General features: G+C 58.1%; 57 protein-coding genes and 2 pseudogenes (2 of these 59 cut by a window edge). 24 read left to right on the top strand and 35 right to left on the bottom strand.

Annotated features, from left to right (window positions below; genetic code table 11):
- From FHP24_RS21550 to FHP24_RS21510, 9 genes are all read right to left on the bottom strand, one after another.
- Nucleotides 1-934, bottom strand: the 5' portion of a protein-coding gene (locus FHP24_RS21550; protein WP_139678288.1) for a trans-sulfuration enzyme family protein. The gene continues 311 nt to the left of window position 1, outside the view; 934 of the gene's 1245 nt are visible here — the first part of the coding sequence; it begins with the start codon at nucleotides 932-934; its stop codon lies beyond the left edge, outside the window.
- 107 nt (nucleotides 935-1041) lie between these two features.
- Nucleotides 1042-1896, bottom strand: a complete 855-nt coding sequence (locus tag FHP24_RS21545; protein ID WP_139678287.1) for an ABC transporter permease subunit — start codon at nucleotides 1894-1896, stop codon at nucleotides 1042-1044.
- Nucleotides 1893-2684: a taurine ABC transporter ATP-binding protein gene (locus FHP24_RS21540; RefSeq protein ID WP_139678286.1), complete on the bottom strand. Its 792-nt coding sequence runs from the start codon at nucleotides 2682-2684 to the stop codon at nucleotides 1893-1895. Before FHP24_RS21540 ends, FHP24_RS21545 begins: the two co-directional genes overlap by 4 nt.
- 53 nt (nucleotides 2685-2737) lie before the next feature.
- The gene (gene tauA, locus FHP24_RS21535) at nucleotides 2738-3751 is read right to left on the bottom strand and encodes a taurine ABC transporter substrate-binding protein (protein WP_139678285.1); all 1014 of its coding nucleotides are present in this window, start codon (nucleotides 3749-3751) and stop codon (nucleotides 2738-2740) included.
- A gap of 499 nt (nucleotides 3752-4250) precedes the next feature.
- Nucleotides 4251-4943, bottom strand: a complete 693-nt coding sequence (locus FHP24_RS21530; protein ID WP_180356078.1) for an energy-coupling factor ABC transporter ATP-binding protein — start codon at nucleotides 4941-4943, stop codon at nucleotides 4251-4253.
- 40 nt (nucleotides 4944-4983) lie between these two features.
- Entirely contained in the window at nucleotides 4984-5829 is an 846-nt protein-coding gene (locus FHP24_RS21525; RefSeq protein WP_139678283.1) for an energy-coupling factor ABC transporter ATP-binding protein, read from the bottom strand.
- Nucleotides 5826-6590 (bottom strand): energy-coupling factor transporter transmembrane component T family protein, encoded by a 765-nt coding sequence (locus FHP24_RS21520; RefSeq protein WP_139678282.1) that lies wholly within the window; start codon nucleotides 6588-6590, stop codon nucleotides 5826-5828. Before FHP24_RS21520 ends, FHP24_RS21525 begins: the two co-directional genes overlap by 4 nt.
- On the bottom strand, nucleotides 6590-7186 hold the full coding sequence (locus FHP24_RS21515) for an ECF transporter S component (RefSeq protein ID WP_246091890.1): 597 nt from the start codon (nucleotides 7184-7186) through the stop codon (nucleotides 6590-6592). The genes FHP24_RS21520 and FHP24_RS21515 overlap by 1 nt, the downstream gene beginning before the upstream one ends.
- A 65-nt stretch (nucleotides 7187-7251) precedes the next feature.
- Nucleotides 7252-7689, bottom strand: coding sequence for a PPC domain-containing DNA-binding protein (locus FHP24_RS21510; RefSeq protein WP_139678281.1), 438 nt, complete (start codon nucleotides 7687-7689; stop codon nucleotides 7252-7254).
- 968 nt (nucleotides 7690-8657) lie between these two features.
- Between FHP24_RS21510 and FHP24_RS21505 the strand changes: the two genes are divergently transcribed.
- Genes FHP24_RS21505 through FHP24_RS21495 form a run of 3 tightly spaced genes read left to right on the top strand, consistent with a single transcriptional unit; the run spans nucleotide 8658 to nucleotide 11964 of the window.
- Nucleotides 8658-9689, top strand: a complete 1032-nt coding sequence (locus tag FHP24_RS21505) for an amino acid ABC transporter substrate-binding protein (RefSeq protein ID WP_139678280.1) — start codon at nucleotides 8658-8660, stop codon at nucleotides 9687-9689.
- A 17-nt stretch (nucleotides 9690-9706) separates the two neighbouring features.
- Nucleotides 9707-10891 (top strand): amino acid ABC transporter permease, encoded by a 1185-nt coding sequence (locus FHP24_RS21500; protein ID WP_139678279.1) that lies wholly within the window; start codon nucleotides 9707-9709, stop codon nucleotides 10889-10891.
- Nucleotides 10888-11964: an amino acid ABC transporter permease gene (locus tag FHP24_RS21495; protein ID WP_139678278.1), complete on the top strand. Its 1077-nt coding sequence runs from the start codon at nucleotides 10888-10890 to the stop codon at nucleotides 11962-11964. The genes FHP24_RS21500 and FHP24_RS21495 overlap by 4 nt, the downstream gene beginning before the upstream one ends.
- A 294-nt stretch (nucleotides 11965-12258) precedes the next feature.
- Here FHP24_RS21495 and FHP24_RS21490 read toward each other — a convergent pair whose 3' ends face one another.
- Together FHP24_RS21490 and FHP24_RS21485 are read right to left on the bottom strand one after the other, a co-directional pair.
- Nucleotides 12259-12456 carry a hypothetical protein gene (locus FHP24_RS21490; RefSeq protein ID WP_139678277.1) on the bottom strand — a complete coding sequence of 66 codons (198 nt, stop codon included), beginning with the start codon at nucleotides 12454-12456 and terminating at the stop codon, nucleotides 12259-12261.
- Nucleotides 12457-13133: 677 nt separating this feature from the next.
- Nucleotides 13134-13580 (bottom strand): RrF2 family transcriptional regulator, encoded by a 447-nt coding sequence (locus FHP24_RS21485; RefSeq protein WP_139678276.1) that lies wholly within the window; start codon nucleotides 13578-13580, stop codon nucleotides 13134-13136.
- Nucleotides 13581-14144: 564 nt separating this feature from the next.
- Here FHP24_RS21485 and FHP24_RS21480 point away from each other — a divergent pair.
- Nucleotides 14145-14333, top strand: a complete 189-nt coding sequence (locus tag FHP24_RS21480) for a hypothetical protein (RefSeq protein WP_139678275.1) — start codon at nucleotides 14145-14147, stop codon at nucleotides 14331-14333.
- Between the two features lie 471 nt (nucleotides 14334-14804).
- On the opposite strand, the gene FHP24_RS21475 is transcribed toward FHP24_RS21480, so the two are convergent.
- A complete protein-coding gene (locus FHP24_RS21475) occupies nucleotides 14805-15554 on the bottom strand; it encodes an SDR family oxidoreductase (protein WP_139678274.1) in 750 nt (249 codons plus the stop codon).
- Between the two features lie 88 nt (nucleotides 15555-15642).
- Between FHP24_RS21475 and FHP24_RS21470 the strand changes: the two genes are divergently transcribed.
- A complete protein-coding gene (locus FHP24_RS21470) occupies nucleotides 15643-16008 on the top strand; it encodes a winged helix-turn-helix transcriptional regulator (RefSeq protein WP_139678273.1) in 366 nt (121 codons plus the stop codon).
- Nucleotides 16009-16031: 23 nt separating this feature from the next.
- Here the strand turns inward: FHP24_RS21470 and FHP24_RS21465 are convergent, their stop codons facing one another.
- Nucleotides 16032-16949 carry a LysR substrate-binding domain-containing protein gene (locus tag FHP24_RS21465; protein ID WP_139678272.1) on the bottom strand — a complete coding sequence of 306 codons (918 nt, stop codon included), beginning with the start codon at nucleotides 16947-16949 and terminating at the stop codon, nucleotides 16032-16034.
- A gap of 85 nt (nucleotides 16950-17034) precedes the next feature.
- On the opposite strand from FHP24_RS21465, the gene FHP24_RS21460 reads away from it, so the two are divergent.
- Complete coding sequence (locus tag FHP24_RS21460) at nucleotides 17035-17745, top strand: SDR family oxidoreductase (RefSeq protein WP_139678271.1); 711 nt, start codon at nucleotides 17035-17037, stop codon at nucleotides 17743-17745.
- Nucleotides 17746-17831: 86 nt separating this feature from the next.
- On the opposite strand, the gene FHP24_RS21455 is transcribed toward FHP24_RS21460, so the two are convergent.
- Nucleotides 17832-19031 (bottom strand): MFS transporter, encoded by a 1200-nt coding sequence (locus FHP24_RS21455; RefSeq protein ID WP_180356077.1) that lies wholly within the window; start codon nucleotides 19029-19031, stop codon nucleotides 17832-17834.
- 95 nt (nucleotides 19032-19126) lie between these two features.
- Here FHP24_RS21455 and FHP24_RS21450 point away from each other — a divergent pair, with 95 nt between their 5' ends.
- Nucleotides 19127-19459 carry an ArsR/SmtB family transcription factor gene (locus FHP24_RS21450; protein ID WP_139678269.1) on the top strand — a complete coding sequence of 111 codons (333 nt, stop codon included), beginning with the start codon at nucleotides 19127-19129 and terminating at the stop codon, nucleotides 19457-19459.
- A 99-nt stretch (nucleotides 19460-19558) separates the two neighbouring features.
- On the opposite strand, the gene FHP24_RS21445 is transcribed toward FHP24_RS21450, so the two are convergent.
- From FHP24_RS21445 to nirK, 13 genes and pseudogenes are all read right to left on the bottom strand, one after another.
- The gene (locus FHP24_RS21445; RefSeq protein ID WP_139678268.1) at nucleotides 19559-20581 is read right to left on the bottom strand and encodes an LLM class flavin-dependent oxidoreductase; all 1023 of its coding nucleotides are present in this window, start codon (nucleotides 20579-20581) and stop codon (nucleotides 19559-19561) included.
- Nucleotides 20582-20831: 250 nt separating this feature from the next.
- Complete coding sequence (locus FHP24_RS21440; protein ID WP_139678267.1) at nucleotides 20832-22016, bottom strand: cystathionine beta-lyase; 1185 nt, start codon at nucleotides 22014-22016, stop codon at nucleotides 20832-20834.
- An 86-nt stretch (nucleotides 22017-22102) separates the two neighbouring features.
- Entirely contained in the window at nucleotides 22103-23044 is a 942-nt protein-coding gene (locus FHP24_RS21435) for an ABC transporter substrate-binding protein (RefSeq protein ID WP_139678266.1), read from the bottom strand.
- A 95-nt stretch (nucleotides 23045-23139) separates the two neighbouring features.
- The gene (locus FHP24_RS21430) at nucleotides 23140-24078 is read right to left on the bottom strand and encodes an ABC transporter substrate-binding protein (RefSeq protein WP_139678265.1); all 939 of its coding nucleotides are present in this window, start codon (nucleotides 24076-24078) and stop codon (nucleotides 23140-23142) included.
- Between the two features lie 28 nt (nucleotides 24079-24106).
- The gene (locus FHP24_RS29255; RefSeq protein WP_139678264.1) at nucleotides 24107-25894 is read right to left on the bottom strand and encodes an amino acid ABC transporter permease/ATP-binding protein; all 1788 of its coding nucleotides are present in this window, start codon (nucleotides 25892-25894) and stop codon (nucleotides 24107-24109) included.
- Nucleotides 25891-26430 (bottom strand): GNAT family N-acetyltransferase, encoded by a 540-nt coding sequence (locus FHP24_RS21420; RefSeq protein WP_139678263.1) that lies wholly within the window; start codon nucleotides 26428-26430, stop codon nucleotides 25891-25893. The genes FHP24_RS29255 and FHP24_RS21420 overlap by 4 nt, the downstream gene beginning before the upstream one ends.
- A 24-nt stretch (nucleotides 26431-26454) precedes the next feature.
- Entirely contained in the window at nucleotides 26455-27642 is a 1188-nt protein-coding gene (locus tag FHP24_RS21415; protein ID WP_139678262.1) for a M20 aminoacylase family protein, read from the bottom strand.
- 63 nt (nucleotides 27643-27705) lie between these two features.
- Entirely contained in the window at nucleotides 27706-29043 is a 1338-nt protein-coding gene (locus tag FHP24_RS21410) for an LLM class flavin-dependent oxidoreductase (protein WP_139678261.1), read from the bottom strand.
- 18 nt (nucleotides 29044-29061) lie between these two features.
- Entirely contained in the window at nucleotides 29062-30057 is a 996-nt protein-coding gene (locus tag FHP24_RS21405; RefSeq protein ID WP_139678260.1) for an MsnO8 family LLM class oxidoreductase, read from the bottom strand.
- 131 nt (nucleotides 30058-30188) lie between these two features.
- A pseudogene (locus tag FHP24_RS21400) lies at nucleotides 30189-30383 on the bottom strand (type II toxin -antitoxin system TacA 1-like antitoxin); the annotation flags it as partial.
- A 90-nt stretch (nucleotides 30384-30473) separates the two neighbouring features.
- On the bottom strand, nucleotides 30474-31178 hold the full coding sequence (locus tag FHP24_RS21395; protein WP_139678258.1) for a Crp/Fnr family transcriptional regulator: 705 nt from the start codon (nucleotides 31176-31178) through the stop codon (nucleotides 30474-30476).
- A gap of 96 nt (nucleotides 31179-31274) precedes the next feature.
- Nucleotides 31275-32171 carry an SUMF1/EgtB/PvdO family nonheme iron enzyme gene (locus FHP24_RS21390; RefSeq protein ID WP_139678257.1) on the bottom strand — a complete coding sequence of 299 codons (897 nt, stop codon included), beginning with the start codon at nucleotides 32169-32171 and terminating at the stop codon, nucleotides 31275-31277.
- A gap of 82 nt (nucleotides 32172-32253) precedes the next feature.
- On the bottom strand, nucleotides 32254-33393 hold the full coding sequence (nirK, locus tag FHP24_RS21385; protein ID WP_139678256.1) for a copper-containing nitrite reductase: 1140 nt from the start codon (nucleotides 33391-33393) through the stop codon (nucleotides 32254-32256).
- A 460-nt stretch (nucleotides 33394-33853) separates the two neighbouring features.
- Between nirK and napE the strand changes: the two genes are divergently transcribed.
- Genes napE through FHP24_RS21355 form a run of 6 tightly spaced genes read left to right on the top strand, consistent with a single transcriptional unit; the run spans nucleotide 33854 to nucleotide 38490 of the window.
- Nucleotides 33854-34069 carry a periplasmic nitrate reductase, NapE protein gene (gene napE, locus FHP24_RS21380; protein ID WP_139678255.1) on the top strand — a complete coding sequence of 72 codons (216 nt, stop codon included), beginning with the start codon at nucleotides 33854-33856 and terminating at the stop codon, nucleotides 34067-34069.
- A 5-nt stretch (nucleotides 34070-34074) separates the two neighbouring features.
- A complete protein-coding gene (locus FHP24_RS21375) occupies nucleotides 34075-34575 on the top strand; it encodes a ferredoxin-type protein NapF (RefSeq protein WP_139678254.1) in 501 nt (166 codons plus the stop codon).
- Complete coding sequence (locus tag FHP24_RS21370) at nucleotides 34568-34849, top strand: chaperone NapD (RefSeq protein WP_139678253.1); 282 nt, start codon at nucleotides 34568-34570, stop codon at nucleotides 34847-34849. Before FHP24_RS21375 ends, FHP24_RS21370 begins: the two co-directional genes overlap by 8 nt.
- Nucleotides 34824-37328, top strand: a complete 2505-nt coding sequence (gene napA / locus FHP24_RS21365; protein ID WP_139678252.1) for a periplasmic nitrate reductase subunit alpha — start codon at nucleotides 34824-34826, stop codon at nucleotides 37326-37328. Before FHP24_RS21370 ends, napA begins: the two co-directional genes overlap by 26 nt.
- Nucleotides 37298-37789, top strand: a complete 492-nt coding sequence (locus tag FHP24_RS21360) for a nitrate reductase cytochrome c-type subunit (protein ID WP_139678251.1) — start codon at nucleotides 37298-37300, stop codon at nucleotides 37787-37789. The genes napA and FHP24_RS21360 overlap by 31 nt, the downstream gene beginning before the upstream one ends.
- Nucleotides 37786-38490 carry a NapC/NirT family cytochrome c gene (locus tag FHP24_RS21355; protein WP_180356076.1) on the top strand — a complete coding sequence of 235 codons (705 nt, stop codon included), beginning with the start codon at nucleotides 37786-37788 and terminating at the stop codon, nucleotides 38488-38490. The genes FHP24_RS21360 and FHP24_RS21355 overlap by 4 nt, the downstream gene beginning before the upstream one ends.
- A gap of 146 nt (nucleotides 38491-38636) precedes the next feature.
- On the opposite strand, the gene FHP24_RS21350 is transcribed toward FHP24_RS21355, so the two are convergent.
- Nucleotides 38637-39155 carry a DUF2249 domain-containing protein gene (locus FHP24_RS21350; RefSeq protein ID WP_139678250.1) on the bottom strand — a complete coding sequence of 173 codons (519 nt, stop codon included), beginning with the start codon at nucleotides 39153-39155 and terminating at the stop codon, nucleotides 38637-38639.
- 70 nt (nucleotides 39156-39225) lie between these two features.
- Nucleotides 39226-39504: a DUF2249 domain-containing protein gene (locus FHP24_RS21345; protein WP_139678249.1), complete on the bottom strand. Its 279-nt coding sequence runs from the start codon at nucleotides 39502-39504 to the stop codon at nucleotides 39226-39228.
- 204 nt (nucleotides 39505-39708) lie between these two features.
- On the opposite strand from FHP24_RS21345, the gene hemN reads away from it, so the two are divergent.
- Nucleotides 39709-41061, top strand: coding sequence for an oxygen-independent coproporphyrinogen III oxidase (hemN, locus tag FHP24_RS21340; protein ID WP_139678248.1), 1353 nt, complete (start codon nucleotides 39709-39711; stop codon nucleotides 41059-41061).
- A gap of 68 nt (nucleotides 41062-41129) precedes the next feature.
- Here hemN and FHP24_RS21335 read toward each other — a convergent pair whose 3' ends face one another.
- The 6 genes from FHP24_RS21335 to FHP24_RS21310 form a co-directional block, all read right to left on the bottom strand.
- Entirely contained in the window at nucleotides 41130-43028 is a 1899-nt protein-coding gene (locus FHP24_RS21335; protein ID WP_139678247.1) for a nitric oxide reductase activation protein NorD, read from the bottom strand.
- An 11-nt stretch (nucleotides 43029-43039) separates the two neighbouring features.
- A complete protein-coding gene (locus FHP24_RS21330) occupies nucleotides 43040-43843 on the bottom strand; it encodes a CbbQ/NirQ/NorQ/GpvN family protein (RefSeq protein WP_139678246.1) in 804 nt (267 codons plus the stop codon).
- A 69-nt stretch (nucleotides 43844-43912) separates the two neighbouring features.
- A complete protein-coding gene (locus FHP24_RS21325; protein WP_139678245.1) occupies nucleotides 43913-45259 on the bottom strand; it encodes a nitric-oxide reductase large subunit in 1347 nt (448 codons plus the stop codon).
- 29 nt (nucleotides 45260-45288) lie between these two features.
- Nucleotides 45289-45741, bottom strand: coding sequence for a c-type cytochrome (locus FHP24_RS21320; RefSeq protein ID WP_139678244.1), 453 nt, complete (start codon nucleotides 45739-45741; stop codon nucleotides 45289-45291).
- 160 nt (nucleotides 45742-45901) lie between these two features.
- Nucleotides 45902-46174 carry a cytochrome C oxidase subunit IV family protein gene (locus FHP24_RS21315; RefSeq protein WP_139678243.1) on the bottom strand — a complete coding sequence of 91 codons (273 nt, stop codon included), beginning with the start codon at nucleotides 46172-46174 and terminating at the stop codon, nucleotides 45902-45904.
- Between the two features lie 6 nt (nucleotides 46175-46180).
- Nucleotides 46181-46750 carry a cytochrome c oxidase subunit 3 gene (locus FHP24_RS21310; RefSeq protein WP_139678242.1) on the bottom strand — a complete coding sequence of 190 codons (570 nt, stop codon included), beginning with the start codon at nucleotides 46748-46750 and terminating at the stop codon, nucleotides 46181-46183.
- Nucleotides 46751-46855: 105 nt separating this feature from the next.
- Between FHP24_RS21310 and FHP24_RS28800 the strand changes: the two genes are divergently transcribed.
- From FHP24_RS28800 to FHP24_RS21265, 10 genes and pseudogenes are all read left to right on the top strand, one after another.
- On the top strand, nucleotides 46856-47011 hold the full coding sequence (locus FHP24_RS28800; protein ID WP_180356075.1) for a hypothetical protein: 156 nt from the start codon (nucleotides 46856-46858) through the stop codon (nucleotides 47009-47011).
- Nucleotides 47012-47021: 10 nt separating this feature from the next.
- Nucleotides 47022-47498 carry a hemerythrin domain-containing protein gene (locus FHP24_RS21305; RefSeq protein WP_139678241.1) on the top strand — a complete coding sequence of 159 codons (477 nt, stop codon included), beginning with the start codon at nucleotides 47022-47024 and terminating at the stop codon, nucleotides 47496-47498.
- Nucleotides 47495-48178 (top strand): NnrU family protein, encoded by a 684-nt coding sequence (locus FHP24_RS21300; RefSeq protein ID WP_139678240.1) that lies wholly within the window; start codon nucleotides 47495-47497, stop codon nucleotides 48176-48178. The genes FHP24_RS21305 and FHP24_RS21300 overlap by 4 nt, the downstream gene beginning before the upstream one ends.
- 242 nt (nucleotides 48179-48420) lie before the next feature.
- A complete protein-coding gene (locus FHP24_RS21295) occupies nucleotides 48421-50658 on the top strand; it encodes a TonB-dependent receptor family protein (RefSeq protein WP_139678239.1) in 2238 nt (745 codons plus the stop codon).
- Between the two features lie 97 nt (nucleotides 50659-50755).
- The gene (locus tag FHP24_RS21290; protein WP_210237851.1) at nucleotides 50756-51775 is read left to right on the top strand and encodes an ABC transporter substrate-binding protein; all 1020 of its coding nucleotides are present in this window, start codon (nucleotides 50756-50758) and stop codon (nucleotides 51773-51775) included.
- 8 nt (nucleotides 51776-51783) lie between these two features.
- Nucleotides 51784-52593 (top strand): ABC transporter permease, encoded by an 810-nt coding sequence (locus tag FHP24_RS21285; protein WP_139678238.1) that lies wholly within the window; start codon nucleotides 51784-51786, stop codon nucleotides 52591-52593.
- Nucleotides 52590-53336, top strand: a complete 747-nt coding sequence (locus tag FHP24_RS21280; protein ID WP_139678237.1) for an ABC transporter ATP-binding protein — start codon at nucleotides 52590-52592, stop codon at nucleotides 53334-53336. The genes FHP24_RS21285 and FHP24_RS21280 overlap by 4 nt, the downstream gene beginning before the upstream one ends.
- Nucleotides 53333-54553, top strand: coding sequence for an NnrS family protein (locus FHP24_RS21275; protein ID WP_139678236.1), 1221 nt, complete (start codon nucleotides 53333-53335; stop codon nucleotides 54551-54553). Before FHP24_RS21280 ends, FHP24_RS21275 begins: the two co-directional genes overlap by 4 nt.
- A 2-nt stretch (nucleotides 54554-54555) precedes the next feature.
- On the top strand, nucleotides 54556-55749 hold the full coding sequence (locus FHP24_RS21270) for an NnrS family protein (protein ID WP_180356073.1): 1194 nt from the start codon (nucleotides 54556-54558) through the stop codon (nucleotides 55747-55749).
- A 115-nt stretch (nucleotides 55750-55864) separates the two neighbouring features.
- A pseudogene (locus tag FHP24_RS21265) lies at nucleotides 55865-56154 on the top strand (hypothetical protein); its annotated part runs 318 nt beyond the window's last position; the annotation flags it as partial.

Below are 56154 nucleotides of genomic sequence, written 5' to 3'. Positions count from 1 at the left end.
TCGTGCCGAACTGCCGCTTGGCGACATCGTGCTGCGGGTGGCTCGGCAACGACGGATGACGGACATATGCAACGCGCCGGTCGGAAGAAAGATACCGTGCGACGGCCTCAGCGGATCGACAATGTTGCGCCAGTCGCAAGGGCAGCGTCACCGATCCGCGCATGATCAGCCAGGCGTTGAACGGCGCGATGCTTCCCCCGACATCGACAAGAGCGTCGCCCTTGATGCGCTGAACGAGATCCTTCCGGCCGATGACGACGCCCCCCATCGCATCGCCGTGGCCGTTGATGTATTTCGTCAGCGAATGAATGACGAGATCGGCGCCACTTGCCAAAGGTCGAAACAAAGGCGGCGGGGTAAATGTCGAGTCGACGCTAAGAAGCACCCCGGCCTGCCGCGCAACAGATGACAAAGCTGCGATGTCGGAGACTTTCGTCGTCGGATTGGCAATCGTCTCGGTATGAATCAATTTCGTATTCGGCCGGATTGCTGCCTTGACTGCCTCGATGTCACTTACATCGACGAATGTGGCTTGGATCTGATAGCGCTGCGGAAGCAGTTCGGCAAAAAGCCGCCACACGGCCTCATAGGTTACGTCGCTGACGACGACGTGATCGCCAGTCTTCAGAAGCGTGAAGAATACGGCATGAAGAGCGGCGACACCGGTCGCGAAGACAGCTGCATCCTCGCCCTGCTCCATCGCGGCGAGTTTCTGCTGAAGTCGGATCTGGTTATAACCGGAATTTCTGGTGTAGAGCGCGATGCTGGTGTCGGACCAATCGACCTGCGAAGGGTCGTCCGGCAAATGATAGGAATTTGCCATAACGATTGGCGTCCGGATCGCCCCAGTCGAGGTATCTACCTCGTTGCCGCCATGTACTGCCAGAGTTTCAAAGGAAAGCGTGCTCGGGTCCTGTTTGTCGGGTCTTGCCATCGTCTTGCCAACTCCAATGTCTTCGCTGCGGCTCAACTAAGGCCGCAAAATTTAATAAAATATCTTGCCGTGCCCGTTATTACCGGGGCAAAAAGTCACGGAATTAGTCAGAGCCGGCCTTTCCAGGGCACAAGCAGCGCCTCGAGAAGACGAACGGCGAGGCCGAAGACAAACGCGCATGCAGCGATGATCAGAATACCGACAAACACGACATCCGTTGCGAGAAAATGCGAAGCCGACATGATCATGTAGCCGATGCCGCGATTGGAGGCGATCAGCTCCGCGGCCACCAGCGTGCTCCAGCCGACGCCGAACGCGATACGGATTCCGGTCAGGATTTCGGGCAATGCAGTCGGAAAAACGATGTCGCGGAAAAGCTGCAGGCGGCTTGCCCCCAGAGAGCGTGCGGCGTTCACCCGCTCGATCGGCAGGGACCGGACACCCGCCTGTGCCGAAAGGCAGATCGGTGCAAACATGGCAAGAACGAGCAACGTCACTTTCGAAGTCTCTCCGATGCCGAGCCATATGATCATCAACGGCAGATAGGCGAGCGGCGGCAAAGGCCAGTAAAATTCGATCGGTACGTCCAGAATGCCTTTTGCCCAGCGGCTCAGCCCCATCAGCAAACCGATGGGTATGGCGGCGGTTATCGCGATCGCGGCGGCCGTCAGAATGCGAAAAAGGCTTGCAGAAATATGCTCGCCAAGTGATGCACCCGCATAACCGTCGTTAAAGATGAGACGAAACTGGGTCAGCACGTCCTGAGGCGTCGGCAGGAAGAGACGCGGCACGACGGCGAGCCTGGCTGCGGTCCACCACGCGACAATGATAAGAAGTCCTGTGAGAATGCTGATCGCCAGGGTTCGGCTGCCGCTCGCGCCGAAACGTGTCATCTCGACAATGCGGGGTTCCTGCGCTTTCGGAACGGCGACCACCGACGCGGTTTCTACAATATCCGTCATTCCGCAGCGCTCCTTGCATCCTGCCCGCCATGCAAAAGCGTGCGGATATCTTCTCTCAAGTCGTTAAAGTCGGACGACGTCTTGATCGCCCGCGCATCTCCCGTCTCGGCAAATCTCTGTACGAAATCGAGATTGTAACGCGCCACGATCCGGCCAGGCCGCGGAGACATGACGATGACCTGGGTACCCAGGAAGAGTGCTTCCTCAACGGAATGCGTGATGAAGAATACCCGTTTACCCGTCTGTTTCCAAACGGTGACCAAAAGTTCCTGCATCTGTTCGCGCGTCATGCTGTCGAGCGCCCCGAAAGGCTCGTCCATCAGAAGAGTGTCCGGATCTGCCGCGAGCGCACGTGCGATGCCAACCCGCTGGCGCATGCCGCCGGAAAGCTCGTAGGGAAACGCCCTGGCGAAATCGCTCAAGCCAACCAGGTCCAGAAGCGCCTCGCAACGACGGGTCCGTTCGGCTTTCGAAACGCCCGCGAATTTCAGCCCGAGAGCCACGTTGTCGGTGACATTTTTCCAGGGAAACAACGTGTCCTTCTGGAAAACCACGCCGCGATCCGAGCCCGGTGCAGATACCGATCGTCCGTTTAGAGTGATCGCGCCTTCCGACAGTGGTAGAAAGCCTGCGATAGCGTTGAGCAATGTCGACTTTCCGCAACCGGATGCGCCCAGTGCGACGACGAAACCCTTCTCGGGAATGTCGAGCGAGACCTGATCCAGAGCATGGACGATGCGGCCCTGGTCGGTTTTGAAATAAACGCTCGCGCGTTCGATCTTGAGCATGGGATGTCTTTCTCAAGACGGGACGCCAGGCTTTCACCCGGCGTCCCGTTTCATCAGTTGCTGGCGCCGGCAAGCGCATTGGCTGTCACGAACTCGGCGTAACTTGGAAGCACTTCCGTGACCTTGCCCTGATCCTTCAGAAACTGCGCGGTATCCTTGAGGATCTTGGCTGCGCCCGATTTTTCGCCGCCACCCAGCCAGGCAGCAGATGCCTGCACGTCCGGCGTCAGAAGATTGAGGTTGTTGAGCGCCGAGGCTTGCTGTTCGGCCGTGCCGCCGAGAAGCTTGGCAAGTTCTTTGGCATGGGCGCTATCAGCATTCCAGGCTGCCTTGTCCTTGGCGAAGGAAGCGTAATATTTGTTGATGACGCCGGCGAACTTCTTCAGAAACTCCGGGTTTTCATCACCGAACTTGCTGGCAGCAACCCAGGCGGAGAAGGTCGGAGCGCCTTTTTCGGCGACTTCCTTAGACGTGACGAGAACCTTGCCGGTTTTCTTGAGCTCGGTCAGAGCCGGATCCCAGACGAAGCCACCATCGAGGTCACCGCGATTGAACGCTGCGACGATTTCCGGCTGCGGAATTGCAAAAACCTGAACGTCACGCTCGCTTAAGCCAAGAGACTTGATCAATGCGAGAAGCTGATAATGGTCGGTCGAGACGGGAGCTGCGGCAAGCTTTTTGCCCTTGAGGTCGGAGAGGCTTTCTATGCCCGAACCGTTGCGAACGACCAGCGCTTCGTCGATGCCCGAGATGGAAGAAAGGTAGAATGCCTTGACTGCCAACCCGCGTGACGTGGCGGCAGCGAACGGGCTCGAGCCGACATAACCGACCTGGACATCGCCCGAGGCGATGGCAGCGAAAATTTCGGCTCCCGAATTGAACTTGCGGAAATCAATCTCGTAGCCGGTGTCCTTGGAGAACTCGCCATTGGCGATGGCGACGGATGAAGGAAGCGCGTCGGTCTGGTAGGCGACGACAACCTTCTTGTCTGCGGCCTGAGCACTGACGGCAACGACGATGCTGCCTATGCCAAAGACAGCCGCTTTAAGAATGGTCTTGATGTTCATTTTGCCCTCTGCCCGGAAATATCCGGCGCCCCTTGTTGTTTCCACTATTCAAGAATAGGGGGCTGCAATGCATCGGAGACAGCAAAAAACTGCTATTTTTATAGAATAAATAGACATGAAAAATTCTCAGGCGGCAGGCGGGCCTGCTTTTTATCTTTAAGGCATCGGAAATCCAATTCGATCTTCGGCGCCTGGAAAAATGAAATATGTCAAAGACGACACTTCAGCGCTGCATAAAGCTTCATGACATCGACGTCTCGAAGCGAGCCAAGCAGACCAAAAATCTGGGCAAAAAATAAGGGCAACCGGAATACGGTGCCCTTAATAGTTACGAGGCTGCAAACCTCCAGAGAGAACAACCCACCAGGAAATAGCAAAGAGCCTATTTAGCGATGAGCAAGGAAGAGATTATCTCCGGCCTCCTCGCGGATGAAGGAATGACTTTGCTGTTTTTGCGGACAAAGGGAAATTGATTTACACAGATATGGCCACGCCGGCTCTAGGTCATGAACTCTCGCAGACGATATGGAGTGGGACGTTCCACGGATACCTCGGCCAGAACCTCTGTGTCGGAGAAAAAGGCTGGCACGGGGATCTGGCGCGGGGTCCGACCGCCAAGCGCCAGCACCGTATCAGCATTCCGCTCGACGAAATCCATGTCGTGGCAGATCATGACGATCGACTTACCGGCCGAACGCTCTGCCTCAAGAATGCTCTCCAGCCGTTCGGTCCATACTCGATCGAGCCCCCTTTGAGCCTCATCGAGCAGCAACACCGGCAAGCGCATCGCCAGCACGGATGCAATCGCCAGAAATCTCCGCTCGGCAGCAGAAAGATCAAGAGGATGCCGCGCGATCTGATCCAGCAGCGAGGTCCTGTTCAGGGCATCGCTCACCCGCTCTGAAATTTGGTTCGCCGGCAATCCGAACTGGCGCGGTCCGAAAGCCACCTCTTCTTCGACCCGCCCTGCAAACAACTGTTGCTCGGGAGATTGGAACACTGTGCCGATATGAGCAGCGATTTCGGAGATTTTTCGACCTGAAATCGATTTCCCTCCAACGAGAACCTCTCCGTCCTCTGGCTTGAGAAGACCATTGAGCAGCTTGAAAAGAGTGCTTTTTCCCGCCCCATTTCTGCCGACAACAGCAAGAATGTGCCCGTCTGGAACCGTTGTGCTGACGCCGTCGAACAATAATGGTTGGCCCTGATAGGCAAACCCAAGATCCCTAACCTCAAGCACTTCTTGATCTCCTCAAAATCGCAGCGGCCTCAACGAATGTGAGCGGAAGATTGTCCCTCGATAGGTTCTCGGCAGATCCGGAACCACGCTCGATTTCCAGGAAACATCTTGTAACGGCCGGTAAACCGATTGTCGCAATCACAGTTGGATCAAAAAGCGTGGCACGTATATTTCCAAACTCGGAAATCTTTCCCTCATGAAGCACGAACAGTCGGTTTGCCCATCCAAGAACCGTGTCCGGATTGGTATCCATGATAATCACACTGACATCCGCAGGCAGAGCATTCAGGACGGAAAGCGTGTGCGAACGCGCCTCTGGATCAAGATTGGAGAATGGCTCATCTAGGATCATAAGTTTTGGGCGTAGGGCAAGCGCTGAGGCAATCACCAGCCGCTGCTGCTCTCCGCCGGACAGCGTGAAGGGGTCCCTGCCTGCAAGGTGTTCCAGATGGCAGGCGGCAAGAGTTTCATCGCGGCGTGTAACGATCTCTTCATGCGGCAGGCCCAGGTTTTCCGGACCGAATGCGATCTCTTCGGCCACAGTAAATGCGCGCCCGGAAATATGTTGCGCCGGAAACTGACCAACCAGTTGAACGGTGGCCGCGCGTTCTACGAGGGTGTAATCGTCCCAGGGCTTGCCGTTCCATAGGCAGCCGCCCGCGGTCAGCCGGTGGGTGCCACCGCTGAACCAACCTGCGAGCCATCCGGCAAGCGTCGATTTGCCGGAACCGTTACCGCCCAGAATGGCAAGGCGCTCGCCCTGGGCGACACGCAGGGAAACGCCTTTGAGGACATCACTGGATGCGAAACCCACGTGAAGGTCGATCACCTCGATCATCGTAGTACCATGAATGCAGTTTCCATCGCCATGAATACGGCAAGCGACCAGCGCAGAAATCGCTGGAACCGCGTGTCCGCAGGCGGATCGATAACGGTTCGATACGGCAAAGCTCTGAACCCTCGCGCGGTCAACACGTGGGAACGCTCTTGGGCGTCAGCGAGTGCGGAGGTCAGAAGCGGAACGAGTAGCATTCGAAGCGCCTGCAGACGCCGCCAGGGCGAGCCATCGACGCTCAGGCCGCGTGTCTGCTGCGCATCGCTGATTGCCCTGGCTCGCCCTGTAAACTGATCCAGAAGCAGGAGCGGGCTTGCAAGAAGAAAGGACAGACCGGGCGGCCAGCGCGCAGCATCCAGCGCACGCAGGAGCGTCGCGGGCGCAGTGGTCGAGACGAACAGTAGCGAGGAAGCCAGAATCAGTGAAATCCGACCACCGACAAGCGACGCATGCTCCAAGCCAGTCAGGCTATAATGTAGCCATCCGAGGACGGGCTGCATATCTGACCGAGGCAATATGGCCCCGTGAAATACGAAGACTGCGAGCGTGAACGGAAGCGAAAGCAGAACGTATCGCCAGATAACGCTTCCTCCCACCCCGCAAGCAAGCCCGATCAGCAGGATGATCGCACTGACGACCCAAAGTGCCGGTGGCGGCAATAGGAAGGACGTCACTACGACGGTAAACAGACCAGTGGATTTCGTCAGCGGATTTGCCCGGTGAAGCGAACTCTCCCCCGGGCAATAAATAGATGAATTCAACATCAAGCAGCAGCTTTGCTGAATTTCAGATAGTCATAGCCGGCAGTCAGCCGCTCCGGCAACTGCCGAACAAGACCCCAGACAAGCAGCGCGGAAAGCACCTTGTCGGCGACGTTTGAACCGAAGACGGTGAATGCCACCGAGCTGACCAGGGTTTGGCCAACGCTTGAGAAATATGCAACGAAGAAGTCGGCACCAGAGCCCGTCACGCCACCGAAAATGTAGATCCGGATCGGCACGGCTACGACCGTCAGGGCCGCTGCGATGACAACGCCCGAAATCACCGTCTGCCAGATCGTCCTGAACCATCCGGCTCTCGCGAGCAGTCCCGCAACAAGGCCGATGACAAGCGCTACAGGCGCGAAGGCCGCGGCGACAGGCGCGAAAATCAGCCCGATGATCACGTTGGTGAATATGCCCGTTATTGCACCAGCGATAGGCCCGGCAAGCACGGCGACCAGTATCGTCCCGATCGAATCCAGGAAAATCGGCAGACGGAGCAGATCATTGAACTGTCCGCCAACGATGTTGATCACGATCGCCACCGCGATAAGAGCGAGAACCTTGGTGTCAAAATAAGTCTTGGTTATAGCCGACATGATATTACCCCCTATTTCAGCTGCATCGGTCTGGCCCCGACCGGACCGATGCGTATCGTTGATGTTCAGATAGATAACCGTGGCTCGACGATGAGTTCCTCCCAGCCCGATTGCGGGCAGAGTTCGCGCCGGAAAGACAGATCGGTAAATTCAGCAAGCGTGATTTCTGCTGTTGTGTAGACGGCCGATCCCTCCCCGAAATGTGCTCCGATGGTCTTGCCGGTCCGGTCGGAAAGGGAAATGTGGAGATGCTCGCCTTTTTCGTCGATCGTGCCGACAAGCGAGACGATTTCGAAATGGCCGCTCACTTCGGCCCAAACGCCGGTATTGGCATAACGAAGCAGCGCCGTATTCAAACTTCCGACAACCGAAACGATTGAGACGGCCTTGAGGTTGTTGGCGTTGACGAAGGCTCTCAGTTCCTTGACGACATCCTGGCCCGGCTTCAATCTAACCGCATAAAAGCGCGCGCCGCTCGATGGCGCGTTTGCGTAACCACTCATTTCTCACCTTTTCTATAATGCGTATGTCTGGTTTGGCCGCTGGCAGCCTTGTCGGGCGCCGCATCGTGGAGGAAGGGAGCGTTTGTCGTCCGACCGGCATGCCGCCCTTCGGCAATGGTATCCCTCAGTCGAGCCTTGCGAATGGCAGCAACAATCGTGCGCCCGATGAGCGGTCCTTTTCATGAAATGTTTTCTTCTGGAAACCGATGCGATGCCCCTTCTAGAAACCGCAGCATCAGTAGATAATTTATTCTATATTTTTTATAGATTATTTATTCTTGTGTTCGGCGCAAACGCTAAACAATTTTGGCAACAGCAGTCGCATCATGGGGATAAATTTCCTCACCTCGCATAAGCTTTCCGGCGGCTTGCCCCAAGTCAGATATCTTTCGATAATGCCTGCGGGGAAATCGATTACGGCATCGGGTATCCATCGAAATAGATGGGTGGCCCTGGCTGCTGCAACGACGGCATCCCGAGATCCGCGTGATGCGATGGCTTCGTTTTCTTGGATACGCAAGCGATCCGGCAACGTTTCAGAAACAATCTCGCAAGCTACCGGCATGGCGAAATGCGGCGAGATTAATCGTCATCGCCTCCAAAGAATTCCATTCCAAACATCGACATCAGGCGGCATTCATCTTTTCACCCAACACGTTCATGCATTGCGCCCATCGGTCACGCCGGAGCGATGGAAGGGAAAACACGCTCCTCAACCTTCAAGAAGACTAGCAAGCCTCGATAGGGTCCCGGTCCATGCGCTGTTTGCATTTGCTAAGAGACAGGTGGCTTTAGTAACTTCATCCCGAGAGACGCAATTATAAGCAAATGCCTTTTCTAAAGGCCGCCTTTTTAGGCAAAGCCCGCCCTCGCGAAATTAGTCCACTAAATTAATGTAATTAACGGTTTCAGCGCATCGGGGGACAGTACCGCTGGCGGAAGCCTGATTGTCATCAGGAGTTTTTCATATGAAATCCCAAGGGCTTATTCGCAGCGTTACAAAATCCGCAATTGCTGCCGGCATGCTTGCGACCGCTGCATTCTCTGCGCCGGCTTATGCCGGCCCCACACTCGACAAGATCAACCAGCGCGGCGCGATCAAGGTCGGCGTGGGCACCACACCCGGCTTCTTCGCGCCGGACAGCAGCGGCAAGTGGCAAGGCTTTTTCATTGACTACGGCCGTGCATTATCGATCGCGGTCTTCGGTAATCCCGACAAGGTCGAATTCACCAATTCGTCTCCGCAACAGCGTCTTCCGGCGCTTCAGAGCGGCGAATTCGATGTTCTCCTGTCCGGTGTCACCGTGACCATCACCCGCGCTTTCAAGCTGGGTTTCCATTTCGGTCCGACGATCTTCTACGATGGACAGGGCATTCTCGTCCGTAAGGATCTCGGCGTCACCAAGGCCGCCGATCTCGACGGTGCAACGATCGGCGCGCAAAGCGGCACAACCGGCGAACTCAACGTGGCGGACTTCTTCCGCAAGACCGGCAAGAAGTTCACGCCGGTGACGATCGAGGATACCGGGCAGTTTATCGCTGCACTGGAATCCGGACGCGTCGATGCCATCACCCAGGATTCGTCTGATCTCGTCGGCAAGCGAACCCAGTTGAAGAAGCCGGACGATTACATCGTTCTGCCTGAGCGGCTTTCGAAAGAACCGCTCGCACCGGCTGTTGCAGGCGGTGATGATCGCTGGCTGGAAATCGTCAACTGGACGGTCAACGCTACTATCCAGGCTGAGGAATGGGGCATCACGTCTAAGAATGTCGATGAATTCCTGAAGTCGGAAGATCCGGCAATCCAGCGTTTCCTCGGTGTCGATCCGGCACTCGGCGAAGCCATCGGCCTTGATCCGAAATGGGCCTACAACATCATCAAGGCGGTGGGTAATTATGGCGAGATCTTCGATCGCCATCTGAAGCCGCTTGGCTGGGATCGTGGCTACAACCGTCTATGGACGGATGGCGGCCTGCTCTATTCTCCGCCTTTCCGCTGAGAAAGCGATCATCGGACATGCCGATCATTGTTACGCCGGGCCCTCGCAGGCCCGGCTTTCATCGCCGGTTGCTGATGTGGTGGGGCAACCGGCCGCTGCTTCAGGTTGCCATCATCGGGCTTCTCGCAGCCCTGTTTGCTTTGTTGGCGACAAATGTCGGCGATACGATGCAGCGGATCGGCATTTCGCCCGGCTTCGATTTCCTTTGGCGATCGACGAATTTCGAGATCGGAGAGAGCTCGATACCGTTCAGTGCCAGCGATCCTTATATTCGCGCCGTTGTCGTTGGCCTTATCAACACGCTGAAGGTCTCGCTATTCGGCTGCGTGCTGGCCACGGTCCTCGGGGTTGTCATTGGCGTGGCGGGCCTCTCCCGCAACCTCCTTCTTGCGGCACTGGTGCGCTGGTACATTGAGATCATCCGCAACACACCGCTTTTGTTGCAGCTTTTCTTCTGGATTTCGCTTGCCAAGGCATTTCCCGCGCCGAGGCAGGCAAGCGCCTTTTTCGGCTCTATCTATCTGACGAACCGCGGCGTCTTTGTCCCCTCGATTGCGGTTGAGGGCCTGCCCATGGGTGTGGCGACCGCCGTTGCAATTTTGATCGTTGTCTACGCAGTCCTGCTTTTCACCCTGTTTCGAGCGGGCAGGCTCAACAGTCGGAATGCAGGCTTTTCCGGCTTGGCGTTGCTATTCGCTTTTCTGGCCCTCCTTCAGCTTGCCGGCGCGGATATTACCCTTGAGGCTCCGGCACTTGCCGGGTTCAACATTCGCGGTGGCTACAATTTAACACCGGAGTTCGCCGCTTTGCTCACCGGCCTTGTGGTGAAATTCGCAGCCGTCATCGCGGAAATCGTCCGCGCAGGCATCCAATCCGTCAATCGCGGCCAGTGGGAGGCGGCAAGGGCGCTTGGTTTGCACAATAGCCAGATCATGCGCCTTGTTGTGTTGCCGCAGGCCTTACGAGTGATCACACCGCTGACGACCTCGAGCTATCTCGACCTTACGAAGGACTCCAGCCTTGCGGTAGCGATCGGTTATCCGGACCTCGTCAGCATCATCAACACGACCGCCAACACAACGGGTCAATCGCTGGAAGCGCTTTTGATCCTCATAGGCACCTATCTCGTCATCAATCTCGCCGTGTCGGCGCTGATGAACGAATACAACAGGCGCGTGGCGTTGAAAGGAACATCGCGTTGACCGAAACTGCTCCGATTTCTGCCCAGCACCGGGCACGACACTTTTTTTCGCGCCTTCGCATCGGATTGTTCGGATCAGTTGCCAATACGATCGTCACGCTCTGCACCCTGGCGCTGCTCGCATGGCTGATACCGGCGTTTCTGAAATGGGCGGTTTTCGACGCCACCTGGGCCGGCGACCAGTCAGCCTGCGCCGCACGCGCTGGCGCCTGCTGGGCCTTCGTATCTGCGAAACTTCGCTTCATGTTTCTGGCATTTTATCCCCAAGAGCTTCAGTGGCGTCCCGTCGCCGTCATCCTTATTCTTGTAACCCTATTTTCAGCCAGCGCCCTTCCCCGCTTCTGGCGTAAAGAATTGCTTTCCGCCTGGCCTGTCGCAGTGTTGGCGTGCTGGCTCCTTCTTGCCGGCGGGTACGGCTTGTCGCCTGTCTCGTCTAACCACTGGGGCGGATTGCCGGTCACACTCTTCGTTTGGGCAGTCTGCTTTGCTTCAGCCACGCCGATCGCTATCCTTTTGGCACTGGCAAGGCGCTCCCGGTTCGGTGGCCTGAGAACATTATCGATCATCTATATCGAAGTGATGCGTGGTACGCCGATGGTGGCAATCCTCTACGTCGCCATGCTGATCCTGCCAATGGCCCTGCCCGGTGCGCAGTTCGACAAAATGATCCGGGCGATGATCATGATTACCCTCTTCTGGGCGGCCTATGTGGCTGAGGTCGTTCGCGCCGGGCTTCAAGCCATCCCGTCAGGGCAGGAAGAGGCGGCCACCGCACTCGGCATCGGCTACTGGCGCACCATGCAGTTGGTCATACTGCCGCAGGCATTAAGGCTGGTCATCCCAGGCCTGGTCAACCTCGCAATCGGCTTCCTGCTCGCCACTTCGCTTCTGGCGGTTATCGGCATTTTCGATCTCTTGAACGCCGCACGAGCCTCGGCAACCGACCCCGGTTGGCTGGGCTTCTACAACGAAGCCTATTTCGTCGCGGCGATCGTCTATTTCGTGATCTGCTTCAGCGCGTCTCGTTACAGTCTCTGGCTGGAACGCCGACTACGAGCGGACACGCGCATATGAAATGCCATCAAAACCAATATTCTGCAAGGCTCGAAAAGTTGGCTATTTCGCTCTGAACGAAGCCATTCCTACGTTTAGCAGCCCTATAAATAACCGCCAACAAAAAGCGGCTCCTTTCGGGAGCCGCTGATCATTCAAAGGAAGATAAGAGTTCCGGCGATGAAGCCGAATGCACCGGTAACCGCGCAATGCGCCAACCATCTTTCGAAATGGAATGACATTGTTCTCGGCCTGCGAAATGCCCGGCGAAGCTCCGGGCGACGTTCAAAAGCCAGCGCCATAGCCCACTCCCCTTCAGTAACCGAGATGGGAGCTCCAGAAGAGCGTCACGTTATCGTTTCCTTCGACGTTTTTGGGGTCATGACTTTCAGTCTTGACCTTTTGCGCAAAAGCTTCAGACGACAACCGCGCTTCCTCCCGTGCATCTGCTAGAACCTTGCGCACCGATCCGAAGAGGTCGAACCCGAATAGAGAAATACCACCGCCAATCATTGTCAGCCTCCGTATCCTGGAAAAGATGGAGGGATAGTTTGACTGCAAACGAGACTATTTCCAATATTGTCTATCAAAACACTCTACTAATTTGCACCTTATGTGGAGGAGAATATGCCCTAATTTCGGGCGTTCGGAAAAAGCGCGTTTTTGCAAGAACTGAGCCCGCGCCGCAACCACGCGAATTGCGCCACGAAATGGAATTAAAGCAGTCGCCGCGACCCTCAGTCGGCCCGAAAACGTCTTTACCGACATGTATGAGCCGCAACCATCGCAGCTTTTTAAAATCATTCGTTAGCCGGGTCGTGAGGTTGCCAAAAGCGACCAGGACAAGGATGGCGGTTTCGTAATCGTGCTTTTGAAGGATACGACGCTGGGCTTCGCGTTCGTGCCGAGAACGGTATCTGGATCGATGCGCTGCCAATTCCCCGCACATTCACCATCAACGCCGGCGACCTGTCGGAAGAATTGAAAGGTAGAGCGCGGTATCACCGTCGATCGCCTCAATCCGATTTTTCTAGAAGTCGACGAGAACCATCTCGAAAGCAGGCTAGGATCCCATCCGGATGTCGCGCTGGCCGCATTACTCAGATCTGCGACCACCACTGCAGGCGGCGGTGTAGCGCGGATGGGCCCACCAAGACCGGTCGCACTGGTCCCCAACAGATAGCGGAGCCTCAGCGTGCGATCATCTCAGCTTTGGGTGTTGAGCGCTTCGACACCATTTCCTCAAGCGTCATGTTGTCGAGGACTGAGGAAATGGCATCGCGAACCTCCACCATCGAATGACGCACCTGGCAGTCATCGGGGTGATCGCAATCCTCGCATGCTTCGAACGCTGTCTTGCTTGCGCATCGGATCGGCGCAAGCGGCCCGTCGAGAATCCTGACTGCCTGACCGATGGAGATCTCCGATGCCGGCTTGGACAAGGCGTAACCTCCACCCGGCCCCTTCTTGGAGCGCAGAATCCCGCCCTTGCGCAATTCCAGAAGGATCGCATCGAGAAACTTCTTAGAGATATTGTTCTGCTCGGCAATCTCACTCACGAAAGCCGTCTTGCCAGGCTCGAGTTGCGCCAGATGAACAAGCGCCTTTAGCCCGTATTTTCCTTTTTTGGTCAGCATCGATATTCGAAAGTCCGCACTAGCAGCGCCCGCGCAATTGCTGGGCCTGCAGACCGATACAGGACTTGGGCAAAACCTTCAACAAGGGGTTGTTGCCATCGGCTGCCGTCCGGTTCATTCCGTCGTCGATAGGACAGGTCACTGCGAGATTGGCAACCAGCTTCCAATTTCCGGCTCGCAAATAGATAATTGTTTCCTGGGCGGCATCCTCGGTTGGAGACGGATTATCGAAATTACCGGTGGAAAGGAGCATAATCCCCCGCAATTAACGTAGATGGCGCATCCCTTTTTTACGTATCGGCAGCCAGGCGAACTGGAGATTCTTATTCACCGATAAACAGCGGTATTTCTTCGCTTGGTGCCTGTATTCGCTTAGATTTCCAATCGTACAAACAGGGAAACTTATCATGGCTGCGCTCCAGTTTAATAACAATCACAGGCTTGCTCCTGCGGGCGGTGTCACGGAGCTTTCCTGTCGTCTCGATCTCAAAAAACGAATGCGGGCTTCGGCAAGTTTCGAAGCACCATCCAGACGAAAGCGACTACGAGAGCGGGATACTTACGATGCAAAGACAAGTCATTGAATTCGGCGGATTGCCGGTCGGGATCGCGGTCTCTGAAAACGGAAAACTCCGTTTCATAGCTGTTAAATTTCATGTGATCGATTTGGACAATGAGCAGTTTTCGACAGCGGGAGAGCTGAAAGCAGCGATTGGGCGCCACATCAATTCGGCCCAGCCTCTCGCCGCATAACTGAAGCTTCCAAGTGAGCCTTGTGCCCACATTGCATCAGTTTAGTCGAACACACTATCTCCAAGAGATTTACAGCAATGCAAAAATCAATCCACATTCGCTTGATCATACTCGGCGCAATTCTCACCACCGCAGGATTTGTTGCAAAAATACAGGCGGCATCCATTCCGGAGTGGCTCGCATGCGGAAGCCTTACGGTCGGTCTTGCTACGATTATTTTCGCCAGTGGCTGCCGAAGTGCGGGTACGCTTCGCAAGTGAACGGTCTGGTGAGAAGCCAGTAAACGGCACCTACGCGTCGCAACTTCCAAAAGAACTGTCGGATCGATGGCTTAAAACCGATCCTGTCTGTATGTGCCGCAGTGTTATGTCCCCTGCGGGGTGCGAACCATAGCAATCTGGAACACCGGTTGCGTCGAAACTCAAACGCTTTGGCAGTCGGCTTCCGCAACCGGTCTTCAAGTTGGACTTCCTAGAGAGAACCGACGCCCCCATCGACCAGCAGTTCCGTGCCAACGACGAAGGACGATTCGTCGGAGGCAAGAAAGACGGCAGCCTTTGCCAGTTCGATCGGTTTTCCCATGCGGCCAATCGGCACGAGCCGTCGGATCTCCTGCTTCAACGCCTCCTCCGCATCATCATCCAGCCCAAGCCGTGACAACGCCGGCGTCTCCGTCGGTCCCGGGCTCAAACCATTGACGCGGATGCCGCGATCTTTCAGTTCGCCGGACAGTGTCCTTGCCAGAGACAGGATGCCTGCCTTGCTGGCCGCGTAGGCACTCGATTGCGGCAGGCCGATATGGGCTGACACCGATCCGCACAAAATGATCGAAGAGGGATTTGCCAGCAATGGCAGAAGCGCCTGAAGAAGGAAGAATGGCCCCTTGAGATTTGTGGACATCAACCTGTCGAAGGTCGCTTCATCCCAGTTGACCAGCGGCCGATGGGTGACATCTCCCGCATTTACAAAAACGACGTCGATCGAAGCCCAATGGTGGCCGAGAACCTCAGCCAGTTGCACCTGATCCGAGATCGAGCCGGCTTCGCTTTCGAGGGCCAGAACACGGTCTCCTAATTCTCGCCGTATGCCTGCAATGCCTTTTGATGATCGACCTGTTACAGCGACCTCTGCCCCTTCGAGGACAAACTGCCTTGCCGTTTCCAGACCAATACCACTCGTGCCGCCGGTAATCAGCGCCCGTTTTCCTTCAAGTCGTCCCATTGGATCCCATCCAGTTGATGATGGACGGATTGTCACGGCTTTAGTATCTTTTGTATAGTAGGCACCAAAATGCTACTAAAGGAAGCTTATGGAAAAAATTGTATCGTCAACCGAATCTCCCAATCGCTGCCCGATGGTCGACTTTGTCAATTTGATTGCGGGCAAGTGGGCAATTCCCATTCTGTACCGATTGATCATCGAGGATCGCCCCGTACGGTTCGGCGTCCTGCAACGCGCCGCAAGCCCGATTACACAGAAGGAACTGACGCGTCACCTGCGGCTGTTTGAACAACAAAGCCTGGTCGCACGTACGGTTTATCCGGAGATGCCGCCCCGAGTGGAATACGAAATTACCGAACTTGGCAAAACCTTGAAACCTACTCTTGATTCATTGGCCGGCTGGATGACGACGCATGGGTCATCGATCAGAGACGCGACAACGCCCGCAAATTAGCGGCCTCGCGTTATTGAACGCCCTTACTCCAGTGCGCCACCGACCAGTCGCGCCTGTATACAGCTGACAATTGCGTCGATGGCGACACGCAGCCGTGGGAGCATCACCGGTGAAGCGAGCCAGATCACATTGATGGGTAAGTGACCGGCTACTCGGTTTTCGAGCACAGCGATCATGTCTCCTCTGGTGAGTTCGTCTCGCACCAGCCATCGCGGCAGGATCCCAATGCCCTGTCCTTCACGGATTGCCGACAGGGTCAGCAGGCTTCCGTCCAGCAGCAGTCGTGGTTTCGGTCGCAGGGCAATGACTTCACCATCTCTCTGCCGCAACATCCAGGAATGTGGCGAGCCTGCAGAAGATTGCGCAATGAGGTCATGCTCCGGAAGATCCTCAATTTCCGTCGGCACAGCCCGTGTCCGAAAATAACTCGCAGAACCGCAAAGCGCCACACGCTGGATACCAACCGACCTCGCAACCAACCCGGCGACATCCGGCAGGTCACCAATCCTGACGGCCAGATCGACGCCGTCGTTGATGAGATCAGAGATCGACGCGGTCGCGGAGATTTCAAGATCCAACGAGGGCCATTGCCGGCAAAGTTGATAGAGCGCCGGCGCCACCACCCGCGCGCCGAAAAGCGGTGGTAGGCTGATGCGCAGCCGGCCGGCCGGTTCGCGACCGAGGCTCGAAAGGGCAGTTTCCGTTCGTTCAATCTCCTTTCGGGCTGCCAGGCAGACGTCACGATAGACGGCTCCCTCCGAAGTCAGTTTAAGCGTGCGCGTTGTCCGATGAAACAATCTGATACCAAGCCGGATTTCGATCCGGGCGATCGCCTTGGCAACTGCCGAGGCAGACAATCGTAACCGCTCGGAAGCGGCTACGAAACTGCTGGTTTTGCAGACTGTCAAGAATACGCCGATGTCATCGCCCTGCTGATGCATGCTGGAATATTAGCGAATGTTATTCCTCAATAAAAGGATTTTTTATCATTTTACAGACCTGCGAAGGGCGAATTAAATATACTATATGACCATCCAACGAACCTATTCCATCATCGGCGGCACCTCCGGCATTGGGCTTTCTCTCGCTCGCAAACTGGTTGAGCGAGGAGAGCGCGTCATCATTGGTGGACGCTCTGCACAGCGCCTTTCCAGTGCGTTATCCACACTTGGATCGAACGCGTCCGGTCAACTCGTCGATATTACCGATCGCGTTTCGCTAAAGGCGTTTTTCGCGAACGGGCCCTGCCTGACCGGGTTGTTCACTCCCGCAGCGACTTACTCTACTGGCTCATTTTCCGACGGCGAGCTCGATGCCAGCGAAGGGCTGTTCCGTGCAAAATTCTGGGGCCAGTATTGGGCCGTGCATGCCGCGCTCCGGCACCTGAAACCTGACGCTTCCGTCGTGTTGATGTCCGGCGCGGCATCAGCAAGACCGATCGGCGCCCCGGCCTATGCCGCATGCAATTCCGCTTTGGAAGGTCTAGCGCGGGGCCTCGCTCTCGAGCTCAATCCGATCAGAGTGAATTGCCTGTCGCCGGGCACGACGGATAGCGATCTCTGGCGCAATCGACCGGCAAGCATCCGCGACCCGGCATATGAACGTTGGAAATCACTCTGCCTTGTCGGACGTCCGGCAAGTCCGGAGGAACAGGCCCAGGCCGCGCTTTTCCTTCTCGATAACGCCAACATGACCGGCAGCACGTTGTTCTGCGACGGCGGCTATACACTGCGGTAATCCGTGTCTGACGGCCGCGATGGTGGCTTGGCACCGCGGCCGCTCAGAGATGATGAATAGGCTTCAAACCGAAATGCGAGTGTGGATCACCCGCAGCGGAGATTGCGCTGCCGCAGCAATCCAGCGGTTGCGGCCATCAGGACAATGAGCGCGCCATAAACCGAGACTGTTGTATGAAGGCCGATAAGCGGAATGAATGCCCCGGCAAGCACAACCGGAACGCCAAAAGCCAGATAGCTCAAAGTAAAAATGGAGGCGAACAGCTCACCGCGTTCGCTTGCAGAGACAAGCGGCACGATGCTTCTCAAGGAGCCGTAAAAACAGGTGCCAAAACCCGTTCCTGCAAGCGTAAGCGCAAGAATGTAGACGGGAAAGGATCTGAGCTCCATTGCCACAAGCGTCACAATAGTGCCTGCGGCAAGTGCCGAAGTCCCATAAACCAGGATCTTGTGAGGGTCTTGTGCTCGCGCGAAGAAACATGCTGCAGCACCAGCGCCGGAAAGTGCCGTCACCACTCCGGCCTGTAGAAGATAGCTGTGGCTGCCGAAAATCGAAGACATGATTGGAGCGCCAAGGGACAGATAGAGGCCGCCTGTCGCCCATCCTGCGACGATAGCCGGCGCGCATTGCCAGAAGGTCGAACGGGCCGACACTGGAATACCGAGACGGGGGCGCAAGGCTTTTAACAGCCCCTCATGCCGAGGGGATGTTTCCGGCAGCAACCACACGGCAGCCGAAAGGGTGACGCTGATGATACCGATTCCGTTGAAGACATCGATCTTCGGATAGACTGCATGTTCCATGACAATGCCGGAGGCAAGTGTGCCCGCCGCGAGGCCAAGCAAGGGAATGACCGAATTGCAGATGGCAGCAAGTCCCGGCCTGTCCGGCGGCTCCAGATCCACAATTGCCGCGGAAAGCGTGGACAGCAAAAATGCGCAGGCAACACCTTGGAGAGCACGGGCCGCGATCAGGCCCGCTGACGATGTGGCGGTCTCGAAGAGGATGGCAAAGATCGCCAAAAGCAGGAAACCCAGCGACAGAACCGGCCGTCGTCCGACATGGTCGGAACTGGAGCCACCGGTCAGCAAGGTCATGAGCAGTACAATCGCGTAGACCGCGAAAATTGCAGTCATTGCAACGTCCGAAAAACCCACCTCACGCTGGAGTACCGGATAGAAAGGCGATGGTGCACTCGCACTGGCCATCATGAGACCGCTTCCAACCGAAGCGATCAGAAAGCCAAAACGATGCCGCAGCGTGTAGGCGCCTTGGGATATGGGCATGATGGTTCTCCAACACAAAAATTGCGCCAATTGTTCGATTTTATTCGAACCATTTTCTACTACCCTTTCTATCATAGTTCAACTATATTCGAACCATGGCCCCTGCGAATGGAACTACTCCTGTCGAACTGCCTCACCCAGACCGCAAGGATCTGGTCCTGACCGATGTGCTATTTGCATTGAGCGATCCGGCACGTCTGGAAATCGCAATGCAGATCTCTGACGGTATCCTCGATATGGCGGACTGCCACCTGTCTAATCCCAACGTTCCCAAATCCACCAAATCACATCACATGAAGGTGCTAAGGGAAGCAGGCGTGATCAGGAATGACCCAGTAGGTCGGGGCCGCCTGCTGACCCTTCGCCTTCAGGACCTTGACGCTCGCTTTCCAGGGTTGATGAAGGTCATTCTTTCCGGCAAACAATAGGTGTGCAGCTCTTGAGAAGAGTTTAGACGCCGGTGAAGCGCGCCCCGGCGGGCAGGCTGAGCTTCAGCCCGTGGCTACCGCCATCCAATGTCACATCATTCAGCTTGCGCTGAGCAAGGCAGGCCTGGAATTCACTGAAGCCGGGAACAGTCCGGCGAAATCCGCGATGATCTGGGCATAGTCCTCCGGCTGGAACTCGTAAGGCAGTTCGAGCCGGAATTCCGATACGAGCGGCACGACCGGATCGCGCGACAGCTGCTCAAGGATGTCGGCATGGGTCCCGATAATATCCGGCAGGAACAACGTCCGCCGCGGCCCATGGGCGCTTTTTGTCCGCTCGGTTCTGGACGCAACAAAGTCGACGTAGCGTTTGCGGGTCGCCGCGCTTGCGTTGTCGGTCGGCAAGATCACCCGACCGAGCGCCACACGCGCCGGACGAGTGTGGGCCCATTCGTGCCGGAAGCGGGTGATCAGCGCTGCCTGTGCGGTCGGGAAATCGTCTGTATCTTCGCCGCTGACGATATTGCCGGTCAGGAGGTTGAAACCGGTCCGGCCGGCCCAATGGGCGGAATTCTGAGAACCGCCGCCATACCACAAGCGGTCAGACAGGCCTTTGGCGATAGGCCTCAGCCGCGGAATCTGGGTGCCAGCCGCATTGCCCGATTCCTGTCGTTCGGACAGCGAGTGGGATTGCAGCGCACGAGCCAGTTTTTCCGCCCGACCATGGCTGTAATCTGCCTGTGGCGCATCATCGACATAATCGGCAATCAGATGGGCAAAAGGTGGCGGCCCGACCGAAACGCCAACATTCAGGCGTCCACCCGACAACACGTCGACCGTCGCGAGATCTTCGGCAAGGCGGAACGGGTTCTCATAACCGAGCTGGATGACCGCGGTGCCAAGCCCGATCGTCTTGGTGCGTTGCGAGGCCGCCGCGAGAAAGGTGGCCGCGGATGAAATTCCACGTTCCAGATGCCGCTGGCGCACGAGCGCACATGAATAACCAAGCGTCTCGCCGAGTTCTATCAGCCTCAGCGTCTCCCCGATCCCCTTGGCAGGATTGTCGTCATCATAGTTTCCGGGAACCAGAAAGGAGAATTGGGAGATGTGGGAAAGCGGCATGGCAACTCGCTGATGGTGAAGAATTGAACGGACGATGCAATGTACGGCAATGGTCACGCAGCCGAAGGCGGGCGGCGCTTGGCAAGACATTCCAGGATTTTTGCATCCTGCACCGCATTGAGTATTTTGACGTCTATGTTGCTGCTTAGAACGAGGCGGCCGGCGGATAAATCGGTGTCATAGACCGCTGGCTGGTTTTCGCGCCGATATGCTTAGAATAGGTCCGCGTATAACCGAAGGCGGCGGCCGCTCACACGGATGCGGCAAAACCCCGTTCCAGATCCTTGATCAGGTCACCGACATCTTCCAGGCCGATCTGCAGTCGCAGCACCGGCCCACCGGAAGGCGGCGGCGCCACCCGTCGGTCAAACAGGTTGACGTGAAGCGCCAGGCTCGGGAAGCCGCCCCAGGAGTAACCGAGACCGAACAGGGTCAGTGCATTGAGAAAGGTTTGGGCCTTGCGCTTGTGTTGGGCTTTCTCCGACACCGCCAACACGAAGGAGAAGATACCGCTCGCGCCTTTGAAATCGCGCTTCCAGAGATCGTGCCCCGGAAAGCTCGGCAATGCAGGATGCAGAACCTGCGCCACGTCCTCTCTGTCCTCCAGCCAGCGTGCAATGGCCAGAGCGCTTTGCTGATGTCGCTCCAGTCGCACGCCCATGGTGCGCAAGCCGCGCAGAACCTGATAGGCATCATCCGGCGCGCCGCAAATACCGAGCGCGCCGTTCGTTTCTTTCAAGCGAGACCAGTGCTTTTCGTTGGCAGATACGGTGCCCATCAGGATGTCGGAATGGCCAGCCGGATATTTCGTGACCGCCTGGATGGAGATATCGACACCGAAATCGAGAGGGCGAAAATAGAGCGGTGTTGCCCAGGTGTTATCCATGGTGACCACCGCACCGAGACGATGAGCGACCTCAACAATCGCGGGAATATCCTGCATCTCGAAAGTGTTTGATCCCGGCGCCTCCGTGTGAACGAGCCTTGTATTCGGCCGGAACAGCGCCTCGATACCAGCACCCGCTGCAGGATCATAAAACTCTGCCTCGATGCCGAAGCGCGACAGCACTGTTTCGCAAAAATGCCTGGTCGGCCCATAGACGGAATCGACCACCAACGCATGGTCACCGGGTGAGAGATAAGCGAGGAAGGCGATCGTCACCGCCGCCAGGCCGGACGGTACGAGAATGGTCCCGGCAGACCCTTCCAGCTCGTCGATCGCATCGCAAAGAGCGTTGGTCGTCGGCGTTCCCCGCGTGCCGTAGGTATATTTCTGGGCGTGGGTATCCATGATCTCGGCGCTGGGAAAGAGGACGGTCGATGCTCTGACAGACGGAGGATTGATGAAGCCGTGATAGTCGAACGGATCATACCCGGCGCGGACAAGCTGGGTGTTGGTTCCGAGCGCGCTCGACGGCTTGCGGTCTTGGGTCATGCGAATGCTTTCAATGGATAATGGAAAGTGTCGGCAGCACTCCCTCGAGAAGGAGCCCTGCCGAAGGCAGTTTCAGCCAAATTCGGTCAGGTTTTTGGAAGGCCGGGCGGATTGGTGCGCGATTCCGGAAGCGCCTCCTCCGATAACTGCCAACGTGCGAGAATTTTCGCGTAGGCGCCGGTTTTGATCAGGTCGTTGGTCGCAAGCGTCAGCGCATCGGCGAGGCCAGAGCCTTTGCGGGTTGTGATCGCTACATCCGAGCGCTCCGGCCAGCCAGCCGACAGCGTGCCGACACGTCTGATGTTCTTGTCGCGGGCAGCGATATAGACAAGCTGCGCATGCGGCTGGACGATGACATCGACGCGCCCGGACTGGAGCGCCATGATGCGGGCCGCATCGTCATCGTGATATTGCAGTTCGATCGGCTTCAGGCCCGCGGCAACGTCTTCGTCGCTCCACTTGAGCAGGATGCGTTCCTGATTGGTACTGGCGCCGACCGTGATGCGCAGTCCGGCGGCGTCCTTCGGCTCCTTTATCTCCTTGATATCGCTGCTGGCCTTGACGAAGAAACCATGCAAGCCCTGCCGATAGGTGGAGAAGTCGAACTTTTCCTTGCGCAGCTCGGTGACGCCGACATTGGAGATAACCGCATCGTATTTTCCGGATGTCAGACCAAGCGGCCAGTCGGCCCAGGCAACAGGCACCAGTTCCAGTTCGAGGCCGATGCTGTCGGCGATCGCCAGCGCGTAATCTGGATCGGCTCCGACAACCGTCTTCGCATCGGTGGCATAGGTCGCCAGCGGCGGCCCGCCCGTGGATACCGCGACGGTGAACTTGCCAGGATTGGCAAACTTGAAATCCTTGGGGATCGCGGCGATCGCCGCGGCATCCTTCTCCACCCGCACACGGCCGGGCTGCTCCGGAGAAAGATCGAATATGTCATCTGCAGCAAGCGCGTCATAGGCAAACAGCGGAAGGATGAGCAGGCCAGCGCTGATCACGCGACTGAATTCTTGAAAGATGGTCATGGCGTTTATCCGGTTGACGAGGAAGGAGGCGCGGGCGGGAGGAGAGCCCGCGCCTCTAGGCTGCTGTGTCCCCCGACACATCAGCGACTGATGAATCAGCTTTTCGGCAAACCTTGCGGATTGGTGCGTGACTCGGTGATAGCTTCTGCCGACAGGTTCCATCGGGCGAGCGCCTTGCCGTAATTGCCGTTCTTGATCTGGGCGTTCAGCGAAAACGTGATCGCATCCGCAAGCCCTGCCCCCTTCTTGGTGGCCACGGCGATTTCCGCCGTTTCCGGCCAGCCGCCCGAAAAGGTACCGACGAGACGTGTCTTGTTGCCCTGCCCCGCCTTGAAGGCCGAGATCGCATTGGGGCCGAGATAGGCGTCCGCACGCCCCGCCTGAAGAGCAAGGTCCTGCACCGTCACGTCATCGTAATACTGGATCTCCACCGGCTTCAGGCCCTTGGCGACATTCGCTTCGTTCCAGCGCACAAGGATCTGCTCCTGGTTGGTGCTGGCGCCGACGATGACCCGCAATCCGGCGACATCTTCCGGCTTGCTGATATCCTTAATCTTGCTGTCATTGGCGACGTAGAACCCGAGAAGGTCGTGTCGATAGGTCGAGAAATCGAGCTTTTCCTTGCGCAGTTCGGTTACCGTCACGTTGTGGATCACCGCATCGAACTTGCCGGAGGCGATGCCGAGCGGCCAGTCGGCCCAGGCGACGGGTATGATTTCAAGTTCTAGGCCGAGGCTGTCAGCTACGAGCTGCGCAATGTCGGGCTCACCGCCGACCGGCGTCTCTGTGTCGTTGCCGTAGACCGCGAATGGCAGGCTGCCGGGCACAGATGCCACGGTGAACTTGCCCGCGGTCACGAATTTGTAGTTCGGGCTGATGAGCTTGACTGCGCCATCGACCTTTTCCGCGCGGACGCGATCCTTCTGTTCGGGAGAAAGATCGAGGCCTTGCGCATATGCTGTCGAGGCAAGCGCTGCCGACAGCGAAAGAAGGCTGCCAACTGCGATGCTGAGAAGTCTGCTTCTATGCGACATCCTGGTGCTTCCTTATCGTTGAAATTGTTCAGAGAACTTTGGCGAGGAATGCGGCCGTGCGCGGATGGTCCGGCCGGCTGAAGACCTTGTCCGGCGTGCCGGTTTCAAGGATGCGGCCCTGTTCCATGAAGACGACCTGATCGGAGACTTCACGGGCAAAGCCGATTTCGTGGGTGACGATGACGAGGGTTGCGCCGGAGCGCGCGAGTTCCTTGATGACGTCGAGCACTTCGTTGACCAGTTCCGGGTCAAGCGCGGACGTCGGCTCGTCGAAAAGCAGCACTTTCGGCTTGAGCGCCAACGCACGCGCGATGGCAACCCGCTGCTGCTGACCACCGGAAAGCTGGCGCGGATAGGCATGTGCCTTGTCGGCAAGTCCAACACGGGCGAGAAGATCGAGCGCTTCTGCCTCTGCCTGTTCACGAGACAGGCCGCGTACTGTGACCGGTGCCTCGGCAATATTTTCGACGGCGGTCAGGTGTGGGAAGAGGTTGAAATTCTGGAACACCATGCCGACTTCGACCCGGCGTTTGAGAATCTCCTTCTCCTTCAGCTCGTAGAGTGTCTGACCATCCTGCCGATAACCGATCAACTCACCGTCGATGGCGATGAAACCGGCATCGACGCGTTCCAGATGGTTGATCGAACGCAGCAGCGTCGATTTTCCGGAACCCGATTGGCCGAGAATGGTCGTGACGCTGCCGACCGGAACCTTGAGGGTGACATCGTCCAGAACCTTCAGCGAGCCGTAACTCTTGGAGACGCCGTGGATCGTCACCTCGCCGCCACGGGCCTGCAACGGGCTGCGGCGGACAACCTTCGTCGTCGCTGCCGCAGGCACATAGGCGGCGGGAGCGCCTTCCTTCGGCTTCACCAGACGACGATACAGGTGCGAGAAGACCGAAGGCGGCGGATTGCGCAGCGCACCGCGAGAATAATGACGCTCGATCTGATGCTGGATGATCGACAGCACCGTCAGGATGACCAGATACCAGACCGTCGCCACCATCAGCAGCGGAATGACTTCCAGATTGCGGCGATAGATGATCTGGATCGTGTAGAAAAGCTCCGGTAGCGCCAGGATATAGACCTGAGACGTACCTTTCGCGAGCAGGATGATTTCGTTGAAACCTGTCGGAAGAATGCTGCGCATGGCTTGCGGCAGGACGATGCGGGAGAACTGCCGGCGGCGCGGAAGGCTGAGAGCGGCCGCAGCTTCAAGCTGCCCCTGATCGACGGAGAGAATGCCGCCTCGGACGATCTCCGAGGAAAATGCCGCCGCATGCAGCGCCAGCCCCAGCACGGCGGCAGCAAACGGTGTGATTAGCTGCGTCGTATTCCAGCTGATGAAATTGATGCCCGTGTAAGGTACGCCGATGGTGATCGTCTCATAGAGATAGCCGAGATTGTTGAGGATCAGCAGAAGCACGATCAACGGGATTGAGCGGAAAATCCACACATAGGTCCATGAAACACCGGACAGAAGCGGAGAGCCCGAAACGCGGGCAAGTGCCAGCCCCGTCCCCAGGATGAAACCGAAGAATGCGCCGAGCAGTGTCAGAAGCAGGGTCCGCCCCAGGCCGACCAGAACCGGTTCGGCGAAGAACCATTCGGCAAACACACCCCATCCCCAACGCTCGTTCCCGAGCACGGAATGCAGGGTCGCCACGATGAGGACGACCGCGAGGACTGTGCCGACGGTGCGCGCCGGATAGCGGGCCGGGACAATTCGGTAGTGCGAGTAGTCGCCATTCACCGGCTTGATGACCTCGCCGGATCCGGCGCGAGCATCGTTGAAATCCGCGGTAACTGTCATGATGCCGCGCTCACGCCGAACGATGCAGCGCCGAGGGCTTGGTAATTGCCGAAATCGAGCGATTTCTCGAATGGCAGTGTGCGAATGGTCTGTGGATCCGCGGTGGTGTCGAAAAGCGCGGAATAACCGTTGGTCAGATAGAGAGCAACCGCTTCCGGCTGACGGAAGCCAGTTGTCAGATAGACACGGACATAGCCCTGCCGCACCGCCTGTTCCTCAAGCTCGACCAGAACACGTTTTGCCAGCCCCTGCCGCCGATAGTCCGAATGGGTCCAGACACGCTTGAACTCCGTCGTTCTATCATCTTCGTGCCGCATGAACGCACCGCCGGCGATCGCCTGACCGTCACGCAGAAGCAGAACGAAATTGCCGTTCGGCGGAGCGAAGACGTCAGGGGCATATCTGTTCATTTCCTTCTTCGCGCCCTCGGCATCGAAAAAGTCGCCGTAACGGCTGTCGTATTCGAAGGTCAGTTCCTCGATCAGCGGCCCTGCCAGCGGGTCGAGCGGTGTCGTGTAATAAAAGCGATCACTCACGGTTATCACTCCTTTGTCGGCCAATCATGAGAGGAAGGTTTCGGCGAGCCGTGCCCAGTAGCGGGCAGCGGGCGCGATGATCTCGTCGTTAAAATTGTAGAGCGGGCTGTGCAGCGGGGCGCTGTCGCCGTTGCCGACGAACAGGTAGGAACCCGGCCGTTCCTGCAGCATGTAGGCAAAATCCTCGCTTGCCGTGCGTGGCCTGAAACTGCCGGCAATTTGTTCCGAAGGGAAATTCTCCTCGGCGACACGGCGGGCGAGCCGTGTCTCTTCGACGTGATTGATAACCGGTGGGAAGCCGCGTCGGTAATTGACCTCCGCTTCCGCACCGAAACTTTCCGCCTGGGCCCGCGCAAGAGCCGGGACCCGCGCCTCCAGCTTGTCGCGAACGGCAGGAGAATAGGCGCGGGCCGTCAATTTCAGCTCGACACTTTCCGGGATGACGTTGGATGCTGAGCCGCCGTGGATCGACCCGACCGTCAGCACCGCCATTTCAAGCGGATCTACGTTGCGGGCGACGATGCTTTGCAGCGCCGTGATGAAGGACGCAGAGGCCAGAACCGGATCGACCGTCTCATGCGGGGAAGCTCCGTGCCCCCCCTTGCCGATGATCCTGATCAGCGCCTGATCGACCGACGCCATCGCCGGCCCCTCGACGAAACCGAACTGGCCCGTCGCGACGCCCGGCCAGTTATGCAGGCCGAAGACCGCATCGACCGGAAACCGTTCGAACAGTCGATCCTCAATCATCTTGCGGGCACCTGCGCCCACTTCTTCGGCCGGCTGGAAGATCAGCGTCAAGGTTCCCGAAAAACGGCCATGCTCTGCCAGATAACGCGCAGCTGCGAGCAGGATGGTGGTGTGCCCGTCATGGCCGCAGGCATGCATGACATCAGGATTGCGGCTTGAATAGGAAAGCCCAGTGGTCTCCTCGATCGGCAGCGCATCAATGTCGGCACGAATGCCGATCCGCCTATGACCAGAGCCTCGGCGGAGGGTGGCGACAACGCCGTATCCGCCGACACCCTCCATCACCTCGTACCCATAAGAGAGAAGATATTTCGCGATAATGCGGGCCGTACGCTTCTCGTGAAACGATAGCTCAGGGTACTGATGCAGGTCCCGGCGGATGTCGATGAACTCATTGATCGAGGCAAGGATCAGCCGTTCGGCGTCGTCGCGAGAACGCGCGCCGTCAACATGAATATTCATGATTGTTGCTTTCCAAAGGTTGCGCCGAGCCTCGAAGGCCGGCCGTTTCACCTTGTCAAAATGTCAGGCCCTGGCCTTTTCCGTTTCCTGGTCACCAGCCTTGTAGACGCTCTCCTTGTAGGGAAGCCCGAGATTGTCGCGAAGGGTCCGGCCCTGCAGTTGCGGATCGAAATAACCACGCTGCTGCAGGATGGGCAGTACGTGTTGAACGAAATCGTCCAGCCCCTCGGCAATCACCGGAAAGCCGAGAATAAACCCGTCGGCTGCGCCATTATCGAACCATTCGATAAGCTTGGAAGCCACGACATCCGGAGTACCGACAAAACCTTCCCTCGGCGTAGCAGCATTAAGAGCCGCCTCCCGAAGGGTCTGTCCCTTCTCCTGCGCCACACGTTTGATACGGTCGGTCGTCGAGCGAAAGCTGTTCTTGCCGATATCGCCGAGCTCGGGAAACGGTGCGTCCAGATCATAGGTGCTGAAATCGTGGTGGTCGAAAAAACGACCAAGATAGGCGAGCGCTTCATCGATCGAGATCAGGTTACGGATGGTTTCATATTTTTCCTCGGCATCGGCCTGTGTAGAACCAACGATCGGACCGATGCCCGGAAAGATCTGCACATGCTCGGCAGAGCGACCGTGGGCCACTGCAGCCTGCTTTACGCGTTGCGAAAACGTGCGGTTTTCCTCGAGTGATACACCGTTGGTGAAGACGGCGTCGGCATGCCGGCCGGCGAGACCTATCCCGGCGTCCGATGAACCCGCCTGGAATATCACCGGCTGCCCCTGGGGCGAACGCTGGATGTTCAGCGGCCCCTCCACCTGGAAAAAGCGTCCCTTGTGGCCAAGCGTATGCAGCTTTTCCTGGTCGAAGAATTTGCCGCTGTCGCGATCGCGCGGAAAGGCATCGTCATCCCAGCTGTCCCAAAGCCCCTTGATCACTTCGAGATATTCGTCGGCGATTTCATAACGAAGCGCATGTTCGGGGTGGCTGCGGCTGTAATTCCTGGCAGTGCCCTCCAGCGGCGTCGTCACGGCGTTCCAGCCGGCGCGGCCGCCGCTGATGAGATCGAGCGAGGCGAATTGCCGGGCGATGGTGAAGGGATCGCTGTAGGAGGTGGAAACCGTGCCCGCCAGACCGATCCTGGTTGTCACTGTCGCAAGCGCGGACAAGATGGTCAGCGGTTCGAAACGGTTGAGGAAGTGCGGAATGGACTTTTCGTTGATGTAGAGCCCGTCCGCGACGAAGGCAAAGGCGACACCAGCCGCCTCTGCCTTGAGGGCAGTCGTCTTGAAGAACTCGAGATTGACACTTGCATCGACAGGGCTTTTCGGGTGGCGCCAGGAATTCATATGGCCGCCGGCACCCTGCAGCATGATGCCGAAATTGATCTTCCTGCTCATGACACTCTCTCCTTTAAATCAGGCAGCCGCAGAGAGCGGCTTGCGGGACAGAAGTTCGATGGATGAAAGCCGCCGGTCCGCGCCCACTGCCGGTGGCTCCAGAATGAACTCTTCGATGCCGAAGGTTGCGGCCAGCCGCGACAGTTCGGCGTGGATGTCATCCGACGTTCCGTGAAGCACACTCGGCTTGCGTTCCTCGATACGGTAGGTCTTGGCACCCGCCTGCTGCGCGAACTCCTCTGCCTGGTCGCGCCGGCCGAGACTGACCGATTGCCCATTGTCTAGAAACACTTTGAAAACCTTCAGCCCCGAGACTTGTTCTGCGGCGTCGGAAGCGCTCTCGGATGCATATGCTGCAAGCGCCAGGATGGGCGCACGCCCACCACTTTCCTGACGATAGGTTTCGAGACTGAGGCGCAGATTTTCCGGATCACCGTTGAGATGGCCGGCAAAAACGAAATTCCAGCCTTGCCGGGCGGCCAGTTGCGCGCTGCCTGGACTTGCTCCCAGCAGAAAGCGTTCCGCCGTGACCGGAGGCTGGGGCCCCGCGAAGGCCAAGGAGGAATCTCTCTGTGTGGCAATGGAATTGTCGAGAATGGATGTCAGATCAGACAGCTGCGTCTCGAATTCCGGCTTTTCCGCCCGGTAAACCTGCAAGGCGACAGTTGCCTTAGGAAGGCCACCAGGCGCCTTTCCGATACCAAGATCAACGCGGCCCGGAGCCAGAGACGACAGGAGGTTGAACGCTTCCGCGACTTTGAACGGGCTGTAATGCTGCAGCATGACGCCACCGGAACCCACACGGATGCTGGAGGTGTTGGCAAGAATCCAGGACACCAGAACCTCCGGCGCAGAACTCGCCAACTCGGTCGATCCGTGATGCTCTGCGACCCAGAAGCGTTTATATCCTAAAGCTTCAGCCCGTTTAGCCAGATTGATTGTCGCCGATAAAGCGCCGTCCGCCGTCTGTCCATCTGTAATCGGGCTTTTATCGAGCAGGCTTAAGTTGTACATCTGCGACCTCACGCCACACCTTTAACATGCACCCATTTGTCTACTGATTTAATAGATAATGAAGGGCGATATTTGCGATTGCGATGAGTGAAGGGGAAAATTCTTCTGCGTCACCAAGACGGCACATGCATTCAGGGCAGTTTCACGCGCAACGTCGCCCACATCGAAGCGGAAGAGCTGGAAATGGTGCGTTTCAAATGTTCATTGCTATGCGCGGGAACATCAAGCCGGGCCAGGTATTCAATATAGACTTCGGGAGACACTTTGAAGATAGACCAGTTGAGCAATGCTTCCTCAGCGCGACGTTCGGATGCCTCCAACATAAAAATGGATAAGCACCGCGGAAAGGCATCAGAGACGTTTCTCAATCGCAATTCGCTTCCGGATTAGGACCAACCCGATAATCGGTGCAGCCGTTACCTTCGTCGCTGAAATTCGCCCTTTGCAATTTGTTCAAGCGCGAGGATATCTTTAACGAAGAGCTTCTGTCGTCCGCCCAGAACGAACCCCATTTGCTCCCAGGCACTCAGAATTCGCGAAACGGTATGTAAGGTCGTGCCAGTCATTTCGGCAATATCTTGGCGAGAAATCAGAAAATCGATGCGGATGCCACTCTCTTCCTTCTTCCCCGCCTTATTGGCGAGGCGAAGAACGGTATGGGCAACGCGACGCTCCACTTCCTCGGTGGACATTTCGCGAATGCGTACATGTGCCTCCTCCAACCTCTCACCGATGGTCTGCATGGCGGTCACGGCGAGGCGCGGATTATGCTCAACGAAATTCGGCCACAGTTCCGTCGGCCAGCACAAAGTCACGCTTTCAGCGACGGCAATCGCCGTGCCAGGATAATCCACACGTTGCAGCGCTCTGGCAAAGCCGAACAGATCGCCGGGATGCACAACCCGCACGATGATCTGCTGCCCGTCTTCCGTCACCTGCGTGACCTTCAAGCGTCCATGGAGCAGAAGATAAAAGCTGCTGGCAGCACCGCCTTGCTCGAAGACTGCCTCGCCCTGAGCAAAACGGCGAGCCGAAGCGTGCTGCAGCAAGCGATCGAGTTCTTCGTCCGGCATAAGATCGAAAAGTGAAATGGATCGGATAAGCGAACGGTCGATTTTCAAGGCAGGCTTATTCCTCGCTGAGAAGCCAGTCAGGTCGCATTTATAGCGGATACACAGCCTACTCTCCTCTCCCCAAGGGAATCGGGCTATGTCACGCTACATCGGCCGGCCCAAAATGGCAAAGAGCAGCGGTGCATACCAGCGCTTGTCGCGCACGAGACGAAACCCAACATTATCCGGCGGCGCCCCCACCGAGCAACCACCGCCTTTTGGCTCACGAATGAATGCGCTTAAAGGCGAGCTATGTTTTCCAGTTGCGATATAAATGCCGCAGCTTTCGACTTGAGATACCGGCTTGGAGTACCTGTCCAGCGTGACCCTGCGCAGACAGGTAGATGTCCATTCCCAGACGTTTCCTCCAAAATCGGCAAGGCCGTGTTCATTCTCGCCGAAACTTCCATAGGGTTGCGGATTGGGAATGCGGGACGCCTTGCGCGCGGTCTCGCGTTCGTAATCCGCCAGCCAACGCAACGCAGGGTTCTTGCTGCGAGGATCGATGCCAAGCGCATCATCGGGATACTTCGAGCCCGCAGCGAAGGCCAGTTCTTCAACCTTCGGCAATCGCCAAATCTCTCCCGTCTTGTCCGAGAGCCAACGGGCATAGGCGACGGCGTCATCGAAACTCACACCGTTTGCAGGCAAATCTGCACGTGATGGCGTAGAGGTCTCCCGGCGAATGCAGAAACCCTCCGTCACGCACCGATCATAGTTCTCGGTGCTCACCTGATATTTCGTGATCTCCAGTGATCGCTGGATAGTTTCAGTCATCGGTGCATCGACGACGAGGCCATTGCGAAAGAACTCTCCGCTTTGGCGATACGCCAAGCGACCCGCAGGTATGTTGACCGTTACGGGTATAAAGCCGCTGGATCCACGCCTCGGCAATAATCCGGACTGGAAACCAATTGCGCTTGCTAGCCCCGCAATAAGTGCCACCGGAAGGATAATCGAAGCGAGCGCATTATGCAGAAAAGCAACTCTGGGGATTGTCATAGGATCCTCCGATCCTCGTCCGGCCTCCTCTGGCCGGTATGGGGATGCGGCTCGACGCCCGTCCGGGGCCGAGCCGACATCGTCAGCCCGAGGTCGGCGTGACTACCGCCGTCATCAGGTCATCATTCCAGTCGCCGGTCACCTTGAAATGGCCGGCCGCGCCAAGTTCGAACGCCTCGATCAGATTGTGGTTTACATACGCGTAGATTCCGGGCTGCAGGAACGTGTAATAGGCCGCCCCGGCAGCACCTCCGGGTATGAACCATGTTTCCTGATCGAGTTCCGGCGGATTGGCGAACTTGCCGGTTGCCCAGACATAGTCGCCATGACCGCCGATCAGGTGTGGACGCGTGTCCCTGTTGGCCTGCGAATGCAGGATCAGAACCCGTTCTCCCACCTTTGCCTGAAGAGCGTTTTCGCCTGTCAACGCGCCGACCGCGCCATTGAACACGATATGCGTCGGCGTCAGGGTCTTCATGGCTTCCAGGACATCGGGATAAGCTTCCCCGGCACTCTCATATTTTTTGAACTGGCCTTTCTCATCCTTCGGAACGTAGAAATCCTGCTCGCCGACATAATAGACCTTGTCGTAAACAAGCTCTTGTCCCTTGTGGTCCTTGAGCCCGTCACGAGGCAGGACCATGATTGCGCCGTTCATGCCCGAGGTGACATGCCATGGCACCATGCCGGCTGGCGCGCAGTGGTAGACGAATACACCGGCCTTGGTCGCCTTGAAGCGCAGGACCGCCGTCTCGCCGGGGTTGACTACAGTCAAAGCCCCGCCGCCCAGCGCGCCGGTCGCCGAGTGGAAATCAATATTGTGCTGAAGTTCGTTGGTGTCGGGGTTGACGAGGGTCAGTTCGACATAGTCGTTCTGGTGGACGACCATCATCGGCCCCGGGACAGATCCGTTGAATGTCATCGCATGGACTTCCGTGCCCTTGTCATCGACGACGATCTTCTTTTCCTGGATGGTCATCTTGAACTCGACAACCTTCGGTGCGCCTTCAGCCTTCTGCGTGTGCGCATGCACGAAAGGTGGCCTTACCAGATCCACCTTGACGCGCTCAAGCGTCGCTATGTTAGCTGCTGTTACAGCGGCATTTGTCTTTATATCCCCGCCTTCGGCATGTGCAACAGACGTGACAACCGGCGCCAATGCGCCCGCCACGGCGACGCCGGCCAGCATGCTCCGCCGGGTCAACCGGAACTGTTCACTCATGAAAGTCTCTCCCTTTTCAAGAAACGAAGCAACTTATGCTCCGTGCTTCCGAAACTAGATCGACCAGAGCGACCGTTATTGCGCCAACACAAATAAAACGAAGAGTTGTCGCGCATAGGTAGACGAAAACAAACATTGCGCGTCCACCTGATCAAAGATATTTTTGGAGAAAACTGAAGCGCGGGTGCATGCAAGGGAGCATGTTACTCAAGTGTAAGACGGGCACCGGCGAATGGCCGGATGTCAGGCTTGATCGGTGACCTAACTCGCCTCAAGCAGGGATTGTTGCCAAAGAAGCGGCATGCGAATCCAGTCTATTTTTTAGACCCAGTGCATAAAATTTTGGCGAAACTTCGAGGGAATTGACGTTTATCAAGGCGAGCAGTCGGCACTCTTGGTTATGATCAAGGCATTTGATGCGTTTTTGCATCTTAGATTTTGACAGATATCGGATGCGAACATGGCAGAATCGACAGCAACTTTGGAGCAGACATCGTTCCGTAAGAAGCGACGCCGGGAGTTGCTGACTTTCGCCGTCCTAGCCTTTGGTATCTGGCCCATCGTCGCAGTCGGCACTGTGGCCAGCTACGGCTTCATGGTCTGGGCCTACCAGATTGTCTACGGACCGCCAGGCCCCCACGATATCACGCCGGCTCGGCCGAATTCGGCGGAGTGACAAGTATGAGCAAGGTCGCCAGCACGCGTCGCGCATTCCTGACGGGAAATACATTGCGCGAAACCGGCCACTATTACCCTCCCGGTGTAACGGACGAATCCGTCCGCAACTGTTCGGGTTGCGGTGGTTGTGCGGAGGTCTGCCCGACAAAGATCATCACGGTTCGCAGCCGCGTTCCAATCGTCGATTTCAAGGTTGGCGAATGCACCTTCTGCGGCAACTGTTCGAAACGATGTCCCGAGCGGGTTTTCCCGCCTGAACCCGCCGCATCCTTTACCCATCACGCCGTCATAACAGGCACCTGTCTTGCGTTGAACTTCGTCGATTGCCAGGCGTGTCGCGATGCCTGTCCGACGACGGCGATCCGGTTCAAGCCGCGGCTTGGCGGGCCTTTCGTGCCCGTGCTCGACACCGACCCCTGCACCGGTTGCGGTGCCTGCATTTCGGTCTGTCCAACCCAGTCCATCACCATGACGGCAAACACAACGGAGGTGGCACATGCGTGAACCACAGCATCACATATCGAGCGCCGTGGTCGTGACGCGGCCGGAAGCGGTCGAGCGCATGTCCGCAGCCCTTGCCGAAATCGAGGGGGTCGAGGTGCATGCTACGGGTGGCGGCAAGATCGTCATTGTTATCGAAGGTCCAAGCTCCGGCTTTCTCGGTGAAACACTGATTGGAATTTCGGCGATGGACGATGTCATCGCCGCACACATGGTTTTCGAACAGACAATTTCAGAAAAGGAGATGTCGGATGACGGCAGAACTCACGCGGCGTGATGTGCTGAAGGCGCAGGCCGCTGCGATCGCGGCCTCGACGGCCGGCATCGCCATGCCGGCATCCGCCCAATCCGTCCCGGGCGGTGTTGCCGCACTGGAGATCAAGTGGTCGAAGGCGCCCTGTCGCTTCTGCGGCACCGGTTGCGGTGTCATGGTTGGCGTGAAGGAAAACCATGTCGTCGCCACCCATGGCGACATGGAGGCCGAGGTCAATCGCGGCCTCAACTGCGTCAAGGGCTATTTCCTGTCGAAGATCATGTACGGCAAGGACCGCCTGACGACACCGCTCTTGCGCAAGCGCAACGGCGTCTTCGACAAGGAAGGCGAGTTCGAGCCCGTTACCTGGGAGGAAGCTTTCGACATCATGACCGAGAAGGCCAAGAAGACGCTGAAGGAAAAGGGGCCGACGGCGCTGGGCATGTTCGGCTCCGGCCAGTGGACGATCTTCGAAGGGTATGCCGCGACCAAACTGATGCGCGCCGGTTTCCGCTCCAACAACCTCGACCCCAATGCCCGCCACTGCATGGCGTCTGCCGCCTACGGCTTCATGCGTACCTTCGGCATGGATGAGCCGATGGGTTGCTACGACGATTTCGAGCATGCCGATGCCTTCGTGCTGTGGGGCTCGAACATGGCGGAGATGCATCCGATCCTTTGGACACGCCTCGCCGACCGCCGCCTTGGTCACGAGCACGTCAAGGTTTCGGTTCTTTCGACCTTCACCCATCGCAGCATGGACCTTGCCGATATTCCGCTGGTCTTCAAACCCGGCACCGATCTGGCGATCCTCAACTACATCGCCAACCACATCATCCAGACCGGTCGCGTAAATCAGGAATTCGTCGACAAGAACACCAAGTTCATGCAGGCGACCACCGATATCGGTTACGGCCTGCGCCCGGAACACCCACTGGAAGTGAAGGCAACCGGCGCAGCCAAGGCTGCCGAGATGACGCCGATCGATTTCGAGGCGTTCAAGAAGCACGTTTCCGAATATACGCTCGACAAAGTTGCCGAACTGGCCGGCGTCGACAAGGCGTTTCTGGAGCAGTTGGCCGAGCTTTATGCCGACCCGAAGGTCAAGGTAATGTCGCTCTGGACCATGGGCTTCAACCAGCATGTCCGTGGCGTCTGGGCCAACCAGATGGTCTACAATATCCATCTGCTCACCGGCAAAATCTCCGAGCCGGGCAACAGCCCGTTCTCGCTGACCGGCCAGCCCTCGGCCTGCGGCACAGCCCGCGAGGTCGGCACGTTTGCGCACCGCCTGCCGGCCGACATGACCGTGACCAACCCGGAACATCGCAAACATGCCGAGGAACTGTGGAAGATCCCGCACGGCATCATCCCGGAAAAGCCGGGCTACCACGCCGTCGAGCAGGACCGCATGCTGCATGACGGCAAGCTGAACTTCTACTGGGTTCAGGTCAACAACAACATGCAGGCCGCTGCCAACAACAGCAACGAGGCCTATCTCGGGTACCGCAACCCGGATAATTTCATCGTCGTCTCGGACGCCTATCCGACCGTCACCGCCATGTGCGCCGACCTGATCCTGCCCGCCGCCATGTGGGTGGAAAAGGAAGGCGCCTACGGCAATGCCGAACGCCGCACCCATGTCTGGCATCAGCTGGTCAACGCACCGGGCGAGGCCCGTTCCGACCTCTGGCAGCTGGTGGAATTCTCAAAACGTTTCACCACCGAGGAAGTCTGGCCGCAGGACATCCTGGACCAAAGCCCGGACTACAAGGGCAAGACGCTCTATGAAGTCCTGTTCCAGAACGGTCAGGTCGATCAGTTCCCCGCAACCGAGATCTCGCCTGACTACGAGAACCGCGAGGCAAAAGCCTTCGGCTTCTACCTGCAAAAGGGGCTGTTCGAGGAATATGCCAGCTTCGGCCGCGGCCACGGCCACGATCTTGCGCCCTACGATATGTACCATCAGGTCCGCGGCCTGCGTTGGCCGGTGGTTAACGGTGAAGAGACCAAGTGGCGTTACCGCGAAGGTTACGACCCTTACGTCAAGGCCGGAGAAGGCGTGAAATTCTACGGTCAGAAAGACGGTCGTGCCGTCATTCTGGCAGCACCCTACGAACCACCGGCAGAATCTCCGGATGACGAATTCGGCTTCTGGCTGGTCACCGGCCGCGTGCTGGAGCACTGGCATTCCGGCTCCATGACCATGCGCGTCCCCGAACTCTACAAGGCATTTCCGGGTGCCCGCTGCTTCATGAACGGCGACGACGCGCGCCGGCTTGGCATCAACCAAGGCGGACAGGTGAAAATCCAGTCGCGACGCGGCGAGATCATCAGCCGGGTGGATATCCGCGGCCGCAACCGCATGCCGCATGGCGTGATCTTCGTGCCGTGGTTCGACGCCAGTCAGTTGATCAACAAGGTCACGCTCGACGCCACCGACCCCATTTCCAAACAGACGGATTTCAAAAAATGCGCAGTCAAGATCCTTGCCGTCGTCTGAGCCGGCGTCTCTGGACGCTTTTCGCGCTCGCTCTGTGCCTGGTAACGGGTACGGTGGCTCTTGCGCAAACAGTGCCGCAACTCTCGGGTCGTGCTAGCCCGATGGAAAATACCGGTGCAGACCCGCTGCCGAAATGGATCGTCGATGACATCCAGAAGATGCGCAACTATCCCGACCAGCCGCCAGTGATTCCGCATTCGATCGAAGGCTACCAGCTGTCGGTCAACACCAATCGCTGCATGTCCTGTCATCGGCGTGAATTGACCGAGGGCTCGGGTGCGCCGATGATCAGTGTCACCCATTACATGAACCGCGAAGGTCAGATGCTCGCCGATGTTTCGCCGCGGCGTTATTTCTGCACTGCATGCCACGTTCCGCAAGCCGACACGCGACCGCTGGTGGACAACATGTTCAAGGACATGAGCGAACTGGGCTTCAAACCGGCGGGATCTGGACAATGATCGGCATGGTCAAAGCAGTCATCCTGTGGGCCTGGCGTATTCTCGCTACGCCCGCTGGAACCTTAGGCCTCGGCTTTCTCACACTTGGCGGTTTTGTGGGAGGGGTACTGTTCTGGGGTGCGTTCAACACGGCGCTGGAAGTGACCAATACCGAAAAATTCTGCACCGGCTGTCACGAAATGAAGGCCAACGTCTATGAAGAATTGACGCGCACGGTCCATTTTTCCAACCGTTCGGGTGTCCGCGCCTCCTGCCCGGATTGCCACGTGCCGCATCAATGGACCGACAAGATCGCCCGCAAGATGCAGGCCTCCAAGGAAGTTTGGGGCAAGATTTTTGGCACGATCAGCACGCGCGAGAAGTTTCTGGACAAGCGGCTTGAGCTTGCCCAACACGAATGGGCACGGCTGAAGGCCAATGACAGCCTGGAATGCCGGAACTGCCACTCGTCTATCGCGATGGATCTGACCAAGCAGACGAAACGCGCCGCTGAAATACACACGCGTTATCTTCTTGCTGGAAAGGCAACCTGTATCGATTGCCACAAGGGCATTGCGCATGAACTTCCCAATATGGATGGCGTCAATCCCGGCTGGAAGGTTCCAGCTGAACTGATGGGTAAGGCCGCAACCCATGGCCTTCAGGACACGGATCAATTGGCAGCTTACCTAGCCGCCCGAGAAGGTCACATCATCGACTAATCCGCTTCTAACGATGTCGGCTCCTGATGGGACGGCAACGTCTTTTGGCCGCCAAACCGCAAGACGAAGGTGGCTGACGGGTTAGCGGTGATAACGGAAGATAAAACGAGGATTGGAATAACGAGGCCGAAGGAGCGCGGCAGGTTTCAGTCGGTTAGTCCTGCGCGGATGAGCATCCGATAGACTTTGCCAGAACCATCCGAGGCTCCGACCCAAAGGTGGCCCCTGCTTTCCAGTTCCGCAGCCAGGAATGCGGGTTCACTGGCGAGGAGCACAAACAAGACTTCGCCTGGTTCCATCAGAGAAAGTCGCGACAATACCTTTTCCATCGGCATTGGTGGTGGCGCATCGACAAGATCGAGTTGCCACAGAGGTTCCGGCCAATCCGAAGCGTTTTCGGCACCGCTCGACACAGCAACCCGAGCCGCTTGGTCGGCTGATGGCGAAAAGGTAATTTCCCAGTCGCCGTTCTCAAACTCCTGCATTTCGCTTGAAAACCCCTGCCGGCTCATTAGCGACAGGAGGGGCGTTGGCTTGAATGTGGAGAGAAGCCGCAGCCCCTCTCCTGGTGCCAATGACTGAACTGTCGCCATGATGTCCTTAAAAGGCTCCCCGCCTTCACGCAGAATAGGACGGATATCGAGTTGCTTGTAAACCTGCGACATGCCGTGTCTCCCCGCGTAGCGATATGGCTGGTTCCGTTTGACCCGGCGGCATCAAACTAGCCGACGTGTTTCAGTGATGGCCACCGCAGGAGCAACCGCAACCGTCATGCTTGAGCCGCTTGAGCTCGACCTTCCAAAGCGGGCCATGCTCGAGATATTCCCATCCGAAAAGGCCGGTGAAATGACTGTCGAGATGCATGCGCAACGGGATCGGATCGTGATCCACGATAATGTGCAGCACCTCTCCGGGCTCGAGTGTCTCCAGCGTGCCGAAAATGCGCCGATGGCGCTGAGCTCCCGGAATCTCGCGAACATCGATCGAGAGAACTTCACCAAGCTTTGCAGTCATCGTCTATACCGTCCTTCATCTGCCCGCGAGATATGTGGGGCCTGGGGCGCGGCCTATGGCCTTTTGCTAACACGCGCGAAAAAGTCCCTCCTTGTTTCGGCTCAAAGATCTTTCAGATCCAGCCAATCCGTTCGCTGCTTGGCATTCGGCAAAGAAGGATAGGTGTGCGACCTCTACTTTTGCTCCTGTCACAGGAGTTGAACGATGAAGAGAAGCATTCTTGAGCGATATGGCGACGCCCGGCTACCGCGCTACACCAGCTATCCGACCGCGCCGCGGTTTTCTCCGTCCATTGGGCCCGGAACCTATGGCGACTGGTTATCCCAGATCGATGGCGGCGATCCCATCTCTCTTTATGTACATATACCGTTCTGTCGGTCGATGTGCTGGTATTGCGGTTGTCACACGACAATCACCCTGAAAGATCAGCCGATACTCGACTACCTCGATATGCTGAAGCGCGAAATAGGTCTGGTGGCCGAGGCCATGTCGAAAAAAGCGGAAATTGCCACGGTCCATTTCGGCGGCGGCACGCCGACAATCATGGAACCTGCCGAATTCCTTGATCTTGACTTTCACCTGCGCAGCCACTTCTCTTTTGCCAAGAATACGGAACTGGCTGTGGAGATCGATCCTCGCACTCTAACCGGTGAGATGATCTCCGCACTCGGCAAGGCCGGTGTTACCCGCGCGAGCCTTGGCGTACAGAGTTTCGATCCGAAAGTGCAAAAGGCGATCAACCGCATTCAGACAGCAAGCCAGACCCGTATCGCAACAGAAGGCCTTCGCGCTGCCGGCGTCGGGAACATCAATTTCGACCTCATCTACGGCTTGCCGCATCAGACAGTTGCCTCGGCAGTCGAAACGGCTGAAACCGCCATATCGATGCGGCCCGACCGATTCGCTGTTTTCGGCTATGCCCATGTCCCGACCTTCAAGAAACATCAGCGCCTGATCGACGAGGCAGCCCTCGCAGATGCAGCCGGACGCCATGCACAAGCGGAAGCGATTGCAGAGACTTTGCTCGATGCCGGATACAGGCAGATCGGGCTCGACCATTTTGCCCTTCCCGGCGACAGCCTCTCGATAGCCGCCAAAACCGGATCGCTGCATAGGAATTTTCAGGGATATACAACGGATGCCTGCGAAACCCTGATCGGCTTCGGTGCCTCTGCTATCGGCCGCTCGGTTCACGGCTACGTACAGAACGAAGTCGCGATCGGCCGATACGCACAGTCGGTCGCGACCGGCCAGCTCGTTACCGCAAAGGGCTATCGCCTGACGGCCGACGACAGGTTGAGAGCGGATATCATCGAGCGGATCATGTGTGATTTCTCGGTCGATCTTGCCGCAATATGCCAGTCCCATGGCGTCTGCGTAGATGCGGTCGTGAATGGGAATTCGCAGCTTCAACGTCTGCTCGCAGATGAGATCGTTACTTTGGAGAACAGCGTCCTACGCCTGCGCGGTGAAGAGCGTTTTCTGGTCAGGGCCGTTGCGGCCTGTTTCGATGCCTACCTGGACCATACAGGCCGCACCCATTCAAAAGCGGCCTGAGCGATTTCCAGAAAAAGATGGACCCGGCCTTCGGGCAACGCCGGGTCCTCGCTGCGGTCGGTTGGGGATCAGCCGACCAGCCCGCGATAGATGGCCGGAAGCGCCGAAGGCAGCTTGCGGATATCCGGGATGACTGCAAATCCATGCTGGCCAAAGATCGCTGGCACATAGGATTTGGCATCCTGATCGACAGTGACGCCGAACACCTGAACACCCTTGCGCCGAGCTTCAATCACCGAGCGGCGCGTATCTTCCAGCGCAAACCGGCCTTCGTAATGATCGACATCATTGGGTTTTCCATCTGTCAGCACCAGCATCAGGTGCTTGCGGTTGGGCTGTTCGGACAGTTTTGCCGCAGCATGACGGATGGCAGCACCAATCCGAGTGTAGTAACCGGGCTTCAGTGAAGCGATGCGTTGGCGCACGGCATGGTTCATCGGCTCGTCGAACGCCTTGATGGTTTCCACCCGTACCCAATCGCGCCGGCGCGAGGTGAAGGTAAGGATGGAGTGGTTGTCACCACAGGCGGAGAGCCCCTCGGCCAGCACCATCAGCGCCTCTTTCTCGACATCGAGCACCCTTCGGTCGTTGAACCAGGAATCGGTCGAGAGCGACACATCGACCAGCAGCGTCACGGCCAAGTCATGCGCTTGCGGCCGGCTCATCAGATGGATGCGATCGGAGCATTCACCACTGGCTTTCAGGTCGGTGCGGCTGCGCACGACAGCATCGAGATCAAGGTCCGCGCCATCGAACTGGGCGCGCAGCATTTCGCGTTTCGGCCGCATCACTTCGAATTGCCGACGTACCCGGCGAATGAGGTTTTTCACTTCGTCAGACTGCTGGAAATCCTCGCCTTCCAGCGGCGCGGGACCGGCAAACACCCGGCAATGATCACTCAGATAGATGCCGCGACGATAATCCCATTCGGGATAGGTGAGTTCGGCGACAAGAGGCGTATGCACCAGCGCTTCCGGCGGCAGGTCAAGATCGAAGCGGAATTTTGCCGATGGCCGTCCCTTGCGGTCGCCGAGCGTCATTTCGTCGAGTTCGTCGGCCGCCGCCGCATCGTGATCGTCGCTGTCGTCACCGGGGCGGTCGACATTGACCATCTCCGCCATGGCAAGGATCTTCTCGAAACGGTTGAGGATAAACGGGCTGCGCTCGCCCCTTTTCTTCGAGCCCTTTTCACGCACGGCAATGTGGCGGCCACCCGTCATGGCATCCTGCGACGAACCGCCGGCGGGGCGATCCTCCTCCTGCCGCGGATCGGCTTCCTCACGCAAAAGCGCATCCGGCCAGAGCGGCACCGGTAGCATGGGCAGATAACCGGGCGGAGCCTTGGGAGGCCACGGACCAGACTTGTGCAAAGGCGCCAGACCGGCACCGTGCCGCAACAGATCGCCGATGCAGTTTTCAACCATCTGCTCGATGCGCGGCAATTTTCCGCGATGGCGTTGTTCGATCAGCGACAGGCAAAGACTTTGATAGCGGGGTTTCAGGCCCGGGAAGACTTCGAGCACATCCTCCACCCGGCGCTCTGCCTGTTCGAGCAGGGCGAGATCGCGCCGAAGCGGATCGGTCTCATGGATCGGAGTAAGGTCCATCCGCGCCATGATCGCCGCCAGCCAAAAGAACAGATCGCGATTGAGATGGCGTTCCGGCATCAGGTCTAGAACCGGCGGCAGCATCAGCGATGCCTCGTCGCGGGCGGGCTGGATGAGCTTTTCCTCTCCCAGCCCGATGCGCTGGCGAAGCTTCAGGCGATGCGCGGAAGCCTTGCCGCGCGCGGGAACGAGTTGCACCGTTCGTTCGCCCCCAAAACCGCGAAAGCAGACGGAGAGAACCGGAAGCACCTCTTCCAGTCTGACCGCTGCCGCTTCGTATCGTGGCCAAGTGCGGGTATTGCCGGCGAAATTGTGCCAGGCGCGTCCGACTGTCTCTTCGAGTTCGAGAAAATCCAGCATCGTTACTGCCTTTAGCGGATCACCGCCTGCATCAGTTCGAGGAGAGCGGTGCGGACATCCGGCTCATCGGTCAGCGGCTCTATCATCGCCGACCGCACGGCTTCGCGTGGATCCAGACCGGCATCGATCAGGCTCGCGCAATAGACCAGGAGACGAGTGGAAACGCCCTCTTCCAGATCATGGCCCTTCAGCGCTCGCAGCCTTCGGGCGAGTTCGACCAGAGGCTCGACACGTGCTGCATCGAGACCGCTTTCTTCCGCGACCACCTCGATCTCGCGCGCTTTGGGCAGAAAATCGAATTCAATCGCGACAAAACGCTGGCGTGTCGAGGGTTTGAGCGTTTTCAACAGGCTCTGGTAGCCGGGATTGTAGGAAACGACGAGCATGAACGAACCCGGCGCTTCCAGCTGTTCGCCGGTACGCTCCAAGGGCAAGATGCGGCGATCGTCGGTCAGCGGATGGAGCACGACGGCAACATCCTTGCGGGCCTCCACCACCTCATCGAGATAGCAGATGCCGCCTTCGCGCACCGCCCGCGTCAACGGACCGTCGACCCAGACAGTATCGCCACCCTTTAGCAGATAACGGCCGGTGAGGTCGGCTGCCGCGAGATCATCGTGGCAGGACACGGTCGTCAGCGGCAGGCCGAGTTTTGCCGCCATATGGCTGACGAACCGTGTCTTGCCGCAACCCGTCGGGCCTTTCAGGAGCAGCGGCAGTTGGCGTGTCCATGCGGTTTCGAACAGGACGCATTCATTACCCGCCGGCGCATAGGCCGGGATATGGGATGTCGAGTGACGCAGATGCATGTTCATCGAAAGTTTCCCTGATGATGATGGAAAAATCCCGGCCCGCGGCTTCAGGAGCGCGGGCCGGGACATCACTCATTCGGCCGGCTCGGCAATGCCGCCAATTGTCCGTGCGCGCTCTTTGCCGGGCACGAGAATGGCCCAGACAAACATCAACGCGGATATCAGAACGAAGACGCCGGAGCCGAGACGGACCCAGTAGAACAGAGCCAGCTGTTCCTGCACATCCATGTAACCTTCGCCCAGCACACGCTGCAGATGAACCTGCAAGACACCGGCGAAAGTGAGCGCGAAGGTCATCACCGACATCGACGTGCACATCATCCAGAAGGACACCATGGACAGCCACTGGTTATAGGGCTTGCGGCCACGGATTTCCGGAACGGCATAGGCCATGATGGCAAGGTTGAGCATGACATAGGCACCGAAGAAGGCGAGATGGCCGTGTGCTGCGGTCACCTGCGTCCCGTGGGTGTAGTAGTTCACCGAAGACAGCGTGTGCAGGAAACCCCAGACGCCGGCACCGAAGAAGGCCATGACCGAGCAGCCGATCGACCAGAGCAGAGCGGCACGGTTGGCATGCTTGCGGCCGGCCTTCCAGGTCATCACAAAGGTGAATATGACCATGGTGAAGAAGGGCGCGACTTCGAGCGTCGAAAACAGCGAACCGATCCACTGCCAGTAACCCGGCGCGCCGATCCAGTAATAATGGTGGCCGGTGCCGAGGATGCCGGAAAACAGCGCCAGGCCGACAATGACATAGAGCCACTTCTCGACCACTTCGCGGTCGATCCCGTTGAGCTTGATCATCAGGAAGGCAAGGACAGAAGCCATGATCAGCTCCCACACGCCTTCCACCCACAGGTGCACGACATACCACCAGTACATCTTGTCGAGCGCGAGATTGGCCGGATTGTAGAAGGAAAACAGGAAGAAGATCGCGATCCCCCAGAGACCGAAGATCAGAATGTTGGTGACGACGGTCTTGCGGCCCTTCAGTGAGGTCATGGTGACATTGAACAGGAACATCAGGCAGACGATGACGATGCCGACCTTGATGGCAAAGGGCTGTTCGAGGAATTCACGCCCCTCATGGATCTTGAACATGTAGCCGACCACGGCAACGGCCGCGGCGATCAGAAAGATCCAGAACTGCGCGATAGCCAGTTTCGGGCTGTAGAGTTCGGTTTCAGCCTCTTCGGGAAGCAGGTAGTAGGTTGCCCCCATGAAGCCAATCAGCAGCCAGACGATCAGCGCATTGGTATGGATCATCCTGACGATATTGAACGGCAGGAGTTCGGACAGGGTATTCGGCATGACATAGATCGTGCCGGCCAGAACGCCGAACAGCACCTGCGCCAGGAAGAGACCGATCGCGCCGTAGAAATACAGCATCGCGACCTTTTGGGTTTGGTATTTCATCGCATGTTTCTCCTTAAGGTCCGAGCTCATCAACCGGCGTCGTTCGGCGGCCATTTCTGGGTGTTGATCTTGCTCGTCCATTCGAGGAAGTCGGCGAGGTCGTTCAGTTCCTGTTCGGTCAGGTTGAACTGCGGCATCTGACGCCGTCCCTCGATGCCGCTCGGCTGGGACGCCATCCAGGCTTTCAGCGTGTCGCGGGCACCGTCAGCATCGTCGTGACCGCCGTAGCGAACCCAGACATTGCCCAGTTCAGGCGCGAAATAGGCACCCTCCCCCAGCAAGGTGTGACAGTTGATGCAGGCGTTTGTTTCCCAGACATGCTTACCGCGGGCGACGCTGTCGGTGAGCGCCGTTTCATCCGTCGAGGTCGTGCGGATGTACCAGTGACTATGGGCTGTCAGCCCCACAAAAATCGCGAAAAAGAATATGGACCCGCCGTAAAAGACGTTGCGGGCTCCGGTCTTGGTGAGGCGTTCTGCCATACCTTACGTCCTCTCATCTGACGTAGTCAGTGACCACGGCTCGAAATCTCCCGCCATGCTGCGGCCGGACGATCCCCTCGCCGGCCATGCGGGACGTCTTCTTTCTATTGCTCGGGGAAAAGCCTTCTTTGTGCATTGGCAAAGAAGGGAGCGGTTTGGCTTAGGTGAGAGATGAAACGAGAAGCGGCCGCGCCAGGGCTACGAGAAGCAGCAGCGCGCACCATGCCAGCAGCGATAGGGCCATGCCGCGCTGGCCATGACGCAGTTCCATGAAATCGAGAATGACCAACCGCGCCTTTGCGAAAGCAATCAACAACACAGTGCCGATGGCGATCAGGTTTCCGTCAGACAGAGTCGCAATCGTGGCGCCACCGATAGCGAGAACAAGAACGAGAATGAATGTCCCGAGAAGCGGGAAGCGAGCATCATGCATGGTCGTTCACACCAAATAGATGATCGGGAACATCACCAGCCAGACAAGATCGATCGCGTGCCAGAGCGTGGCGATGAGAAGGATGTTGCCCCGCGCCGGTCGCCAGGCGACGAGAAACAGGACGAAGCTGCCGAAGACGACATGGAGAAGATGAAACCCAGTAATGAGAAAATAAAGCTGGAAAAAATAGGAGAAGGTCGCATCGAAAGAATAACGGAACTCGGCGGCGTATTCGATACATTTGATCACGACGAACAGAAGCCCGAAGGCCGCGGCCACGCAAAGCGGGATCCGCGCCTTTAAAGGCGTCGCCCGCCGCCATGCCGCAATCGCGGCCTGCCAGCCGCTGGTTATCAGCACGACCGTATTTGCCGCCGCAAGGCCGGGATTGAGGTGAATGCGGGCGACTGCAAAATCCTCTGCATGTATGACTGACATGATCAGAAATGCCGTGAGCAGAATGCCGAAGGCGACAAGTTCGCTCCAGACCAGAATCCAGAGAAGCATAACGTCCTCGTCGCCCACCGTCTCATGAGCGATCTGCAGAGGCGCCCTACCTGATATCTCGTTTTGCATAGCCATGCCCGACGATAGGCGTCGCGAAAATGTCCTTCTTTGCGCTCCGGCAAAGAGGATTGCGGATCACCAGGGCATGGTGGGTGCGTCGAAAGGAATTTTACCATGACGGACGCACAGGTCGGCCTTCTCGTCGTGACACCGATCATTATCGGTTTCGCGCTCACCTTGCAGCGCATGGGTGTGCTTCAGCGTAGCGGCACGCTATCGGCAGTTGCGGCCGCGGTCATCATCGCCGGCATCCTGTTCCTGCAGCAATAGGGGAAGCGTCATGACAGCCTCGATCAATGCGCTGAACGCCCCGGATGTTCGCCGGCTCGACGCCAATCACCAGCAGCTCCTCAACCTCAGCCTGCAGCTCGAAGAGGCTATGGAAGAGATTGGAACCGATCCGGAATACGCCGATCTGCAACGCCTTTCCAATTCCATATTCCTGCGGCTCAGGGAGGCGCATGATCTGGAGGAACAGGTTCTCTTTCCCGGCTTTGACCATCGTGCAGGCTCGTGTTTTTCGGTCATGATCATCGAACATCTGAAGGCCGAGCACCGTTACGACAGACTGGTGGCAGAAGAGTTGCGGCTGACCCTCACGGCGCTTTCCGAAGGCCGGTGCACCCTGCCGCTCGACACAATAGCAAGAATGCTACGCAGTTTCCTGGAGTGCCTGCGCCGCCACGTCTCCACCGAAAAATTGATGATGGAAGCCCTGTTGGCCGCGGAGTCCGAAGAACGGGAGATTTTCGCTTGAGCCAGCTCTATCTCGCGCTGATTGCATTCGTCCTGTTGCATTCTGTACCGGCTCTCCCAGCGATCCGTAACGGCGCAATCGCTATTCTCGGCCGAAAAACATACCTCCTGATCTATTCGATCGTCTCGACCTTGCTGCTCGTCTGGGTGTTCCATGCTGCCTTGAACACGCCCTACGTAGAACTGTGGGAGCCATCTGGTGGCCATGCAACGGTAACACTCGTGCTCGCACCGCTCGGCATATTTCTCGTCCTTGCCGGCCTGTTCACGCCCAACCCAGCCTCGATAACCCTTCGGCACGGCGATCAACCGGGAGCCATCGTCGCCCTCACACGCCATCCGGTTTTGTGGGGTTTTCTCTTCTGGTCAGGAGGCCATCTGATCGCCAATGGCGACCTGCGGTCTCTCATCCTGTTCGGCGGACTTGGCCTGTTTTCTGCAGCCGGTTTCCTGATGCTCGATAGGCGGGCAAGACGTCGGCTTGGCATGGGCTGGAGCGCATTCTGCACGGATCATCCGCTGCTGCCTCTGGCAAAACTCCTGACCGGCAGAAACAGGATGAGGGTCGATACCCCCATGGCGCTCGCCTTCGCACTGACGGCAACCATGACCCTCTGGCTTCTCCTCGGCGGCCATGCCTTTCTGTTCGGCGCTGATCCGCTGATCATGGCGACCATGTAGGACGTCCTGACGACGGTCAGTTTGTCAGCGTTGTTTGCGCTTCGACAAAGAAGCTGGGCCGGCACTGCATTAACGCTGGCGACATGACCTTTGCGCCTGTGCTCCCTCCCGAAAAACTTCCCCCGCTCTGTCCATAGCCACCTCGCGGCGCTCGATGGCGCACGGGCGTGGCATTTTAGAACATGCAGTCCGGGGGGTCTTCCATCATGTCCGCCACACAAGCGCGCGCGGCGACACCGCGAATGAGCAACGCTAGCATCAAGCATCTCGCAAGCCATACGCTCATCCTCCTCCTTGCCTCCACGTCGCTCAGCCAGACAGCACTGGCGCAATCCGCGGTGCCGGGTTCGTCAACCGTCCTTGAGCCGATCGTTCTGGAATCCGGGCAGAAAACCACCACCGGCTGGTCTGATGGCGTGATGGACAGGATGGCTGGCGGCGTCACGCTGGTTCAGGCCGACAGCTGGCAAGGTACTGTTGCGCCGACCCTGTCGGATGTCCTGGCCGGCGTTCCGGGCGTCGTGGTGCAGGATTTCTTCGGCGCCAATGACCAGCCACGCATCCAGATCCGCGGCTCCGGCCTGCAGCAGAACCCGGTCGAGCGCGGCATCCTGATGCTGCATGACGGCCTGCCGATCAACCGCGCCGACGGCTCCTATATTGTCGGGCTTGCCAATCCCTCGACCGCGCAGGGCGTAGAAGTCTATCGTGGCTACATGGCGAACCGGCTCGGTGCCACCGTGCTCGGCGGCGCCATGAACTTCATGTCACCACCGATCGTCGGCGCGCCCGGCGTCGAAATCACCACCGGCGGCGGCAGCTTCGGCCAGGTCGGCGGCACGGCGCGCGCCAATTTCGGCGATGAAAGCCTCGGCGCCTCGATCTATGCCGATGCCACACGACGAGACGGCTTTCGTGACTACAATTCGTCCGAGCGCGTGAGTTTCGGCGGCAGCTTCGTTGCCGAGCTTTCCGATGTCATGACCACCCGCGTGTTCTTCGATTACACCGATCTCGGTTTCGATGTCGCCGGCCCGATCAACAAGACGGCGCTCGACAGGGATCCGAGCCAGGTTTCGGCAGGCCCGGTCATCGTCGGTGGCGTCGCCACCAATCCCGGCCCAAACGTGCTGCGTGACAAGCCGCGCCGTGATGCGACGCAACTGATGCTCGGTTCGCGCACCACGATCGATCTCGGCGAACACCGCATCGATCTCGGCCTCGGTTACACCCATACCGACGACAGCTTCCGTTTTCCGGTTTCCGCCGGCATTCGCGAAACGGTCGGTGGCGACCTGACCGGCATGGCTCGCTACAGCTATGCACCGGATGGATTTGGCAAACTGCCTTTGTTCGAAACCTCGGCGCTCTATACGATCGGCTCGGCGGACCGCCGTTATTACCTCAATGAAGCCGGTACACGCGGCAGCCTGTTCGGTGAAAACGACCTCGACGCCTCGACCCTGTCGCTGCATGCCGGTTTCAACATTCCGGTCGCCGACGGCTGGACAGTTTCGCCTGCCATTTCATACGCGCATGCCTCGCGGCGCAATACCGACAACTATTCGTCGGCAACGCGTCCGACGATCGCCTATAATCCGATGAACCCGACGGTACGCCTGCCGAACGGTGCCATCGCTGCGACCGATACCAGCTATGATCGCAGCTATACGGCCTGGAGCCCCAGCCTCGGTGTGACTTTCGAGCCATCCACCGATCACATCTTCTTCGCCGCCATGAGCCGCAGCTTCGAACCCCCGACGCATGACGACTTGCTGGCGAACATCAATGGTACCCCGAACAGCAGCCCCGGACGCCCGGCACCTGCGAACCCGTCTCTGCCCTCCAACGCCTTCATCACGCCCGCTCTCGAAGCTCAGACGGCAACGACACTCGAAGGAGGCTGGCGTGGCCAGACGGGCAGCGTCAACTGGGATCTCACCACCTATTATTCCTGGATCGACAATGAGCTTCTGAGCCTGCGCGATGCGACCGGCGCATCCATTGGCGCCATCAATGCTGATCGAACCCGCCATTTCGGCATCGAGCTCGGTCTATCCGCCAATCTCACCGACCGTATGACCGGACGGGTCGCCTACACGTTCCAGGACTTCCGCTTCGTCGACGATCCGCTGCGCGACGACAATTACCTTGCCGGCGCACCGCGCCACATCGTCAACCTGGCGCTCGCTTATCAGGCGACCGACGACTGGACGATTTCCACCAGCCTGAAATGGGTGCCGGACGAGACGCCGGTCGACAACATGAACACGTTATGGGCCGATCCTTACGCCGTGGTTGATCTGAAGACCGAATACCGCATCAACGACAAACTCTCGATCTTCGGTGAGATCACCAATCTGTTCGACGAAAAATACGCCTCCTCGACGCTGGTGGTCGATCAGGCGACCGCGGGACAGGCCGCCTACATTCCGGGCGACGGTCGCGGCTTTTATGCCGGTCTCAGGAGCCGCTTCTGAAAACTCTCCCCGTTTGTCGCGCCATTTCTTGCGCTTACGCAAAGAGGCGGCCTGAGAACCGGATAAGATCGTTATCACCGCTTGGAAAGAAGCCGTCGTGAACCTTTTTGCACAACCCGAGAAAAACTCCAGCACCTCGAACGGCATCAACCGCCGCTCCTTGTTACGGACGGCGGCAACAGCCGCGCTTGCGCTTCCGTTCGTCAGCCGCGTCAATGCCGCCACACTCGATGAACTCGTGCTCTACGGTCCGCCGGCCGGCCCCTCGATCACGCTTGCCTATGCCGTTGGCGCCGGCCTGCTGCGCGACGTCGCCGAGCGCGTACGTTTTCGCATCTGGCGTACGCCGGACGAAATGCGCGCAGGCCTCACCTCCGGCACCATGCAGGCCGTGGTCATGCCAGTGACGGCAGCGGCAAACCTCAGCACCCGAGGCTTCGGAGTCAAGCTCGCCAATGTGATGACCAATGGCCTTCTCTATGTAATCTCGACCAATCCTGAAATTCGCAGCATTGCCGACCTAGCCGGCAGAGAAATCACCGTGCCCTTCCCCAACGACACGCCGGAACTGATATTCGATGCCGTGCTGGCGCATCACGGTCTGGCTGGCAAGATGAAGGTCAGCCGCTCCGGCTCGCCGATCGAAGCGATCCAGCTGCTGCTTTCCGGCCGGATCGAAACCGCGCTGGTGCCCGAACCTGCGGCAACCGCGGCAATGATCAAAGCCTCGACCGCCGGCAAGACCGTCCATCGCGCGATCGACATGCAAAAGGAATGGGGTGCCGTGACGGGACTTGGGGCCATCATGCCTCAAGCCGGACTGGCGCTCGCGCCTGCCTTCCTCCGTGACCATGCCGAGCGGATCACGCCGCTTCTCTCCGGCCTCGAAAAGGCGACCGCCGAGGTCATTGCAAACCCGGCAGCCGCGGCTGGCCATGCCGCTTCGGCGCTGGAACTGCCCTGGCCGGTCATCGAAAAATCCGTGCCTTTTTCCAATCTCGTCGCAACGCCCGCAGCTCAGGCGCGCCCCGAGATCGAGGCGCTGCTTGAAGCAATCGCGAAGACCAACGCACCAATGATCGGCGGAAAACTTCCCGGCGACAGCCTGTATCTGTGAGCCCAACCATGACGTCACTTGCCGAGCGTGCTTCAAGAACGGGACAATTTCTCTGGTCCGGCTGGTCCGGCCTTGCGGGATTAAGCGTTTTTGCAGCCGTCTGGCAGGTGGCGCATGAAGCCTATGGCAGTTTCATCCTGCCCTCGCCGCTCGAAACACTCACCGCCGCACAGACGCTTCTGGGCGATGTTTCCGCCTGGCAGCTCTTGCTCACCACCTCGTCACGTGCACTCTCAGGCTTCGCGCTTGCTGGCGTGATCGGCACCGTGGCCGGATGTATCGCCGGGTTTCATCCGGCAATCCTGCGCCTCGTTCAGCCGCAGATCACATTGATGCTCGGTGTGCCGCCGATCGCCTGGATCGTGCTTCTGATGATCTGGTTCGGCACCGGTTCGGCGACAGTGACGATGACGGCCGCCGTCGCCTGCCTGCCGATCGTTTTCCTCGGTGCCGCGGAAGGTATCGCCAGCCGCGATAGGCTGCTCGACGACATGGCACTCTCGCTCGGCATGGGGCAGGTTCGCCGATTTGTCCGCATCATCGTTCCGCAAATGCTGAACCGCCTGTTCCCGATCCTCGTCATGGCGCTCGGAACCGCTTTCAAGGCGGCCGTCATGGCCGAACTTCTCGCCAATGCCGGCGGAATCGGCGAAGCGCTCGCAGTCTCGCGTTCCAACCTCGACGTGGCGAATGCACTTGCCTGGATCCTGCTGTCTGTGAGCGCGCTGCTTGCCGTCGAATACGGGCTGATCCAGCCGACCCGTTCCGAGCTGGAAGCCTGGCGCCATGCTGCCCGGCCGTGGGGTGTCAAACGATGAACGCCCTCAATCTCACCGATATCGGGCACGCCTTTCTCGGCCGTACAGTCCTTGACCGCATCACTCTCGACATCGGCGAAGGTGAACTGGTGGCACTGGTCGGGCCGTCCGGTTGCGGCAAGAGCACGCTTTTGCATATCGCCGCCGGGCTTATCGATCCGCGACAGGGACGCATCAACCGTAGCTATGCGCGACACGCGGTCGTGTTTCAGGAGCCGAGGCTCCTGCCATGGGCCACGGCGCGCAAGAATATCGGAATGGCGCTTCCGGAAGGGCTCTCGAGCCGCAACCGTCATAGCCGGATACTTGCCGCAGCCACGGCCGCGGCCCTTGAAGAAGATGATCTCGACAAATACCCGGTCCAGCTTTCGGGCGGCATGAAGCAGCGCACGGCGATTGCCCGCGCGTTGGCAAGTGAAGCCGACTTCCTGTTCTTCGACGAGCCGTTTACCGCGCTTGACCCGGCCCTTCGTCGGCATATGCAGGATATCGTCATACGCCATGCCGGGAATGGCAAACGTTCGGGCCTGTTCATCACCCATGACATGGCAGAAGCCGTTCGGACCGCCCACCGGATCGTCGTGCTGGATAGACGGGGCAACGGCATACTGGGCGAGCGCTATATACCTCTGCGCCCGGTAGAGCGTGACGACCGGATGATTTTCGAGACGGTCCAGCATTTCATGAAGGCGGACCCGCTCTTTGCGCATGTCGAGGAACTCGATGAGCGGAGGAGTGCATGACGGTCGTGCCCATCCAAACGTCTTCGAGATTGCGAGACATCGTGCGAGCCGCGATAGCGGAAGGCCTGAGGCTATTCTTCCCGCTCGCAGCTTTGCATGCCGCCGTCTGGCCTTTGTCATGGGTGGCCGGATGGCAGCTCGGCTTGCCCTTCGCTCACAACACCCTGCCGGCACACTGGCACGCGCAAGAGATGCTGATCGGTTCATTCGGGGCAGCCGTGCTCGGGTTTCTCACAACTGCCTTGCCGGAGTGGACGGACACGGAAGGCTTCAAGGGTAAACCTCTGCTCATCCTCGCCGGCCTGTGGACCTCAGCCCGGCTGATCGGCCTGTTCGGCATCGATGCCGCAATCCTTCTGGGTGGCATTCTCGATCAGGTCTGGTTGGTTTTCCTTGTTAGTTACGCCGCCTGTCTCGGCTGGAAAAAACGGACTATTGGGCTGATCGGTTTCGTCCTGCTGCTGGCGACATTGGCAATCGCTGCCGGTCTTCTGCGTTTCTCCATGCTGACAGACACCTATGATCTGGCCGAGCGCGCGATCCGGCTTATGCAATATGCCTTTCTTGGTCTGCTCGGCCTGGCGCTGGCCCGCATCACCGTGCCGATTACGAACCGCGTGCTTGACCCGAGTGAGGAAACCTCGCCTTACCGGCCGCATCCGGGCCGCATCAATCTGGCGCCAGGACTTGCCGGCTTGCTGATCGCCGCCGAGTTTTCAGGGTTTTCCGATGCAGTCTGCGGTTACCTTATGCTGGCGACCGGCGCGGCGTTTCTCGATCGTGTCGCCGAAGGGTTTATTGGCCGCGAAGGATGGAGATTTGAAGTGGCCGGCCTCTGGCTTTCCAGCCTGCTGGCTGGTCTGGGCTGTCTCCTTGCCGGCCTTGGCAGGATCGGCCTCGACATCCCGACGCTCGGCGGACTGCATCTGATGCTGATGGGTGGGCTCGGCCTTGGCGTATTGCAGGTTCTGTCAATTGCCGGACTGCTGCATACCGGCCAGTCGCTCGGGTTTTCTCGATTAACCCGCGCGGCGATCCTCTGCCTTCTCGGCGCGGTGACACTGCGTGTTGTTCCGGAATTCTGGCCATCCCTCAATCTGCCCGGTGGCCAACACAGCCTTTCTTCCATTGCCTGGGCCGCCGCCTTTATTCTCTGGCTTTGTGCTTACCTTCCTCCCTTATGGTCGACCGCCACCATCGACCAGGACAGATGCTGACCATGTCGAACACCTCCACCCCCGCTGCAAAAATCCGCCTTTCAAATCTGGCGCTAGAAGGATTTCGGCCGTTCTTTCTGTTCGGTGCGCTTTATGCGGCGCTGACGATCCTGCTCTGGGTGCCGTGGTATCTCGGTTTTCTGCATGTGCCGACGGCCTTGACGCCGATCGCATGGCACCAGCATGAGCTTCTGTTCGGATATGTGCCCGCAATCATTGCCGGTTTTTTGCTGACAGCCATGCCGAACTGGACAAAGCGCAAGCGTCTCACCGGCATGCCGCTCGTACTGCTGGTCGCGCTCTGGCTGGCCGGTCGGGTAGCGATCTTCGTGTCAGAGAAAATCGGACTTCCATCCGCAAGTGCCATCAATATCGCTTTCCTGATCGTGCTCGGTCTTTATGCGCTGCGAGAAGTCGTGGCGTCCAACAACACCCGAAATTACAAGCTGGTGGGCGTAATCAGCCTACTTGCGGCAGCGCAGGCGCTTTTCCTTTACGAATTCTTCTGTTTAGAGCGAGTCGAAATCGCCGGTCGGTTGGCTATCGCCGCCATAATCCTGATGATTGCCATCGTCGGAGGCCGCATTATCCCTAATTTTACCGGTAACTGGCTGAAGAAAAACAATCCCGGCCGAGAGCCGCCGCCCTTCGCTCGGTTCGATCTTATTGCGATGGCGGTTTCGAGCCTTGCGCTCGCTTCCTGGCCGGCCGTCCTGCCGTTTGATGATCTGACTTCATTCGCAGGCGCGTTGATGGTGCTGGCCGGTATTCTACAACTGATCCGCCAGGCGAGATGGTGTCCCGAGCGAACGTTTTACGAACCACTCGTCGCCATCCTGCATCTGGCTTTTCTGTTCGTGCCTCTCGGCTTCATTTTGACCGGAATCGCGCTCATCAGGGATGACGGCAGTTTCGCCTCTGCAGGCGTTCATGCCTGGACGTCAGGTGCCATTGGTACGATGACGCTAGCGGTGATGACCCGCGCCACCCGTGGCCATTCCGGTCAGGCACTGCATGCACCGGTTTCCACGGTGCTGCTCATCTATCTTCCGATCATTATCGCAGCACTGCTGCGGATAGCAGCGGCCTTGGCCCCACAGCAAACAATGCTGCTTCTGCCGCTAGCTGCCACATGCTGGATTGTAGCCTTCGGCGCATATACGGTTTGCTACGGCAGATTCATACTATCTCGATAACACGTCCGACGCTGGAATCTGGAACCGAACACACGGAATGCGCAAAGTGTAATTAATATGATCGAGTGCCTGAGTGACGATCACGCTGACTAATGCACGCTCTCAGGCAGCATAAGGTGCGCCAACTGCCACTGCATCGCATGAGGATGTTGTCCTGGCATCAGAATACAGGGCGCTTCAGAACCAGTTGAAGGGGCTGTAGCGCCTCCTCGGCAAGAAGACGATGGAAGGCGAAATCCTCAAGGAAGCGCTCGAAATAGCGCCAGGGTCAAAAATACCTGTAGCGCCGTTCTCGTTACCGAAAGACGGTTGGCGATGACGGCAGGGTCGCTGTCGACTGCTGTTAGCCCGAGGCCATTGCACATGTCGAAACCACCAAAGGCATCGAGAGTGAGGACGTTAAGT

Source organism: Aliirhizobium smilacinae (assembly GCF_006335145.1).
GTDB classification, from domain to species: Bacteria; Pseudomonadota; Alphaproteobacteria; order Rhizobiales; family Rhizobiaceae; genus Neorhizobium; species Neorhizobium smilacinae.
The sequence above is the reverse complement of the archived record's forward strand: the minus strand, read 5'-3'. Positions and strand labels throughout refer to the sequence as shown.

Coding starts and splice junctions, on each gene's coding strand:
- FHP24_RS21545 (WP_139678287.1), bottom strand. CDS start 1,896: ATGACGGATATTGTAGAAACCGCGTCGGTGGTCGCCGTTCCGAAAGCG.
- FHP24_RS21540 (WP_139678286.1), bottom strand. CDS start 2,684: ATGCTCAAGATCGAACGCGCGAGCGTTTATTTCAAAACCGACCAGGGC.
- tauA (WP_139678285.1), bottom strand. CDS start 3,751: ATGAACATCAAGACCATTCTTAAAGCGGCTGTCTTTGGCATAGGCAGC.
- FHP24_RS21525 (WP_139678283.1), bottom strand. CDS start 5,829: ATGATCGAGGTGATCGACCTTCACGTGGGTTTCGCATCCAGTGATGTC.
- FHP24_RS21520 (WP_139678282.1), bottom strand. CDS start 6,590: ATGTTGAATTCATCTATTTATTGCCCGGGGGAGAGTTCGCTTCACCGG.
- FHP24_RS21515 (WP_246091890.1), bottom strand. CDS start 7,186: ATGTCGGCTATAACCAAGACTTATTTTGACACCAAGGTTCTCGCTCTT.
- FHP24_RS21510 (WP_139678281.1), bottom strand. CDS start 7,689: ATGAGTGGTTACGCAAACGCGCCATCGAGCGGCGCGCGCTTTTATGCG.
- FHP24_RS21505 (WP_139678280.1), top strand. CDS start 8,658: ATGAAATCCCAAGGGCTTATTCGCAGCGTTACAAAATCCGCAATTGCT.
- FHP24_RS21500 (WP_139678279.1), top strand. CDS start 9,707: ATGCCGATCATTGTTACGCCGGGCCCTCGCAGGCCCGGCTTTCATCGC.
- FHP24_RS21490 (WP_139678277.1), bottom strand. CDS start 12,456: ATGATTGGCGGTGGTATTTCTCTATTCGGGTTCGACCTCTTCGGATCG.
- FHP24_RS21485 (WP_139678276.1), bottom strand. CDS start 13,580: ATGCTGACCAAAAAAGGAAAATACGGGCTAAAGGCGCTTGTTCATCTG.
- FHP24_RS21480 (WP_139678275.1), top strand. CDS start 14,145: ATGCAAAGACAAGTCATTGAATTCGGCGGATTGCCGGTCGGGATCGCG.
- FHP24_RS21475 (WP_139678274.1), bottom strand. CDS start 15,554: ATGGGACGACTTGAAGGAAAACGGGCGCTGATTACCGGCGGCACGAGT.
- FHP24_RS21470 (WP_139678273.1), top strand. CDS start 15,643: ATGGAAAAAATTGTATCGTCAACCGAATCTCCCAATCGCTGCCCGATG.
- FHP24_RS21465 (WP_139678272.1), bottom strand. CDS start 16,949: ATGCATCAGCAGGGCGATGACATCGGCGTATTCTTGACAGTCTGCAAA.
- FHP24_RS21460 (WP_139678271.1), top strand. CDS start 17,035: ATGACCATCCAACGAACCTATTCCATCATCGGCGGCACCTCCGGCATT.
- FHP24_RS21455 (WP_180356077.1), bottom strand. CDS start 19,031: ATGCCCATATCCCAAGGCGCCTACACGCTGCGGCATCGTTTTGGCTTT.
- FHP24_RS21450 (WP_139678269.1), top strand. CDS start 19,127: ATGGCCCCTGCGAATGGAACTACTCCTGTCGAACTGCCTCACCCAGAC.
- FHP24_RS21445 (WP_139678268.1), bottom strand. CDS start 20,581: ATGCCGCTTTCCCACATCTCCCAATTCTCCTTTCTGGTTCCCGGAAAC.
- FHP24_RS21440 (WP_139678267.1), bottom strand. CDS start 22,016: ATGACCCAAGACCGCAAGCCGTCGAGCGCGCTCGGAACCAACACCCAG.
- FHP24_RS21435 (WP_139678266.1), bottom strand. CDS start 23,044: ATGACCATCTTTCAAGAATTCAGTCGCGTGATCAGCGCTGGCCTGCTC.
- FHP24_RS21430 (WP_139678265.1), bottom strand. CDS start 24,078: ATGTCGCATAGAAGCAGACTTCTCAGCATCGCAGTTGGCAGCCTTCTT.
- FHP24_RS29255 (WP_139678264.1), bottom strand. CDS start 25,894: ATGACAGTTACCGCGGATTTCAACGATGCTCGCGCCGGATCCGGCGAG.
- FHP24_RS21415 (WP_139678262.1), bottom strand. CDS start 27,642: ATGAATATTCATGTTGACGGCGCGCGTTCTCGCGACGACGCCGAACGG.
- FHP24_RS21410 (WP_139678261.1), bottom strand. CDS start 29,043: ATGAGCAGGAAGATCAATTTCGGCATCATGCTGCAGGGTGCCGGCGGC.
- FHP24_RS21405 (WP_139678260.1), bottom strand. CDS start 30,057: ATGTACAACTTAAGCCTGCTCGATAAAAGCCCGATTACAGATGGACAG.
- FHP24_RS21390 (WP_139678257.1), bottom strand. CDS start 32,171: ATGACAATCCCCAGAGTTGCTTTTCTGCATAATGCGCTCGCTTCGATT.
- nirK (WP_139678256.1), bottom strand. CDS start 33,393: ATGAGTGAACAGTTCCGGTTGACCCGGCGGAGCATGCTGGCCGGCGTC.
- napE (WP_139678255.1), top strand. CDS start 33,854: ATGGCAGAATCGACAGCAACTTTGGAGCAGACATCGTTCCGTAAGAAG.
- FHP24_RS21375 (WP_139678254.1), top strand. CDS start 34,075: ATGAGCAAGGTCGCCAGCACGCGTCGCGCATTCCTGACGGGAAATACA.
- FHP24_RS21370 (WP_139678253.1), top strand. CDS start 34,568: ATGCGTGAACCACAGCATCACATATCGAGCGCCGTGGTCGTGACGCGG.
- napA (WP_139678252.1), top strand. CDS start 34,824: ATGACGGCAGAACTCACGCGGCGTGATGTGCTGAAGGCGCAGGCCGCT.
- FHP24_RS21360 (WP_139678251.1), top strand. CDS start 37,298: ATGCGCAGTCAAGATCCTTGCCGTCGTCTGAGCCGGCGTCTCTGGACG.
- FHP24_RS21355 (WP_180356076.1), top strand. CDS start 37,786: ATGATCGGCATGGTCAAAGCAGTCATCCTGTGGGCCTGGCGTATTCTC.
- FHP24_RS21350 (WP_139678250.1), bottom strand. CDS start 39,155: ATGTCGCAGGTTTACAAGCAACTCGATATCCGTCCTATTCTGCGTGAA.
- FHP24_RS21345 (WP_139678249.1), bottom strand. CDS start 39,504: ATGACTGCAAAGCTTGGTGAAGTTCTCTCGATCGATGTTCGCGAGATT.
- hemN (WP_139678248.1), top strand. CDS start 39,709: ATGAAGAGAAGCATTCTTGAGCGATATGGCGACGCCCGGCTACCGCGC.
- FHP24_RS21335 (WP_139678247.1), bottom strand. CDS start 43,028: ATGCTGGATTTTCTCGAACTCGAAGAGACAGTCGGACGCGCCTGGCAC.
- FHP24_RS21330 (WP_139678246.1), bottom strand. CDS start 43,843: ATGAACATGCATCTGCGTCACTCGACATCCCATATCCCGGCCTATGCG.
- FHP24_RS21325 (WP_139678245.1), bottom strand. CDS start 45,259: ATGAAATACCAAACCCAAAAGGTCGCGATGCTGTATTTCTACGGCGCG.
- FHP24_RS21320 (WP_139678244.1), bottom strand. CDS start 45,741: ATGGCAGAACGCCTCACCAAGACCGGAGCCCGCAACGTCTTTTACGGC.
- FHP24_RS21315 (WP_139678243.1), bottom strand. CDS start 46,174: ATGCATGATGCTCGCTTCCCGCTTCTCGGGACATTCATTCTCGTTCTT.
- FHP24_RS21310 (WP_139678242.1), bottom strand. CDS start 46,750: ATGCAAAACGAGATATCAGGTAGGGCGCCTCTGCAGATCGCTCATGAG.
- FHP24_RS28800 (WP_180356075.1), top strand. CDS start 46,856: ATGACGGACGCACAGGTCGGCCTTCTCGTCGTGACACCGATCATTATC.
- FHP24_RS21305 (WP_139678241.1), top strand. CDS start 47,022: ATGACAGCCTCGATCAATGCGCTGAACGCCCCGGATGTTCGCCGGCTC.
- FHP24_RS21295 (WP_139678239.1), top strand. CDS start 48,421: ATGAGCAACGCTAGCATCAAGCATCTCGCAAGCCATACGCTCATCCTC.
- FHP24_RS21285 (WP_139678238.1), top strand. CDS start 51,784: ATGACGTCACTTGCCGAGCGTGCTTCAAGAACGGGACAATTTCTCTGG.
- FHP24_RS21280 (WP_139678237.1), top strand. CDS start 52,590: ATGAACGCCCTCAATCTCACCGATATCGGGCACGCCTTTCTCGGCCGT.
- FHP24_RS21275 (WP_139678236.1), top strand. CDS start 53,333: ATGACGGTCGTGCCCATCCAAACGTCTTCGAGATTGCGAGACATCGTG.
- FHP24_RS21270 (WP_180356073.1), top strand. CDS start 54,556: ATGTCGAACACCTCCACCCCCGCTGCAAAAATCCGCCTTTCAAATCTG.